Origin of the sequence: Burkholderia sp. S171 (genome assembly GCF_009766085.1) — a bacterium.
In the GTDB taxonomy this organism is placed as follows: Bacteria; Pseudomonadota; Gammaproteobacteria; order Burkholderiales; family Burkholderiaceae; genus Caballeronia.
Genome location: NZ_LMUF01000052.1, coordinates 424063 through 481733, shown reverse-complemented (window position 1 = coordinate 481733; position 57671 = coordinate 424063). Strand labels below are relative to the sequence as shown.

Genomic DNA, 57671 nt, shown 5'->3' with positions numbered 1-57671 from the left:
AAAATAGTGTGCAGATTCGTCAGGCGCGGCAAATCGTCGGGCAACGACGAAAGGGCGTTGCCCGACAGGTCGAGGATTTCCAGCGTGCCGGACAGATCGAATATCTCGCGCGGAAATTCGGTCAGGCCGCAGGCTAGTGTCAGTCGCTGGGTGCCGGCAAGTTGTCCGGCGCGAAGTTGTTCGAGTGTGCTTGTCACAGTGGGGGGAATATCCGGGATGGGCGGCAGGTTCGCATTGCCCGTGAGGGATCGATTTTACTGACTATTGGCACGGTGCTGGCAACGTATTGGCAACGCACATGCTCGGTCACTCGAAAAGCTCCTCTCGTGTGGTGGAATACGACGGTATTGATTAGGTATTCTATGTAGTTTTCGCTTCGAAAATATTTACGCAGTTCCAGAACTTGTTTGGAAATCCAACCCTGTTGCATTCGACACATCGCGGCTGTTTTCTACTTCGCTGTGAGCGTCGTCGCTAATCATCCAGAGAGATTTTAATTCGGTTGGGCACTGATTAAGCGTAAGCGAGTATTCAGCGTAATTCGCTGCTTTTTAGCAGCTATTCGCACAGCTTCATCGTCGCTTTGGCTCGCTTCGGAGGTCGGTAAATATGAAATGCAATTTCGATTAATCACAGACGTTAAATATTCGTATGAATAATAAAATAGCGTGCTAACGTGAGCGCCCAACCACAAAAAAAAGGACCAGAAATCATGTCACTAGGGGATATTCAAGGCGATGTTCATCAAGCAGTTGATGTTGCGTTCTCAATCGCCGATTTGATCGGTAGCCTGTTCTCAACAGTAAGGGATCCGAATCGTAAAGGGATGCCACATCACTTTTTGTTGGGCGGCACAGTAGGGGGCCCGCAGGTGGTCTTGGCATTCACTGGCGCAGCCGGCGAACCGCCCTCTTTGCAGTGCTCGGGAAATGCCGCAGCGGTCGTCACGGTTACGTCGCCGGTGCCACTTCTTTCTGGTCAGGATGCTGTGAGTAATGGGCCGTTGCCTCTTTATTCGCAGGCCATTTATGTCCCGCAGAACAGCAGCGTCCCTCTGACGAACTTCAACAAGATGACCAAAGGTGTGTTCACTGCTTCCCTGGTTCCGGTCGCGGACCCGGGATATCCCGTCATTCTTATGGGACTGAATGGGCGCAATTTCCTGTCACATGAGTCGCAGCTCACGTCGGATTTGTCTGTAACGGTGAATTCGGCCGGAATCACTTTGGCCTCGCAGTGTGGGGCGCCGTATCAGATGACGGCCAACGTAACCTCGGCCGCGCCAATCCGGTCGCAAACGCATATCGCTGCTATTCCGCAAGGCGAGTTTTCGACCACCGTCCCGTTCGACCCGATTGATTTCGCCGCGTCTGCAATTGCGAGCGTCTCCTACGTGTTGTCGGGTCCTTTCAGTATGCTTCCTGCTGCACCCGCCAATGCCCGCAGGATTGCGGCCGGTTAGTTCGCTGCGGGTCCGTGCCCCTGTGCTTCGTTTAAAAGAAATAGAAAATGAATAAGGGCATGTAACGCACCCTAGGTTATTCAAGGCTCAAAATAAGTAAGATGGCCGGACGCAGTCACTTAGGTATGCAGATTGAAAGAGATAGGCCAACGTGACTGCCATAAAAATCTATTGAAGGATTGTCTATGATTATCGTTTGCACCACAGATCAAAGCATTATCCAATATGCTCAATCGCAAGGCTCAGGTGCGGCACTCTGGGGGAACGTGAATGTGCTGGCTGCCGCGAACAATCTCGCAGCAACAGTTGCGCAGCTTCAGCCTAACGAACCTTTGTGTCTCTGTGCTCACGGCAATAATTCAGAAATCGGTGACGACGACGCTCAGGGTTGGGGTTGGACTTACGATCAAATCGCCGCGATTCTGGCGGCGAACGTGCCGGCAGGTTTCTCTACGATCCTGATCTATGCGTGCGCGACAAACGTCGCCAATTACTCTGCCGCTCTCGCAGTGGAACTTGAAAATAATCAGGCTTTGAACGGACTCTGGTGCTACGGTTGGAATACGCCTTTGGCTATTGGAACCGCCTATCCGGACCCTTCAAACCTCGCGAATCAGGTTGCGTTGCAGGGATCGCCAGTTAACTTCAGCTGACCAGGACTATCCGTGTCCACGCCCCTTCGGGGGCTTTATTTTTTGGACATCGTCATCCGGAGTAGCTTCCAGATTCGCGGGGATATATTTTTTTTGCTCACGGTTCGAACGCATTCGAACCGTGGCGTGCTCCACCTGTTTTGCAGACCATTCGCAAGTTGCGTGTTCGCTAGACCTGCGCGGACCCGCCGTCAACGAACAGTTCGCTGCCGGTGACGAAGCTGCTGTCGTCGGAGGCCAGGAACAATGCAGCACTCGCGGTCTCCGCGGGATCGCCAAGGCGGCCAAGCGGTGTCGTGGTCTGCACGAACTTGATCATCTCCTTGCTCGCTTCTTCCGAGGTGGCGAGGCCGTGCCATCCCGGTGTGGAGGTTGCGCCTGGCACAAGCACATTGACGCGGATTTTGCGGGGCGCTGCCTTGCTAGCACTGTAGACGCTGAATGACGGCCGAGGTCATGAGGCAACGTGTCCATGAAGAACTATCCGTGATCTCGAGCTTCGAGGATCGCTTGCGAGTCAATACGCGTTTATGGCTGGCGACAATTTCAGAGCGCGGCCCGCTGTTGCGCCGCTTGCTCTTCGGCGAGGGGCGCTGGAACACTACGCGAGCGCCATCTTGACCGCCGCCGTTGCCGATTGGGCCGCGGAGATCGCCACGGAAACCGGCCTCGATACAACCGTCGCCGAGATGGTCACCCGCATGCTGCTCGCTGCCATGTCAGGCGCTGTCAACGTCATGCAGACGGGCGTCAAATCCCTCGATGAAGTCGCCAATCTCTACTCCACGATTACGCTCGCCGGCGTGCGAGCGGTCGCTCAAGGTGCGGGTAGCGTCGGTCTGCGCGGATAGAACCGAGGGTCGTCAATTCGTCGTGCTGTTTGCTGCTATCAACTGGCCCGTGTGCGTCGCGACGACACCCTAGGCAGCACGGCCGTCCGCACACGACAACTGCCGGACCGGTATCAAGCGGGGTAAGCTAGCGTCATTCCACACACAGGAAACAGACCATGCAGGTCAGCTCGCCGTCTTTCCTGGAAGAACGTTTCGAGGCCCAACGCCGGGCGTTCGCGACGGAATCGAATCCGCCGTTGCACGTTCGCATGGACCGGCTGAACCGGCTGCTTGCGTTGACGGAGAATCACGAAAGCGACTTTGTGCGAGCGATCGACGCCGACTTCGGCGGCCGGTCCGCTCATGAAACGCGGATTGCCGAGTTGTTCGTCGTGCGCGCCGGCATCCGTCACGCGCGCAAACACCTGAAGCACTGGATGAGACCACAACGAGTCTCGACCGGCCTGCACTTCCGACCTGGCTATAACCGCCTGCTGCGTCAACCGCTGGGGGTGGTCGGTATCGTGTCTCCGTGGAACTACCCTATTCAACTATCGTTGGGGCCGGCGCTGGGGGCACTCGCCGCCGGCAATCGGGTGCTCCTCAAACCATCCGAACTGACTCCCCGCTTCTGCGAGTTGCTGGACCACCTGGTGAGCGCATCGTTTGCACCGGATGAACTGAGCGTGGCGAACGGCGGCGTTGACCTAGGTCAGGCCTTTGCGCGCCTCCCGTTCGATCATCTGTTCTTTACCGGATCGACCCAGGTCGGCCGGCAAGTTGCCCAGGCCGCTGCGGCAAACCTTACGCCCGTGACGCTGGAACTCGGCGGAAAATCGCCTGCAATAATCGATGCCTCCTGCGACATTCCAGCCGCCGTGGCGAGCATTGCCTATGGCAAGTTCCTGAACGCCGGCCAGACTTGCATTGCTCCGGATTATGTTCTTGTGCCTGCGGGTTTGGCGAACATCGTCGCCGATCAACTCAAGGCGGCCATTGCGCGCCTCTATCCCACGCTGATCGCCAATCCGGACTACACGGCGATCATCAGCACGCGTCATCGCGAGCGGCTGCTTGCGATCGTGCAGGAAGCACGTGATGGCGGTGCACGCATTGTCGAAGTCAATCCGGCCAACGAACGCTTCGACGATGGCACGCGAAAATTTCCACCAACGTTAGTGGTCGGCGCAGCCGCAAGCTCGCGTCTGATGCGAGAGGAGATCTTTGGGCCGCTGCTGCCCATTGTCGAATACGACGGGCTTGACCAGGCCATCGCCATGGTGAACCAGGGGGACCGGCCTCTTGCGCTTTACTGGTTCGGCCGGAGCGTCGTCAATCGCGACCGGATGCTGAACGAGACGGTTTCTGGTGGCGTTACGATCAACGATTGTCTATGGCATCTGGCACAGGAAGCGCAGCCTTTTGGCGGAGTCGGCCCGAGCGGCATGGGCGCTTATCACGGTGAGTGGGGCTTTCGTACCTTCAGCAAAGAGAAACCGGTTTTCTACCAGGCGCGCCTGAATGGCACTCGTCTTTTCCGTCCCCCATACGGCAAGACCTTCGACCTGATGCTGCGGCTGATCAAGCGTATTACGTGAACAAAACGCCAGCGGCGTGACGCGCGCCGACTGGTGCTGACTACATGGCAGGAGACCAGGATGAGTGACGTTTTCGATTTCGTCGTGATCGGCGGGGGCTCGGCCGGGTGCGTTGTCGCGGGGCGGCTGACCGAGGACCCTGCGGTCACGGTCTGCGTTCTTGAAGCGGGAGGAAGCGGCGACAGCGCGCTCGTGAACATCCCGGCCGCCGCCGTCGCCATGTTGCCGACACGGCTCAACAACTGGGCGTTCGAAACCGTACCGCAGGCGGGCCTTAATGGCCGCAAGGGTTATCAGCCGCGCGGCAAGGCATTGGGAGGATCATCCGCTATCAATGCGATGGTCTATGTGCGTGGACATCGTTCGGACTACGATCATTGGGCGTCGCTGGGCAATGAAGGATGGTCGTACGAGGACGTCCTTCCGTACTTCCTGCGCAGCGAGCACAACGAGCGCATCACCAACGAATGGCATGGCCGCGATGGACCGCTTTGGGTCAGCGACTTGCGTACCGACAATCCGTTCCATGCCCGGTACCTCAATGCCGCGCGCCAGACCGGCTTGCCCGTGACGGACGACTTCAACGGAGCCGAGCAGGAGGGCGTCGGGATTTATCAGGTCACGCAAAAGAATGGCGAGCGGTGCAGCGCCGCACGCGCCTATTTATTGCCGCATATGGCGAAGCGCAAGAACCTCTCGGTGGAGACTCATGCGCACGTGCAGCGGATCATGTTCGAGGGTTCGCGCGCTGTCGGCGTTGAAGTTGTGCTGGCGGGCGAGACCCGCGTTATCCGCGCTCGCCGCGAGGTGATCGTGGCGGCGGGCGCGTTACAGACGCCGCAACTGCTGATGCTATCCGGCGTGGGTGATATGCAAGAGCTAGGTCGGCTTGGAATTTCCGTCGCGCAGCATTTACCCGGCGTGGGCAAGAGCCTGCAGGATCATCCTGATTTTATCTTCGGCTACCGGACTCGTAGCCTCGACACGCTGGGCATATCGTTGCGCGGCAGCGCGCGTTTATTGCGGGAGATCCTGCGCTTTCGCGGTTCACGCCGCGGGGCGCTGACATCGAACTTCGCCGAGGGTGGCGCTTTCCTCAAGACCCGGCCGGACCTGGCAATGCCCGACGTCCAGCTTCACTTTGTCGTGGCGCTGGCGGATAACCATGCACGCACATTGCACCTGGGCCACGGACTGTCGTGCCATGTGTGTTTGCTGCGGCCACGAAGCCGTGGAGAAGTGACGCTTCAAAGCACGAACTTTCGCGATGCACCCCGCATCGATCCGGCGTTCTTCAACGACCCTCGCGATCTCGACGACATGGTGGAGGGATTCAAGCTCGCCCGACGCCTGATGCACGCGCCTGCTCTTGCTGAATGGGTCACGAAGGACGTGTTCACCGCCAACGTGAACACGGATGACGAGATTCGCGATGCGTTGAAACGGCGCGTTGACACCGTCTATCACCCGGCCGGCACTTGCCGGATGGGGCAGGATACTCACGCGGTGGTGGACTCGCAACTACGCGTGCGGGGTCTGCAGGGCCTGCGCATTGTCGATGCATCGGTGATGCCGACGTTGATTGGCGGGAACACGAATGCGCCGACCATCATGATCGCCGAAAAGGCCGTCGATATGATCCTGGATGTGCCACGCGCTCGTCTTCAGTCCGTGGATGCAATCCATCGTGACGCTGCTCGTGCACGGGCGTAAATATCCCAAGCCCGACATCCCATCACTCGCCGGCGAGACCCACCGGCGCAGACCGTTCAATGACCGCAATGCCGCGTCCGAACACCACGCGCGAGAAGAATTGCGCCAGCACGGATTCGACCAGTTCCGCCGTCACATGCTCTGGATTGATCGAGTAGAAGAACCGCACGCCGTTGCATAACGCCATCAACCCGAGCGCAAGCGTTTCAGCGGGCAACGGTGTGCCTGCGCGCACCGAAAACTCGCGGATATACGCAGTCAGATGCTCAAGCTTTTCGTGCAGGAAGGCGTTGAAGATAACGCGGAAGTGGATATCGCGCGACGCTAGCAGTTGCGCTTCAACCCATAGCAGGAAGTTCTTGTTGTCGCGGTATAGATGGCTGTAAAAAAGCAGTGCGCGGTCTTCCAGGTCCTCACGCGCGACTTGTCCTTGCATGATGTCGTGCAAGCCGGCCTGCATGGCAAGGTGATCGCGCTTGAGAAGTTCAATTAGCAATTCCTGCTTGCTGCGAAAATTCGAATAGAACGCGCCACGCGTATAACCCGCAGCCAATACAATCTCTTCAACGCTCCCCGCGACGAACCCTTTCTTCGTAAAGACGATTTGCGATGCATCGAGCAGACGTTGGCGCGTTTGTTCGCGGGCCTGCTCGCGGGTGAGTCGTTCGGGGTTCATGTCGTCATTGCGACTATTGAGCGACTGGGGAAGCCGGTGTAATCAGCGGTTCGTTTGCAATCGTCTGAAGCCATTCCATGGTCAACGAAGGTGCTGTTACCGGCAGCATATGGCCACCGTCGACCAAGCGCAGATTTGTCCCAGGCAGCTTTTGTTTGAGCGCCTCACCATGACTGCGCCAGTCCAAGATCCTGTCTTTGCGGCCGTAGAGCACGTCTACCGGCAGGCGCAAGCTTGCGTACCGGTTTTCCATGGCCGGGAGTTCTTCTGCGATCGCCATCAGGTCGGAGGACGCCGCGTAGAAACTGCGTGGCCTCAAGCCAAGTAACCCACCCCCTTTCAGCGCGAAATCCTTGGGTACGGGATCGGGCCCGAACACGACGTCCATGATCGCGCGACTGCCCTTGATAGCGAACGGCGTGGCCACTGTGAACGATACGATCCGCCGAACCAGTGAAGATCGGATCAGCAGTCCGGCGAAGGCGTGACCGGGATCGACCAGGTGGGTGAGCGGGGCGATCAACGCCAGCCGGCCGACGCTGTTCGGATGATTGAGACCGGCCGCGAGCGCGATGGCGCCGCCGAGTGAATGTCCGACCAGCACCGGCTTGTCCAGCCCCATGGCGTCGATGAACATAGCCACGGTTCGCGCCTGTGCCGAGATGCTGGCGGACGATCCTGCGCCTCGCGTTGAATGCCCGGAGCCTGGCCGGTCGATGAGGATCACCCTATGCGTTTGCGTAAGGGCATTCATGTGCAGATACGCAAAGTTGCGCAACTGCCCGCTCAATCCGTGGACGAAGACAATGGGTGGCCCATTCCCGTATTCGACGTAATGAATACGGTCCGCACCAATGTCGATGAACTGGCCCTGTGGGGGCAACGCTCGCTCGACGCGGCGTGCAATGGTCAGAGAAAAAGCAACCAGTCCTGCGATTACGATGACGCAAACAGCGACGATGGACAGGAAAATAAGCGTCAAGTAATCACCTTTGTTTTTATGCGTGCTCTTGCGCTTCGCGCTTAAGCCTGGCTGTTGTTATGGGGCGTCGCTCGAACTGCATGACACCGTCGCTCAAGGCGCCGAACCTGAGCGATGCAAGATCGAGCAGGTAGTTCTGATGATACTTCCAAGGCTTGTGAAGCCCCTGCTTGGGCAGGATATTCGACGCCCTCTGAATATAGCCAGACGTGAGATCGACGGCGGGCAGCGAACCCATTTCGTTGTCCCTCAGCCGCGGCACGCAAACATCGTAGTGATTTGCCTTCATGTGATTCACGAGCCGGCAAACATACTGCGCGATCAACTCGGCCTTCAGGGTCCACGAGGCGTTCGTGTAGCCAAACGACGACGCAAGGTTCGGTACATCGCTATACATCATGCCCTTGTACGAGACCGTATCTCCAAGGGAAATTGGGCGTCCGTCAACGGAGATGACTGATCCACCGAGCATCTTGAGTTTCAGGCCGGTGGCAGTTATCACAAGATCGGCGTCGAGATGCTGGCCGCTTCGCAGCCGAACGCCGGTCTCGGTGAAGCATTCGATTTCGTCCGTTGCGATCGATGCCTTGCCGGCGCGCACCGCCTTGAACAGGTCTCCGTTTGGGACAAGACACAGGCGCTGGTCCCACGGGTTGTATCGGGGCGTCATATGTTTGTCGACGTCGAACTCGGGTCCTAGCTGCCTGCCTGCTGCCCTGATGAGCAATTGTTTGGTTTCTTCCGGCTTGCGTCGCGCGCGGTTGTACAGGTACAAGGTCAGCAGCACGTTCTTGCTGCGGATAAGTTTGTGCGCGAGCGTTGACGGTAGCCATTTGCGCAAGGTGTTGGCGATCTTGTCGCGCGCCGGCAGTGAAAAAATGTAGGTTGGCGAGCGCTGCAGCATGATCACGTGCTTTGCCGTGTCCGCCATCGCCGGCACCAGGGTCACCGCCGTAGCGCCGCTACCGATCACGATCACGCGCTTGTCCGCATAAGCCAGGTCGGCAGGCCAATGTTGGGGATGGACTATGCGGCCTTTGAACTTCTCCATGTCGGGCCAACGCGGCGCGTGACCTTCGTCGTAGTCGTAATAACCGCTGCACATGTAGAGGAACTTGCACGTGTAGCGCGTTTCTATTTCAACATTACCTTCGATACGCTGAACCTGCACAGTCCAGCATGCGGCCTGCGAATCCCAATTCGCGCCCGTTACCTTGTGACCGAACTTGATGGTCTTGTCGATGCCGGATGCTTCTGCAGTGTCCCGGATGTAGTCGAGGATCGTCTGGCCGCCGGATATCGATTTGTCGCCATGCCACGGGCGAAAGCTGTAGCCGAGCGTGAACATATCGGAGTCTGAGCGCACGCCGGGATAGCGGAATAGGTCCCACGTGCCGCCTGTCGTGGAGCGGCTTTCAAGGATCGCGAACCGCGCAGAGGGGCAGCGCTCGCGCAGATGATGCGCCGCAGCCACGCCGGACAAACCGGCGCCTACGATGAGCACGTCATAGTCAATATCGGCGCGCGATGAAGGCGACGATAAAGATGAAAGCGAGGGGACGCTTGAGTGGGTAGCCGGCGTCATGCGATGTCCTTGTGCAAGGCTTCGGTGTAGCCGCGGACGGCGATTTGCTGGCATTGTATGCGCCCTGTGTCGGCATCGCGATAATACAGAACAGACTCGGCTCGTTGATCACATGGCCGTCGCCCGATGCACGCGGCTAATGCGGGAGGGCTTGCCCTGCGAGGGTCGGGAAACGAAAGTGCATGCTGCGGCGCAGCCCTGTAGAATCTTTTTGACCACCAATTAGCCAGGGTTGCAATGAAACTGACTGACGACAAAGCTCAAGCGCGCTCACACTCCAGCTGCCCTCACCCCTTCCGAATCCTTCTCGCATGAACGATCTCGCCCGTTTGCCCGGTCATCGCTTTCTGCATTCGCCGGGACCTAGCCGCGTACCGGACGAAGTCCTGCACGCAATGAGCCGTCAGCCGATGGACCTGGCTGACCCGCGACTGGATCGCTGCATTGCCGCCTGCGAAGCAGGTCTGAAGCGCGTGCTGCAGACTGAGCAGTCGGACGTCTTCTTTTATGCCTCGAACGGGCACGGTGCCTGGGAATCGGTCATCGCCAACCTGATTGCGCCGGGTCAGGCGGTGCTGGTGCCTGGCACGGGCCACTTCTCGGAGTCGTGGGCGGTACAGGCGGAGGCAATGGGTGGCCGTGTGATTCGTACTCCCTGGGTCGAAGGGCGTCCAATCGATCCAGCGGATATTGAAGCCGTGCTGCGGGAGGATGTGACACGCGAGATTGTCGCGGTCTTCATCGTTCACACAGACACCGCCAGTGGCATCACCAACGATCTTCCGGCCATGCGGGCGGCCATCGACCGGGCCGATCACCCGGCGCTGCTCGTGGTCGACGTGGTTGCATCGCTTGCAGCCGCGCCGTTCGACATGGATGGAACCCGGATCAACGTGGTTCTTGGCGCCAGTCAGAAGGCGTTGATGGTGCCGCCGGGACTCGCGTTTGTTGCAGCCGATGCAACGGCGATGGAAGTCTCGCGCCGCAACTTGACGCCGCGTTTCTACTGGGACTGGGAGCGGCGGAGAAGTCCGCTGTCGTATCGCAAGTTTTGCGGCACGCCGCCGCAAAGCCTGATCGCCGGGCTGGAGGCGTCGCTCGGGCTGATCTTTCGGGAAGGCTTGACCGAGGTGCTGGAGCGCCATCGGCGCATTGCGGAGGCGGTACATGCTGCGGTGGAGTGCTGGAGCGAGGCGGGTGCAATGCGCTTTTTCTGCGAGGTGCCGGCGGCGCGCTCGGTGTCGGTGACGACCATCGAGGTGAGCGCGGGTATCGATCCGGAAGCAATCCGCAGCGTTGCACGCGAGCGCTTCGAAGTTGCTATTGCCGGTGGTCTCGGACCACTCGCGGGCCGCGCATTTCGTATCGGGCATCTTGGCGACATTAACCCCGCGATGATCCTCGGATGTCTCGGGGGCGTCGAAGCCGCCATGACCGCGCAGGGTGTTCCGTTTGGACGCGGCGGCGTGGAGCGCGCGATCGCGCGTCTGGCTTTGGACAGAACGGAAACTGAAGCTCCGCGTACATAGACGGCAGGTCTTCTCCGGGTTAGCCAGAATACGATTAGTGGCCCGAAGAAGATCATTGCTGAGTGTTGTGAGCCCAGCCGAAAAAGAATTGAGCCAAGTGTGTTCTTCCGAACCGCCGGGATCGCGCCGCGCTGCTATAAAACGAGGGCGAACTCGGGGGAGAACACCATGACAGAAGAACGGGCGCGCGGCATTCTTGCTGCGAAAACGGCTGCTCGCGACTACGTGCTTCGACGGCTTGTTGAAGACAAGATTTGGGAGCTTCGGACCAGTTCCGCCATGACTGCGACGATCATCCGGGATAGTTTTAACGGCCTCGCCAGCCTAACCAATGCTCAGTTGGCCAAAGCTGCCTACGACGCGGGGATTTCAGATAGTGACCAGCAGGTCATGAGCATGACGACCGTGCTCGCACAGTTGGCGCCGGCGGTATAGGAACCAGCCAGGACACGAAGACACGGTCAACCCGGGTTGCTTCGGCGAGCGCGGTTAGCGCGTCCTTAAAGTGTTCTTAACTCGTCCTTCATCAAACCAATTGCGATTCCGTCATCCGCTGCATTGCTTGCGGTGACTGCCCGAACGCACGCAGGAAAGCACGCCGCATCCGTTCACGATCACCAAAACCACTCTCGCGTGCGACTACATCGACCGAATGCCGTCCAGCTTCCATCATCAGGCGGGCCGCTTCCACGCGCAGATTTTCGATGGCCCGGGCGGGCGACTGTCCGGTTTCGTCGGTGAAGACCCGGCTGAACTGGCGCGGGCTGAGGTGGGCAACGTCCGCCAGCTCTTCAATCGACAGCTTCGCAGTCAGGTTAGCCTTTGCATACGCCAACGCGGTCTGCACCCGGTCCGATTTCGCGTCGAGCTCGAGCAGCGCGGAGTACTGCGACTGGCCACCCGCGCGACGGTGATACACCACCATTTTTTTCGCCACGAGCCGCGCCGTATCCGTGCCCAGGTCTTTCTCGACGAGCGCCAGCGCAAGGTCGATCCCGGCACTCGCACCGGCGGATGTCCAGATCGGGCCATCGGCGATAAAGATCCGGTCCTCTTCCATCTTGACCTGCGGATACGCGCGCTGAAGCGCCCGCGCGAAGTACCAGTGCGTGGTAGCGCGGCGGCCGTCCAGCAAGCCCGCCTCGGCCAGCACAAACGCCCCTGTGCAGGTCGCGGCAATGCGTTGTGATGTCTTCAGCGCATCGCGAAGAAATGCCGCTACGCCGGCCGACTGCGGTGTGCCCGTGTTGTCGCCGGCGACGATCAGGGTGTGCAGCTCGCTGCCCTTGAAACTCGCGGTCTCAATGTTAAAGCCCAACGAGGAGCGCACGGAGCCGCCGTGTTCCGACAGCAATTGCACCTCGTAGGCCGCGTGTCCGACGGTGGCGTTGGCAAATTCGAACACGGTCGTGACCACCAGCCCCAGCACCTGAAAGTCCGGATAAACAATGATTCCAATCGTTTTCACATGGCCTCCTGCCCGCCGGAAAAGGGATTCCGGGCAATGTCCTAAAAAGTTGCATCTATGTCATTGAGGACATGATCGCACACTTCTACTATTCCGTTCACACACCGGCGCTTTTGCCGGAACACTTGAAAAACTGGAGAACGGAAATGAGCAATGTAGCGAACAAAGGTACGGCCCTCGTGACGGGCGCTTCGACCGGCATCGGCGCGATTTATGCGAAACGGCTCGCCGAACGGGGTTACGACGTCATCCTGGTGGCACGCAATCGCGATCGCCTGAACGCGCTGGCAAAAACGCTGACAACGTCCACCGGACGGAATTTCGAGGTTGTCGTCGCGGATCTGGGGACGCCCGAAGGCGTGCGAAAGGTTGAAGACGTCCTGCGTAACGACTCCAGCATCACGATGCTCGTGAACAATGCCGGCGTGGGCGCGACCGCGCCGCTCGTGGACTCGGACATCGACAAAATGGACGCGATGATCACTCTCAATGTGGTCGCGCTCACGCATTTGACGAAGGCTGTCGTACCGGGTTTTGTCGCGCGTGGCGGCGGCACGATCGTGAACATTTCATCGATCGTCGCGGTGTCGCCGGAGACGCTGAACGGCGTGTATGGCGGCAGCAAGGCGTACGTGCTTGCGTTGACCCAGTCGCTGCACCATGAGCTTGGCGCGAAGGGCGTGCGGGTCCAGGCCGTGTTGCCGGGCGCGACCAGCACGGAGTTCTGGGACATCGCGGGCACGCCGGTGAGCTATCTTCCGGAGAGCATTGTCATGACGTCGGAAGACATGGTGGATGCGGCGCTCGCAGGCCTGGACCAGGGCGAGCTGGTAACGATTCCCTCGCTGCCGGAAGCGGCAGACTGGAACACGTTCGAGGCGGCTCGCCAGGCGTTGATGCCTAATCTTTCGCATCGGCTGCCGGCGGCGCGTTATGGCGTAGCGAGCGGCGCGCAGCACTAAGCGGTCGTGTAGTGAGCGGCCCAATGCAGGCGCGTTCCCTTTAAGGGCAGTCACCGCTCTTTAGGGGAATAGCATGTCAGCGCATTGGGCCGCGTTGAAGAATCCTTAAGCCTGTTTGTAATATTAAATTCTTAAGCTTCGATTCTTAAGCTTCGACTTCGCTAAGCTGAATACGGCATTGCGATTAGCCAAGACCTTCTAGCCGCAGACCAGACGCAATTACGCTAGCTTGCTAAGTCTGTCTAAACGCTCTTTAGCGCCCCCATCCTCCGAATAGCGCGCAGCAATGCGCTCAGTTCCCGCCGTCACGCCGATAGCAACTATCGTAACCTTCGTGATGGGCGTTTCCCCTTTCCCGCAGATGTTCGAACCATGGCGTATCGATTTCATGCCACGTGAAGCGAGGGAAATCGCACCCCGACAGAATCTGCTGACCCAAGTTTCGACAACCTACTCATGACATCTGTCCCAACAAGCGCACCGCTCATTGCGGACTGGCATCAGTCGGCTGCTTCGCTATGCCTGGCCGGGCACTATGCGCAAGCGTTGTCGGTGGTAAAGCCGATGCTCGAACCGCATCCGGCTTTGACGGGAAGCGCGCTGGCGGAGGCCTTGAATATTGCGGCGGTCTGTTCGCTGGCCCTGAGCCAACTGGCGGACGCGCAAGCGTATTGGCGGCAGGCGATTGAGGCCAAGCCCGATTTCATCGATGCCTATAACAATCTCGGCATGCTGCTCAAGGGACTGGGCTCTCTGGCGGAGGCGGTGGATATCTATCGGCAACTGCTGGGCATTCGCCCGGACCTTGCCGAGGCCCACAACAACCTTGGAGCGGTGCTTTACGATCTCGGACGCCTGCATGACGCCGAAGCGGCGTACCGGCATGCGCTTGCGATCCGTGCCGACTACGCGCAGGCCCATTACAACCTGGGCATCGTGCTCTATGACCTGCGCCGTTGGCACGAAGCGGAGAGTGCTTACCGGCAGGCATTGCTTCTTTCTCCCGATGCCGGCGCTTACAACAACCTGGGCAATGTCCTCAAGGAACTCGCCCGTCTGCCAGAAGCCGAGGCGGCGTACCGGCAAGCACTGGTCCTCCGGCCTCAATACGCCGATGCGCTCAATAACCTGGCGAACGTGCTGAAGGAAGTGGGCCGACTACCAGAGGCCGAATTGGCTTGCCGGATGGCACTGACTATCCGCCCCGATTACGCTGAAGCTCACCTTAACCTGGGCACCTTGATGGGTGCCCTTAAGCGCTTTCCCGAAGCAGAGGTGTCATACCGGCAGGCGCTCGCAGTTCGGCCCGGCTATGCGCAAGCTCACTACAACCTGGGCATCGTGCTGCAGGCGCTTAACCGGCTGCCCGAGGCCGAGGCGGCTTACCGGCAAGCGTTGCTGATCCGCCCGGATATTGTTGAAGCCCATAACAACCTGGGCAACGTACTGTGGGCACTGCGTCGCTTGTCTGACGCCGTTGCGGCTTACCGGCGAGCGCTTGCTCTTCGTCCCGATCTCGCCGAGGCGCACCACAACCTTGGCAACGTGTTGAAGGAACTCGGTCATCTGAGCGATGCCGAAGCAGCTTTTCGTCGAGCACTTGCGATCCGTACCGACTATCACGATGCGAAAGTCAGTCTTGCAACGCTGCTGCTCAGCATGGGCGAATTCGAAGAGGGATGGCGGCTTTATGACTCCCGCTATGACCAGACGGGATTTATTCATCATCAGACGCAGTCCTTGCTCGCATGTCCGCGATGGCGAGGTGAAGCGCTCGCGGGCAAGTCGTTGCTGGTCTGGCAGGAAGATGGTCTTGGCGACATGGTCCAGTTTGGCCGCTACTTGCCTCTGCTCAAGGCACAGGGCGCGGTTCACATCGCGTTTGCGTGTGCGCCTGCGCTGCATCGGTTATTCGCCGCGGTAGAGGGCTTAGATGCGGTCCTCGACCACGAGGCCGCGCTGGCACGGGCGCCCGAGTACGACTTTTGGACGAGCCCAATGAGCGCGCCGCTGCATCTGCGCACGACCATGGACACCATTCCCGATCCCATTCGCCTGACGCCTGCCCCGTTGCTCGTTGAACACTGGCGCGCGCGGCTGGCGACGCTTCCACCCGGCCGCAAAATTGGTCTGGTCTGGAAAGGCAATCCCAAACATCACAACGATGCCAACCGTTCGCTGCCGTCGCTTGCAACGCTTGCGCCTCTCTGGAGCGTGCCCCGGGTCAGCTTCGTGAGCCTGCAAAAAGGGCAGGGAGAAGAAGAGGGGCAGTCGCCGCCTGAGGGTCAACCGCTGCTGCACCTCGGGACAGACCTGGCCGATCTCGCCGATACCGCCGCCATCATCGGCGAGCTCGATCTGGTGATCTGCGTGGATACCTCCGCGGCGCACATTGCTGCGTCGCTGGGCAAGCCGTGCTGGGTATTGCTGCCGCGAGAGGACATCGATTGGCGATGGATGTGCGAGCGTGAAGATTCGCCGTGGTATCCGCAGACGCTGCGCCTGTTCCGGCAAGCGGCCGATGAGAGTTGGTCCACGGCTGTTGAGCGGGTGCGGCTGGCGGGTATCGAGGCATTCGCAAGCGGGGATCGTTCGCGGGGAGCATGAAGCGAGCGTGGAGCAAAGATTAAGCGAACACTTCCCGCGCGTTCGTTTTGCTTCGCTCCATGCGCTGCTTCCGAAACAGTTTTGTAAAGAAAACCACTTGCGGCTGCAGAGATTTTAAAATGCTGCAGAGTGGATGTCGATTTTTGGCAGCCTCGTTCGTCGTCAGAGAAACCACTTTTTCTCAACCCGAGGTGACCCAATGACATTAAAGCTCTACGCCCATCCGTTCTCGTCTTATTGCCAGAAGGTCCTGGTCGCGCTGTACGAGAATGACACGCCGTTCGAATGGCGCGCGTTGTCGCATGAGAACCCGCAAGTCATGGAGGAACTGACGGCGCTCTGGCCAATGAAGCGTTTTCCCGTGCTGGTGGATGATGGCCACGCCGTGGTCGAGGCGAGCATTATCATCGAGCACCTGGGGCTGTATCATCCGGGCCCCGTGGCGCTGCTGCCTGAAGATGCCCGCAGGGCAATGCAAGTGCGCAGCATGGATCGTTTCTTCGACAACTACATTTCCACTCCGCAGCAGAAGATCGTGGCCGACAGCTTGCGGCCGCAAACGGAACGCGACCCGCGTGGCGTGGCCGATGCACGCACGATGCTCGAGACCGCCTATGGCTGGCTCGACGGAATCATGGCCGAGCGCGAGTGGGCCGCTGGCGATCACTTCAGCATGGCCGATTGCGGCGCTGCACCGTTCCTGTTTTATGCAGACTGGACGCATCGCATTGAGGCGTCGTTCCCGCACGTGATTGCGTACCGGCAACGCCTGCTGGCACGTCCGTCATTTGCGCGCGCGGTTGACGAGGGGCGGCCCTATCGGCCGTTTTTTCCGTTGGGAGCGCCTGTCGATCGCGATTGAAGCCGGTGGGCTGGCCCCATGCCGCCCTGACTCCGGGCAAACCCCGATGTATCGCATCCATCGCCTCGCGCCCCTTTAGTTTTCCCTGCAATCGGACGTTATACGGGAGGACGTCACGCGGAATTCGATGAACCCGGCATGTCGAGACGCAACTGGGGAATTCCGCGCAAATTAAAACACCGGGGGCAAGGGATGACGGGTTTCGGATTCGGGCAACGCGGGCGCACGCTGGCGGCGGTCGGCAAGATCGCCGACCATGCGGGCAAGCTGGGGATCGAGATTTGCGATGTATCGGGGCACGTCGAGGAAGTGGCGGCCCGCGCGGCGCGTCAGGCGGATTTGTGCCACGGCTTGCAGCGTTCCGCCATGTCGACCATGGAAGGCAACCAGCGGATTGCCGCGGCGGCGCGCCAGATGCGTCTCGTGGCAGATCAGGCCGCGTCCGACGTCGGCCAGTCTCAGGAGACGGTCAGGGTGTCGCTGGCAGACATCCATAGTCTGGTGGACAGCGTCTCGGTGATGGCGGCGGAGATCGAGACCTTGCGAGAGTCATTGAGCGACGTCAGCAAGATCTCGGAAGAAATTTCGATCATCGCGCGCCAGACTAATCTATTGGCCTTGAACGCCGCGATCGAAGCGGCCCGCGCGGGGGAGTTCGGCAAGAGCTTTGCCGTGGTCGCCGCTGAAGTGAAGGCGTTGTCCGCCAAGACCGCGCAGGCCACCTCCGAGATCGGGACGACACTCACCAGGCTGTCGGGTCAGGCTGACCTGCTGATGGCAGAAGGGTCCGCCAGCGCGGCACGTGCGCAACGAGTCAAAGAGGGCACGCATGCGATTGGCGAGGTTGTGTCGGCGACGGGAAAAGCGATCACCGAGTTGAGCGTAGAAGCCGAGCAAATTGCTTCGCAAACCGAATCGATCGATCAGCAATGCAGCGGGCTTGCGTCTCAGGTCTCCGAGATGGTCGGCGGCGTCGAGCAGTCAAGCGGCAGCTTCACGAAGGCGCGCGATCAGTTGAGCAAGCTGTTGGGTGTGTCCGAAACCTTGATCGAACTGACGGCCGAAGCGGGGATAGAGACGCCCGATACGCGCTTTATCGATGCGGTCATGACCGCCGCGCAGAAGATCGGCCGGGCGTTCGAGCATGCCATTTCGCGCGGTGAGATATCGGCCGCGGATCTTTTCGATCATGCGTATACCCCGATTGCCGGTACCAATCCTGAGCAATTCACGACCCGCTATATCCAGCTTGCGGACCGTATCCTGCCGGACATTCAGGAGCCCTTGCTGGCGCTGGATGAACGCGTGGTGTTCTGTGCGGCCGTCGATACCAAGGGTTACTTGCCCACGCACAACAAGAAGTTTTCGCAATCGCAAGGCTCCGATCCCGCCTGGAACGCCGCCCATTCGCGTAACCGGCGCATCTTCAATGACCGCACCGGGCTAGCCTCGGGGTCTCACACCAAGCCTTTCCTGTTGCAGACATATCGACGCGATATGGGCGCCGGGGAATACGCGCTGATGAAAGACGTGTCCGCGCCCATCATGGTCGCAGGCCGTCATTGGGGCGGACTGCGACTCGCCTATAGCGTCTGACTGATCATCTCCTTGTCTGCTCGTCTGATACGGAAGCCGCTTGCTTATGCAAAGCCGCTCGTAGAAATCCGAGGGATCTCGCGGGACCGGCAGGACCCCGCGAGGTCCGCATTTTTATGCTTAGCCATGCGAATAAAGTGTGGCGTCCAGATACGCAAGCTGGCCATCCTTCTCCGCGTGGACGAGTTCTTGATAGACCTGTGCACGTGTTTTCGGTGCAACGGCCTGTCCATACGGCGGAACCCATTGGCCGGCCGCCTGGATTGCCGTCTGGCCGGTCTGCGTCGACGGAGCGGTTTGTGCTGCAAAGGCGGAACCGGTAGCCAACACTCCTGCAAAGGCGAGGGCGATCATTGAAGTCTTCATGGTGTTCTCCTGGAACGAGGGTTGGCGAGTTACCGGATCTGCGACGAACCGTCGTTGTTGCCCGGTTCATGCAGATTAATGACTCAGCCCTATTCCGAAGGCGGCGTATTCATGAAGTTTTATTTAGGACCGGTTTGACGAGATGTCGATGACGTATTGCCGGCGCAGATCTAACCGCCCGCCGGTCGCAAAGTGATAGAGAACGCCGATGGTGCGCGCCCGTCGGTATCGAGCGGCATCGGATCCGAGCGCTGCATGGCCCGCAAAGCGGCCATATCCCAGGTTGCGTTACCGCTGCTACGGGAAATGGTCGCGGAGAGCAGGGTCCCGGTCGGCGCGCATCGCACGCTGATGACCGTCTCCAGATCGAGCGTCGGACCGGCCCACACAATGTTGGGCCGTATGCGTCGTTGAACCTGGGTCGCATAGTCGCCCGCAGATGCCATGCCGGGCGCGACGGCGCCCGGCATGAACGGCTGCGCCATTGACGCTAACCGGGTCTTCGCATCAATGCTGGCAGCAACAATCGACCAGTCGCGAAAGGGCTGCGGCGTTGCGAGCACCGCACGGTTATAGATGCGAGCGTTGCGGCACCAGACTTCGGCGGTGACGCCGGTCGGATCGACCACTGCTGCGGCGACATCGCGTGTGCCTTGCGCGTCATTCTTCAACAGGTCCTGCAAGGCGTGGACGACAGCCAACTGCCCTTGCGCACGCTGTTCTTGCGTCACTTGAGCGAGCGGGGTTTGCAGTGCCGATTGTTTTAGCATCGCGAACGTGATCCCGAAGTAGGTGTCGACATCGGCATCGGACATGGTCGCGATCGACATATACCGTGACATCACCACCGGCGTGCTCTTGATCCCGCCGCAATCGGGCGGCGCGTTGTCGAGTGCCTTCGATGCAAGTTCGGCCAGCTTGCTGCGTTCTTCCGGCGAGAGTCGCAGCATGCCTTCGGTGAAGAATTCCGTGCGCAGCTGCGGGTTGAGCGAAAGCAGGCTGGCATGGTTCGGTCCGTTGCCAAGAAAGCGGCTGACGTCGGGATCCGTGCGCATGCGCTCGCTCCAGCGCTTGATCGTGGCAGCCTTGGGCGAGTCCGGTGCAACGCCCAGCTTTTGCAGGCTGGCGGCCTGGATTGCTGCAGCGAGCGACACGTTTCCCGTCGATGAAGCAGCTGGTGAAGCCGGAAGCGGCGGGTTGGCCCACGGTACAGACGGTACCGCCTGGGTCGGCGTAACCGGATTGACGGCCGCCTGTTGCGACCGGTACAGCGCCGCCGGGGCCGATGATGGATTGATACCCGCCGCAGCGTCTGCCCGGCTCGGAGGCGGGACGTGAAGCGCGGGTTCGAAGTTAAAGGTCGTGTGCTGCACGACCCGGTGCGCTACGCCATCCACGACATAAGGGGCACATGTACCCTTCGCGATCGCTTCGCGGGCCGCGCTGTCGAGTTCCTGATTGCCACTGCTCTTGTCGACAATGACGAGGTCGATCCGACCCGCCGTATTGACCACGTACGTGATCCGCACGCTGCCCCGTACGCCCATCTGCCGTTGCAGCGCCGTGTATTTCGGCCGCCCCAGTCGGCAGGGCACGCCGCCTGGGGGACTGAGCGCGTCGGCAAATGCCGATGGATCGGGTTGGTTGTCCGCATGAGGGTCGTCCGGTCTGACCGGTGCGCACGATGCGAGCAATAGAAGAAGTACCCCGGTGAATCCCAACAGCACGAAGCTGTCTATTTTATTAGCCAACGCTTTCATTTTAATTTTTTGGTCGCGGGTTGCAGGTCTTTGGGCTGCAATCTAGCACAGCCGCAACGGCCGCTAAAGTGATTCGTCTTCAAGGTCTAAGGTCTTGCGGCAACTTCATCGAGATGTAACAGCAGGTCCGCCGGATCTTCGTACACGCGCAGCGCGCCGGCCCGTTCCAGTTCATCCATGCCGTATCCACCCGACAGCAACCCCACGCCTAGCGAACGGCAACGCCGCGCGGCGAGCATGTCCCAGATGCTGTCGCCGACCACGACACAATGCTCAATCGATACGCCCAGACGCAACGCCGCTGCGATGAAAAGGTCAGGATCAGGTTTGGCGTACTTAACATCGTCGCGCGTGACGACCACCGACTTCGCCGGATCGACTCCGAGCGCTTCCAGATTCATGGCCGCTGTTTCCATCCGGCCGCTGGTCGCAATGGCCCAGCGCGTGCCTGCTTCGGTGAGCGCCGCGAGCAACTCGCGTGCGCCAGGCAACGGGCAAACCTGTGCACGCAGGCGTTGATAAGCGTCCGCATGAGTGCGCCGCAAACGCTCTACGCGTTCCGGACTGATCTCCCCGTGCGTCTCGCGCAGCAACTGGTTCGTGAAGAGGCCACCACTCATTCCGATCTTGCGATGGATGCGCCATACCGACAGCTCGATACCTTCCGCATCAAGTGCTTCTTTCCATGCAAGAACATGCTGGTACACGCTGTCGACGAGCGTTCCGTCGAGGTCGAACAGGAATGAAGTTTCGATTCGCATGATGGGGTCCTTTGGCAGTGGGTTCAGGCGGCTTCAGAGCGTGATGACAGCGTACGCCTGAATCTTGTCACTGATGTGGCGTACGCGTCGCGCCTGTAGCTACCCTAAACGCTGATAGCCGCGGCAGCCTTTGCCACGGCTTGCCCCCATTCCTTAAGGCGTTTGGATTCGTAGCGGGATTCGGGCATGGAGATGCAGATGCTGCCGACCGGCGCGCCGTCCGAATCAATAATCGCGGCCCCAATAGCGCACACCGCGCGCCGATACTGCGACAGGTTGATTGAATATCCGCGCTGCCGGATGCGTTCGAGTTCGAGTCGTATCTCGGCGGGGTCGCACGGCGTGGTGTCGCTGAATTTCGGCAGGTCGCGGCTCAGGATCTCGTCCACCTCGGCCCCGCTCATGTACGCGAGCACGGCAAGGCCGGTTGCGGTTGCGTGAAACGGACTAAGGTCGCCGATAGGACTGAAGGTGCGCACCGTCTGCGTGCAATCCGCGCGATCGATGAGCACCATCGACTTGGTGCTGTCCGGGATCGACAGGTGCACCGTCTCGTTGGTCAGCTCCCGCAGTTCGCGCATCGGCTCGCGCGCAGCGGCATACAGCGCGCCGCCACGAAGCGCGGCAGGACGCACGCCGAGGATCCGCGCGCCTACTTCCCAGCGCGTCAGGTCGCCGCCGGTCTGACGCAGCCAGCCGGCTTCGAGAAAGGTCATTAGTACGCGCTGCACGCTGGATTTCGGCATATCCAGCAAACGCGCCAGCACGCCCACGCTGACCGGCTGGTTCTGCGATACCGCTTCCAAAATCTCCAGGCTCTTCAACAAACTATTCATGCACTCCTCCCGTGATTTGCGGGCGCAAGGAAGCGCGCTCCCGTTCTTGCGCTCGCGCCGTTCGCTTGCAACGTAAAAAAGCGCGTGTTACTTTGCGCTTGTCGAATATGGAACACCGTGCCGCATTATGGCACGGAAATAAAATTGTCGGAATCCCGAAAACACTCTCGCGATGACATTTTCACTGCAAGCGCCTGCATCTTTGCAGGTAGTCGCCGCTAACGGTGCCCTGATTCCCCGGTTGGGTCTGGGCACATGGCAATCCACCCACGATGAAGGCGTGCGTGCCGTGCGCGCGGCCCTCGACGCGGGGTATCGGCATATCGACACTGCTGCCCGCTACGAGAACGAGCAGGCGGTCGGCCAGGCGCTCGCTGCGTGCGGCGTGCCGCGCCGCGACGTGTTCGTCACCACCAAGGTCTGGCATACCGAATTGCGCGCAGCCGATTTCCACCGCGCGGCAGAAGCGAGCGTCGCGCGACTAGGGCTCGATCACGTCGACCTGCTGCTTGTGCACTGGCCTAACCCCGACGTGCCGTTGGAAGAGACGATCGGCGCGCTCAACGACGCGCAGCGCCGCGGCCTGACGCGTCATATCGGTGTATCGAACTTTCCGGTGGCGCTGCTCGATCGTGCAGTGGCGCTCTCGCCGTTGCCGCTGGTCGCGAACCAGTGCGAATACCATCCGTATCTCGATCAGACCAAGCTGCTCGCTGCCTGTTCGCGCCATGGCATGGCCCTGATCTCGCACTCACCGCTGGGCAGCGGCAAGCTGCTTGCCGATCCGTTGATCGCGGAGATTGCTCGTCAGCACGACAAGCAACCCGCGCAGATCATCTTGCGCTGGCTGATCCAGCAGCCCGGCGTCGCGGCAATTCCGAAGTCGTCGAATCCGGTGCGCATAGTGGAAAACCTCGCGGTATTTGATTTCGAACTTGATGCGGTATCGATGGCGCGCATCGGCGCGCTCGCCCGCGCCGATGGCCGCGTGAGCAAGCCTGCGTGGCATCCCGCATGGGACGTCGAAAATAATCTGGATAACTACTTACCTGCAGCGCAGCCATGAACCTGATCGACACCGTCATGAACCCTGCATCCCTCTCGCTGAGCGATGCGATCCTCGCAACAGACCGGCGCCACTTCATGCATCCCGGAACGCACGCGTCCGATCATGCATCCGGCGAACTGGAAGGGCGCCTCATGAAGCGTGCGTCAGGAATACGCATAGAGGATCACGCGGGCCGTTCTTATATCGATGCATTCGCCGGGCTGTATTGCGTGAACATCGGTTATGGACGCGAGGAGATGGCCGAGGCGATAGCGGCCCAAAGCCGCAAGCTGTCGTTCTATCACACGTATGCAGGCTTCTCGAACGACCCCGCCGTTGAACTGTCGCAGCGGCTGATCGAGGACTGGTCGCCGCCGGGTATGAAGAAGGTTTTCTACGGCATGTCCGGCTCGGACGCCAACGAGACACAGATCAAGCTGGTCTGGTACTACAACAATGTGCTCGGGCGTCCGCGCAAGAAAAAGATCATCGCGAGGCATCGCAGCTATCACGGTTCGGGTATTGCGACCGGCAGCCTCACGGGACAAGCGAAGTTTCACGCGGCTTTCGACTTGCCCATGCCGCAAGTGCTGCACACGGCGTGTCCCGACTTTTATCGCGACGCTCAGCCGGGTGAAAGCGAAAGCGCGTTTGTCGCGAGTTGCGTCGAACAGCTTGAACGGTTGATAGAAAGCGAAGGGGCTGACACCATCGCCGCATTTTTTGGCGAACCGGTCATGGGCTCGGGCGGCATCCTGCCGCCACCGGCTGGCTACTGGCCAGCTATCCAGGCCGTGCTGAAGCGCCACGACATCCTGTTCGTCGCCGATGAAGTCGTCTGCGGTTTCGGGCGCCTTGGTTCGCGCAACGGCTCCGAGCATTACGGTATCGAACCGGATCTGATCTCGGTCGCTAAGGGACTCACGAGCGGGTACTTGCCGCTTTCCGGCGTGATTGTCGGCGAACGGGTGTGGGACGTAATCGAACGCGGCTCGCGGGAGCAAGGCGCAATGAGCCACGGCTGGACTTACTCGGGTCATCCGGTGTGCGCGGCCGCGGCGTTGACGAACCTCGACATCCTCGAACGTGAACAACTGACACGCAATGCCGCCGATGTCGGCGCGTATTTGCAGGAGAGCCTGCACGCCGCATTCGATGATCACCCGCTCGTCGGCAATGTACGAGGCGAGGGGATGTTGGCAGCGCTTGAGCTAATGGCCGACAAGACCGAACGCACACCGTTTGCGCCTGCCCTCAGGGTCAGCGCCCGGGTCGCGCAGGCGGCGCTTGCGCGTGGCCTGATCGTTCGTCCGCTTGGCATTAACGACATCATCGGATTTGCGCCGCCGCTGGTCGCCACTCGAGCGGACATCGACGAAATTATTGGCATTACGCGGCAGGCGCTGCACGCGGCGAGCGAGGATTTGTCCGTGTCCGGCTGATGCGTCACTACCAGTAACATTACACTGAAGAAAAAAATCCTTAATGCATCGTAGTCCTATCATTTACCGCCATCGTATCAAGGACCTCACCGTGTCGACCCGCAGCCAAGTGTTTTCTTCCGATTTCACCGATACCCCGTACTGGTGGAAAGACTGGCGTCCGCACGACGACCTGATGTCCGAGGTGCCGCGCGAAGTCGATGTGGCGATCGTCGGCGCGGGTTATGCGGGGTTGTCGTGCGCGCTCGAATTCGCGAAGCATGGTCTGAGCGTGGCCGTGCTCGAAGCCGATGTGCCCGGCATCGGCGCGAGCACGCTGAGTGGCGGGCAGGTCTCGGGAGGCGTGAACGTGGGCAAGGCACCCTCGGGCAAGAAGCTGGACAACGCCGTATCGGAACAACGCCAGCAAGTGCTGCTGCGTGAAGCGGCCGCCTCCTACGGCGTGTTTGAAAGCATCCTCAGGGACAACGCAATCGAATGCGCTTATGTGAAGGCCGGCCGCATCAACGCGATGTGGACCGACGCGCATCTGGCCGCGTGGAAAAAGCGCATCGTGAACCTCAACGCGTACGCGTCGGCGGGCGCACGGATTCTCTCGCGCGACGAACTGCGCAGCGAACTGGCAAGCAACATTTACGCGGGCGGCGTATTGCTCGAGCGCGCGGGACAAGTGCACCCGTCGATGATGTTCGCCGGTCTGCTCGCCGCCGCTCGTGGCGCGGGTGTCACGGTGTGCAGCAAGGCCCCGGTCAAAAGCGTTGCGCGCTCAGGGGCGGGGTATCGCGTGGAGACCGCGCGGGGAACGCTCGCGAGCCGGCACGTGGTGATCTGCACCAACGGTTATACGGGCGAATCGATGCCGGACCTGAAGCGCTGCGTGGTGCCGGTCGTGTCGCATCAGATTGCGACCGAAGAGCTTCCTGCTGAGCTGAAGGCGTCGCTGATACCGAAGCGTCGCGGTATTTCGGAGACGCGCCGCGTGGTCAATTACTACCGCTATTCACCCGATGGCAAGCGTTTCCTGTTTGGTGGCCGCGCGCGCTTTTACAACCTCGACCGTCGTCAGTCGGGTGCGGTCCTGCACGCGCAAATGGTGGAGCGCTTTCCGCAGATGGCCGACGTAAAGATAGCTCATAGCTGGGGCGGCACGGTGGCGCTCACACTCGACTTCCTGCCGCATCTGGGCCGCACCGCCGACGGTATCCACTACGCGCTCGGTTGCAACGGCAGCGGCGTCGTGATGATGACCTACCTCGGCTACAAGGTCGCACGCCTGATTATCGAAGGACAAGCGCCTGAGAGCAGCGCTTATGGCACGCCGATGCTCACGCACCCGCTTTATCGCGGCAAGCCGTGGTTCATGCCGGCGCTGGGGAGTTATTACCAGATCCGCGACGTCATCGACAAACGCAGGCAGCACGCCTGAGCGGCACCTTCCAAGATAGCAACAGTGCTTCATCATTTTCGACAAGCAAGGACAAGGCAATGGGTTTGAGAATTGGAGTGGATATTGGCGGGTCGTTCACCGACTTCGCGGTGCTCGATGAAGCGGCGCGAACAATACGTACCTTGAAGGTGTTTTCGCGGCCGGACAGTCCGGGGAGCGAAGTGCTTGCGGGAATGGAAGGCCTGCGGGAGCGCTACGGCATCGAGCCGCGCGAGGTGGTTTATTTCACGCACGGCACGACCGTCGGCGTGAACGCGGTAGTGCAACGCAAGGGGTTGAAGCTCGGTCTGGTCACCACACGCAACTTTGAGGATGTGCTGGACATTGCGCGACTGAAGATTCCCGATATGTATCACCTGATGTCCAGCCGTCCCGCGCCGTTGATCCCGCGCGACCGCGTGTTCGGCGTCGTGGGCCGGCTGACGGCGGAGGGTGACGAAGAAACTCCGGTCGATGAGTCCAGTGTGCTCGACGCGGTGCGCGGTATGGAGGCGGTCGGATGCGAGGGCGTGGTGGTGTCGTTGCTGCATTCGTATCGCAATCCTGCGCACGAACAGCAGGTGAAGGCGATCATCCAACGCGCAATGCCCGGTATGTTCGTCTCGTGCTCGCATGAAGTCTGGCCGATCATCCGCGAATACGAACGCACCGTCACGGCGACCATTGGCGGCTATGTGCAACCGCGCGTGTCAAATTACCTCACGAGGTTGCAGGCTGCGTTGGCGGAAAGCGGGATTGGCGCGGACCTCAAGGTCACGAAGTCGAATGGCGGCGTGATGAGCGCCGAGAACGGCAAGCAAAACTGCGTGCAAGTGATCCTGTCCGGCACCGCATCCGGTGTGATCGGCGCGGCGTATCTCGCGAAGCTATGCAAAGTGAAGGACTGCATGAGTCTCGACATTGGCGGGACGACAGCGGATATCGCGTTGATCGTGGACGGCAAGCCGCAGTACGCGACGGGCGAATATATCGGCGAATTCCAGATCCATATTCCGTCCGTCTCCGTGTCGTCGATCGGCGACGGCGGCGGCTCGATCGCCTGGGTCGACGAGTTCGGCGTGCTCAAGGTCGGTCCGGAAAGCGCAGGGTCGAATCCGGGCCCGGTTTGCTACGGTCGCGGCGGCACACGCCCGACTATTACCGACGCATTCGCCGCGATCGGTGTGCTCGGCAGTGCGGCGCTTGGATATAACGCGGTAAAGGTGGATGTCGACGCGTCGCTGCGTGCGATCGAACCGCTTGCGCGACGACTGGGACTCGATGTGTATAAGACGGCTGCGGCGATTATCGAGGTATCGATCTCCGGTATGTATGCAGACGTGAGCCGTTTGAGTTCGCGCTTCGGCATTGACCCGCGGACCTTCTCTCTCATGCCTTTCGGCGGCGCGGGCCCCATGCTCGGCTGCTTCCTCGCCCGCGCGCTGAATGTGCGGAACCTGCTGGTCCCGACTACGCCCGGTGTCCTCAGCGCGCTGGGTGGTTTGATCGCAGATACGAAAAATGACTTCGTTCGTACCACGTATTATCCGCTCGACCGTGCATCCCTCGTGCGGCTCGGCCATGACCTCGCGCTACTCGAAGCCGATGCGCGCGCCTGGGTGATCCGCGAGACCGGCACGGACGCAACGGCTGAACTCGTAGTGTCGGCGGACATGCGCTATCGCGGGCAGTCGTTTGAAATCGATACGCCGCTCACTGCCGACGCTATCGCCAACGGCGACATTGAAGGAATCGCCCAAGCGTTTCATCGCGAGCACGAACGCCTTTTTGGTCACAGCGATGACAAGTCCGCGATTCAAGTAGTCGCGCTCAGGCTGGTCATCACCGCGCCCACGCCCAAGCCCGAGTTGCCAAAGATAGCGGCGGGCGAGGGTGCACCAAAAGCCGAGTCTGAAATCGACGCCTACCTCGACGGCGCCTGGCGTCGCGTGCCGCTCTACCGGCGCACAGCGCTGCTGGCGGGGCATCGATTCCCCGGCCCCGCGATCGTTGCCCAGGACGACACCACCACCTGCGTGCTGCCGGGTTTCAACGCCCGCGTAGACGACTACGGCAATCTTTTTCTCGAAGCCGTTTGAATAGCTGACTTTGGAAACGCAACATGACCTTCGATAAAGCGGTCCTCCAGATTTTCGCGAACTACTGCGTCGCGGCCGCGGAAAGCATGGCCTATACGCTCGTGCGCACCGCGCATTCCGCTTTCGTGAAGGAAACGGAAGACTTCTCCTGCACCCTGATGAACACCCGCGGCCTCACGTTCGCCTCGCCTAAGACGCTGGGCGCCACGTGGTATCCGGGTCTCGACTTCGGTGCGGTGATCGACATGATCGACCACTACGAACCGGGCGATATCTGCATGACCAACGACGCGTACAGCGGCTACGTGGCGACCCATACGCCCGACGTGATGATGTGGAAGCCGGTGTTTTTCAACGGCGAGATTGTCTGCTATGTCGGCGGACATATTCATAACACTGACATGGGCGGCGCGGTACCGGCGTCGCTGTCGCGCACGCTGACCGAGATCTATCAGGAAGGCATCCGCTTCGCGCCGACCAAGATTGTTCGTGCCGGCGTACTGGATGAGGTCCTGCTCGAACACATGGCTATCAACGTGCGCGCGCCCGAGCAGAATCGCGGCGACTTGAAGGCACAGATCGCCATGCTGATGACCGGCGAGCGCCGGGTGCTGGAGATCATCGAGCGTTTCGGGTTGGACCAATTCCGCGCCGGCATGGACGCGCTGCTGGAGTACTCGGAAGAGCAGGCGCGCACCATCGTGAGGAGCATGCCGGACGGCGAATATTTCTTCGCCGAATATGCCGACGAAGATTCGGTCAACGGCAAACCGCTGCGCGTTGCGTTGACGCTGACTGTTGCGGATGGTTCGCTCGTATTCGATTTCACCGGCAGCGATCCGCAACTGAATTCATCGCTGAATATGCCCACGGGCGGCAAGGAGCGTCACGTTCTCGCGCTCGTCGGCCTCAACTACGTTTTGTACTCGCTTAATCCCGATCTTCTGCTCAACGCAGGTATGCTCAAAGTGGCGCGCTGCATCATGCCTGAAGGCACGATCATGAATTGCGTTCCGCCGGCTGCAGTCGGGATGCGCAGCCTGACCGCGAAGGTCGCGCAGTACGTGACCTTCGGTGCGTTCTCGATGGTGTGCCCGGAACGTTTGCCGGCGTGTCCCGCTGGGGGCATGTCGATTCTCAACGTCAAGACCGTGGACCGCCGGGGGTGTGCGGTGATAGCTTCCATCGGTCCGGTGGGCGGCGGCGCGGGCGGCATGATCTCGGGCGACGGGTCGGATGCCTCCGGCGCCAACGTGGCGTTCCTGCGCAATACACCGGTCGAGATCAACGAAGCCGAAGTGCCGATCCGGATCACCAAGTATGGCGTCGTACCCGGTAGCGCAGGCGTGGGCAAGTACCGCGGCGGGCTGGGAACCGTGATGGAGTTCCGAGTGTTTTCGCCGGGTACGCTAGTGACCGCGCGCAATCGTGACCGTTCACGTTTCGCGTCCTGGGGTGTGCTTGGCGGCAAGGCGGGCGCTGTCTCGCGCTTTACCCGCAACCCGGGCCGCGAGGACGAGGAGGATCTGGGCGTGACTGACCTCGTAATGTGCGGTCCCGGCGATGTCATCCGCCTCGAAGGCTGCGGCGGTGGCGGCTACGGCCACCCTCACGAGCGCGACGCGCAGAAGGTGGCCGAGGACGTGCGGCGCGGTTACCTTCGCGTCGATCAGGCGCGTGACTTGTATGGCGTCGTGCTGGTTGAAGGAGCGATTGATGCAGCGAAGACCGCTCGCCTGCGCGAAGAGGCGAAGAGGATCGCGGACCAGACGGTGGCCACCCACTTCGACTATGGCGCGGAGCGCAACGCCTATGAGGCGAAGTGGACCCGCGAACGTTACGACGTATTGACCGGCATCCTGGCTCGCGCGCCGGTGGTGTGGCGTCATTTCCTCAAGCACCAGATCTTCGATGCGCTCGACGCGAGGCAAGCGGCCGGTACGCTGACAACCGGTCCCGGAATTATTAACGAACTGTATGCCGACGTGCTGCGGCGATACCCCCAATTGCTCGACGTCGAGCAGGCAGCAGTTGCCTGAAACCGGGGGGAAACGCGGACGTTTTCATCGGTTGGCTGACGGCCATGCAAAGCACCGCGTTAGCGATGCGATAACAAGCGATTTATGCTGTTTCGCGGTTTTTGTCGGCGTTTCACGCGGATTCTGCAGGCATACGATGCTGCTGAAGAGACGCGATAAACCTAGCCCCCTTCGCCTCCTGAACGTACTTTCAGATCCCTTACCCGTCCGGAGTCATTCAAGTGAAAGATGATACAAAAAGCGGTGGCGTAAGCCGTCGCGACATGATGCGCGTGTTGGCCGGCACCGGCATGATGGCGGTCACCGGCGGCGGCCTGCTGTCCGTATCGGCGTCTGCGCTGGCCGCCGATACCCCCAAGAAGGGCGGCGGTATCCGGGTGGCGTACGACGCGGGTTCGGTCTCGGACACGCTCGACCCCGCCGTGGGTTCGACGGGTAGCGACTACATCCGTTTCTTCATGTTCTATAGCGGCCTGACCCAGTTCGACGAGAGCCTGACGCCGCAAATGAACATTGCGGAGTCCATATCAAGTTCCGATGCAAAAACGTGGATTATCAAGCTTCGCCAGGGTGTGACTTTCCACGACGGTAAGCCGCTCGCGCCGGCCGATGTGGTTTATTCACTGATGCGACACAAGAATCCGCAGACGGCGTCAAAGGTGAAGACCCTCGCCGATCAGTTCACCGATATCAAGGCGAGCGGTCCGAATGAAGTGACCATGGTGCTCGATGTGCCGAACGCCGACTTGCCGGCGATCCTTGCCACGCCGCAACTCGTGATCGTCAAGGACGGCACGACGAACTTCGGCTCGGCGGTCGGGACCGGACCGTACAAGCTCAAGAGTTTCAAGCCGGGCGTCAGCACGGTAGGCGTGCGCAATGACAACTACTGGAAAGCAGGGCAGCCGTACCTCGACCAGATCGAACTGGTGAGCATCAGCGACAACGCAGCCCGCGTAAATGCGCTGCTCGCAGGCGACGTGCACCTCATCAACTCCGTCGATCCGCGTTCGACACAGCGCATTGCGTCGACCCCGGGTTATGCAGTCAAGGAAACCAAATCCGGTCTTTACACCGACCTGATCATGCGTCGCGACAACACGCTCACGGGCAACCCGAACTTCGTGCTCGGCATGAAGAATTTGTTCGACCGTGAGCAGATCCGCACAGCCGTGTTCCGGGGCTACGCCGTGACCGGCAACGACCAGCCGATCCCGCCGGGCCATCGCTACTTCAATGCTTCATTGCCGCAGCGCAAATTCGATCTCGACAAGGCCAAGTTCTACATGCAGAAGGCCGGTGCTGTCGGCCCGGCGCTGCCGCCGATCTATGCCACGACCGACGCGAACGGTTCTATCGAAATGGCTGAACTGATGCAGCAGACGGCAGCGAAGATTGGTGTGAACCTCGTCGTCAACCGGGTTCCTGCGGACGGCTATTGGTCGAATCACTGGATGAAACATCCGCTCGGTTTCGGCAGCATCAACCCGCGTCCTAGCGCAGACGTTTTGTTCACGCAATTCTTCAAATCCGACGCGCCTTGGAACGAGTCAGGCTGGAAGGACCCCCGCTTCGACCAGTTGTTGCTGAGCGCACGCGCTGAAACCGACGATGCCAAACGCAAGCAGATGTATGGCGAAATGCAGGTGCTGGTGGCGGATCAGGGCGGTATCGGCATTCCGACTTTTATCAGCTTGCTCGACGCCAACGACAAGCGCTTGAAGGGGCTGGGGTCGATCCCGACCGGTGCGATGATGGGCTTCTCGTTCGCCGAGCATGTATGGTGGACGGCCTGACCAAGGGTGTTACTGAAGCGGCGAAAGCGGCTATCGTGGCGCGGTAAGGGCGAAGCAGCCTCGTCGCGCCACACTCAACTAGACAATCAATGAAGCTTGATTCGTATTGGCTGGATACGGCACCCGTATTCAGCGAAGGTGCACAGGGTCCCGTGGAAGGCCGCGCCGATGTGGTGGTGATTGGTGGCGGATTCACGGGCTTGTCGGCGGCGCTCGAACTCGCTACGCGCGGTGTATCGGTCACTGTGCTCGAAGCAGGGCGCATAGCAAGCGAGGCATCCGGGCGTAACGGTGGGCAGTGCAACACCGGCGTTGCGCAGGACTTTGCTTCGCTGGCGGCGAGGGTCGGACTGGAACAGGCTCGGGGCTTTTATCGCGCGTATGAAAGTGCGGTGGCGAGTGTGGAGTCGATCGTCTTGCGTCATCAGATTAGTTGCGACTTTGTCCGCGCGGGGAAACTCAAGCTCGCGGCCAAGCCCAAGCACTTCGAAAAACTGGCGCGGACCTACGAGGTGTTGCGTCGCGAAGTCGATCCGGAAGTCGAGTTGATTCCGGCTGATCGCATGCGCAGTGAAATCGGCTCGGATGGTTTTCATGGCGGTCTGCTGCAGCGTAACGGCGTGCAGATGCACATGGGCAAGTTCGGGGTCGGGCTGGCACAGGCTGCCACACGGCACGGCGCGCGTATCTTCGAGGGCGCGGCAGTGACGCAACTGAAGCGCATTGACGGCGAGCGCTACGAGCTCACGTCGGCGCGTGGTGTCATCAGGGCGGACCGGGTGCTGGTTGCTACGGGTGCATCGCGCGTGGGGCCGTTGCAGTGGTTCCAGCGGCGCATGGCGCCGGTGGGCAGTTTTATCGTGGTGACGGAGCCGCTTTCCACGCAGCAACTCGACGCGTTTTTCCCTCACCGGCGCAGCTATGTGACGTCGCTTAACATCGGCAATTATTTTCGGGTGACGCCCGATAACCGCTTGCTGTGGGGTGGTCGCGCGCGCTTCGCGATGTCCAATCCTCATTCCGATGAAAAGAGCGGCAACGTGCTGCGCAAAGGACTTGCGAAGTACTTTCCTGAGCTTGCCAACACGAGGATCGACTACTGCTGGGGTGGTCTCATCGACATCACGGTGGATCGGCTTCCTCGCGCGGGGCAGCACGAAGGGCTCTACTATTCGATGGGTTACAGCGGCCACGGCGTGCAGATGTCAACGCATATGGGACGCATGATGGCCGACATGATGTCGGGTTCCGAAGAGGCCAACCCGTGGCGTTCATTGCCTTGGCCGGCTGTGCCCGGACACGCCGGCCGCGCGTGGACGCTGCCTTTGGTCGGCGCGTATTATCGGCTGCAGGATATTTTGTTCTGACGGTTGTTGGTGTCCTGGTGGGGGCGTGCCTGCGTGGCACGCGTGTGAGGCGAACGTGATAGTCTTTTTGACCTGAAGCGTCCGACCATGCGGGCATGCAAGCTCAACGTCAGGAGACCAAGATGCAAAGAAAGATTCCCGCAATCTATATGCGCGGCGGCACCAGCAAGGGTGTCTTTTTTCGTGCGGATTCACTGCCGTCCGATCGGGCGCTGCGCGACCGCATCCTGCTGCGCGTGATCGGTAGTCCCGACCCTTATGGCCAGCAGATCGACGGCATGGGCGCCGCTACGTCGAGCACCAGCAAAGTGGTGATCGTGGGCCCGTCCTCTAGAGAGGACTGCGACGTCGACTATTGGTTCGGGCAGGTGGCGATCGACAAACCGGTTGTCGACTGGTCCGGCAATTGCGGGAACCTGACGTCGGCGGTGGGTCCGTTCGCGATCGCCCAGGGTCTGGTCGATGCGCCACGCGATGGCATCGCCACCGTGCGTATCTGGCAAGCAAATATCAATGCAAAAATTATCGCGCATGTGCCGATGCAAGATGGCGCAGTGCTCGAAGAAGGCGACTTCGAACTCGATGGCGTGACCTTCCCCGCGGCCGAAATCAGGATCGAGTTCCTGGACCCCAGCGGCGAAGGCGACGATGACGCCGGCGGCGGCATGTTCCCCACGGGAAATCCGATCGATACACTCGACGTACCCGGTGTTGGCACCATCGAACTCACAATGATCAACGCCGGTAATCCAGCCATTTTCATCGACGCCGCGACGCTCGGTCTGAAGGGCAACGAACTGCAGCGAGACATCAACGGCAACGCGGACTTGCTACAGAAGGCCGAGGCAATCCGCGCGCATGCGGCCGTTCGAATGGGACTGTCCCGGACCGCGGACGAAGCATCGACACTGCGGCCCCACACGCCGAAACTCGCATTCGTAGCGACCCCCTCTGCCTATGTAGCATCCAGCGGCAAGCCGGTCGACCCGGCGACGCTCGATATCAACGCGCGCATTTTCTCCATGGGCAAGTTGCACCACGCCATGACCGGTACTGGCGCGGTCGCGGTCGCGGTGGCCGGCGTGATTCCCGGGACGGTCGTGCATCGGCTTCTGGCGAACAAGACGGCCGAGCGAATCCGCTTCGGCCATCCGTCGGGCGTGATGGCGGTGGGTGCAGAAGCCGAGCAGCGCGACGGTAAGTGGGTTGTCACCAAGGCGATCATGAGCCGGACGGCGCGTCGGCTCATGGAGGGGAGCGTCTTCGTCCCTTCGTCGCTTGATCCCGAGGGGCATTGAGGCGCTGACAGCTTGTGAATTTGCCTTGTGAAATCATCGCAAATAAAAATTCCATAAAGCCTTAAGCAGCCCGCATATATATGCCGTAAAACACGAAATATTTACGGTATTTTTTCTTGTGATCAACCGGCGAGGAATCCTACACTTCTGGCAAATGATGAGCCCGGGGGTGTCATGTCGAAGCAACGCACAGCAACGAAGAATCACACGCGTATCAGCTACGTTCATCGTGGTGTGGGCAGCGTAGTACTGAGGCGCTTTGATACGGCGTGTGATTCGTTCGACGAGTTGACCCAGATGTTGCACCGCTCGTTTGCGCGGCTTGGCGGCATGGGGCTCAATTGCACGTGCGTTGACCAGTCCGCGCTTATTACCCGTGAGCGTGCCATGCGCGGCGACTGTTATGTCGCGGTCTGCAACGGACGACTGGTTGGAACCATGACGCTTTACACGCAGGATACCGAGTCGTCATGTGCGCTTTATCGGCGGGACGATATTGCGAGCGTTCGCCAGTTCGGCGTCGATCCTGCCTATCAGAGCAGGGGAATTGGAAAGTCGTTGTTGGCCTATGCGGATCACTGGGCCGCCATTCGCGGCTACGCCGAGCTTGCGCTGGATACACCGCAACCTGCTGCCCATTTGATTGCTTTCTACCGGGGCCAGGGCTTTCGGATCGACGGCTTCGTAAGGTTCGCGGGCAAGCGATACGACAGTGCGATTCTGAGCAAACCGCCTGTTGCTTTCCGCCACCTTGCCACGTGGTCACGCCGTCTTGAACTGCCGCAAGCGAACGTTGCTCACGCGGCATAACAGAAAGGCCGCACTCATGCTTCAAGTGCGGCCTGCATCAAACTTTGCTTTGAAACCTGCTTCGAGAGCTAATAATCAGACCTTTTCAACCGAGGCCTGATAGATCTCATCAACCGACGTTGCCAGCGTTGCGTCGAACTCGCTGTCGCTCATCGACTTCTTGAGTTCGTTGATCAGCGCACGGGAGAAGCTGGCGATCATGCCGTGGTTCTTCGCGAGGCGCGTGCATGCGTCGGTCCGCGCGTAGCCGCCCGAGAGCGCTACCACGCGCACGACGGCGGGGTGCTCGATCAACGGACGATAGAGATCCACCGCGTCCGGGATGGTCAGCTTGATCATGACCTTGCTGCCATCGGGCAACGCCTCGAGGCCCTTGAGCAGTTCAGCCAGAAGAATGGCTTCCGCTGCCGCCTTGTCCGGACTGTTGATCGACACTTCGGGTTCCAGGATTGGCACCAGACCGTGCGCCTGGATTTGCGCCGCAACTTCGAACTGCTGCTTGACGATGGCCGCGATTCCTTCCTGCGACGCATGGTCGATAACCGAGCGCATCTTCGTACCGAATACGCCCAGCTTGACCGCCCGCTCAAGCAGCGTGTCCAGCCCGGGGATCGGTTTCATTAGACGCACGCCGTTGGCTTCGGCCTCAAGCCCCTTGTCCACTTTCAGGAAAGGAACCACGCCGCGGTCTTCCCACAGGAAGGCCGGGACGGATTTTCCTTCTGCCTGTCCGTCCATGGTGGCTTCAAACAGAATGGCGCCGATAACCTTGTCGCCGGTGAAGGCGGGTGCGGTCATGATGCGTACCCGCATCTCGTGCATCAGCTTGAACATCTCAGCGTCGCCGCTGTAGTCGCTCTCTGGAATTCCATACGCCTTCAGGGCGCCAGGGGTGGATCCGCCACTCTGGTCGAGGGCGGCGATAAACCCCGGTTTGTTACTCATTTGCGCCAGCATCTTGTCATTAGCCACGTACGTTTCTCCTTCTTAACTATCAAACCCCGGACCAAGGATCTCTGGTCTGGACCATTGCTTTCAATGTAATAAGTGTACTGGATTGGCGGATGAGCTTCGAAAACAAACAAACATCGGTCGACCGTTTCACCCGGCCGTATCGTGCGCGCGACTGGCGGACATGGCGGCCGACACAACGAGGGGCCGGTTTATCCGTCTTCGATTCCCGCATAAGCGTTTGAATTTTCAGAGGATCGTTCGCCTATGGCCGCCGGACTGCGTTGCAGGCGGGTCGCGAGACGGTGAGAGACGGTCCTTGAGACGCAAGAACGGTGCCTCGATGAAACAGCAACTGAACGTTGCCGCCACGAAGGCTTCCAGTAGGCCGAGCGGGAACGCGTGGGTGATCGGCAGGTTCTGACTGGACGTAGTCGTGCCTCGCGCTCAAGCATCCGCGAAAAAATATTGAAATAAAAATCAAAAATTCCGGCGGGACGCGCAGAAATCTTTTTAAAGGTTTGGAAAGAACCTGCGGGAGGCGCGTGTTGCTCGCCGTTTCACCCTTGGCGGAAGTGCGCAACCATGAATGCGTGAATAGACCCTATGTACGGAGCATTTTAATGTCGACGATTTCCAGCGCGTCCAGCGCTTCAAGCGTGCCCACACCGGCCACCGTCACCGCGACCTCGGCCAACGCCATCTCGAGCGCGGCCGACACGACGGCTGCCGCCAACTCGGCCAGGGCGGCCGCCGCGCAGTCCGTCATCAGCGGCTCGACGGGCAACGCGTCGCTGGATGTCTCGTCGCTGGTCACGAGCCTCGTCAACGCGAAGGTGGCGGGCCAGACCGGCTCGTTGATCGCGCAGCAGAGAAACGACAACACCAAGCTCTCGGCGATCGGCGCTTTGCAAGCAGGATTATCGGCATTGCAGGCGGGCATTGCGCCGCTCGCGGACGGGACCGCTCTCGGGAAGTTCACCTTGACGGCCGACGGCACAGGACTGACGGCAAGCGGCAGCAGCGGTGCGGCGACCGGCAGCTATTCCATTGCGGTGACGCAAATTGCCAGCGCGCAGACGTTGTCGTCGGCAGCGTTCGGTGCAGCAACCGCACTGGGCACCGGCACGATGAACGTCTCGGTTGGAAACAAGTCGATGAGCGTCGACATCACGTCGGCGAACAACACCGTGAGCGGCATTGCGAGCGCGATCAACGCGTCGTCGAGCAATCCCGGCGTCACGGCGACTGTCGTGACGGGCACGGACGGCGCGCACTTGATCTTGCGTTCATCGGCCACGGGTGCATCGAATACGATCAATGTTTCAGTGGGCACTGTGACCGACGACGCGGGGCTGTCGAGCTTCGGCGTGACATCCACGGCCGGCGCCAGCGCCGCGGACATCTCGACCGTTGCATCGGCGTCCGTCACGAGCCCGTGGACGCAGACCGAATCCGCCAAAGATGCCATGTTCACCATCGACGGCACGGCCGGCACAAGTTCGAGCAACACGGTGACCTCGGCGATCCAGGGTGTCACGCTGAACCTGACCGCTGCGGCCATTGGCGCGCCTGCCGGCACGCCGCAGACGTTGACCGTGGCACAGGACACCACGTCGGCGTCGGCCGCCATCAACAACTTCGTCAACCTCTATAACACCCTGGTCACAACCTATGGCCAGGTTGCCGGTTTCGACAGTTCGAAAGCGAAGGGTTCGCAAGGCGGCCCGCTGCTTGGCAACGCCATGTTCAACACGATCAAGAGCACGCTCGCGAGTATTGTCAGCGGCGGCGTCAAGAACGGCAGTTCGAACATCTCGCTTGGTGCGATCGGCATTACGCTGAACAAGGACGCGACCCTTAGCGCTGACGGCACGAAGATTACCAACGAGCTGACGAGCGATCCGCAGGGGGTGGCGGCCCTGTTCAATTCGACGACCGGTGTGGCCGCGAAGATGACGAAGAGCCTGAACGGATTCCTGGGAGAGAAGGGGCTGATTGCGAATAACCAGGATCCGCTCAACGCGGACCTCAAGGGCATCAGCACGCAGCAGGACACCCTGGCAAGCTACTCGGCTCAGCTCACTCACCAGTACCAGGCGCAGTTCACGGCGCTCAACACGGTCATGGCGACGATGAACAAGAACTCGCAGTACCTGACGCAATTGTTTGGCGGTGCTAACAGTGATGGTGCGCTGGCGAAAGGCAAGCCGGGTTAATTTTCACGGCAGTGCGGGCGCAGCGACAAGTCGATGAGGCGAGAACCCGCAGTGACGCACCTTAACCAAGCCCTGCGCCGCGCGCGGGTGACGACGATGCACGCACTTAGCGACCCGACGCAAGGAGCGGCGCAAAGCCGTGAGAATGTGAAAAATACGCGAGCACTTCTGTGGCTTGTTTTTAGGGTTTGTCGATACCTCTCGGTGCCGGCCGCCGCCGGCTTCAGCGTTCCGGGCGATGGCAAACCGCGTCCTGTCATCTTGCTGCCTTCAGCGAGTATTTCTGCGTTGCCCGACCTGAGCGTAGGTGATGTATTGGGATCGGTACAGGTCGCCGCGTTCCAGGATATTCCGTTCGCCTGCAATGCTTTTGGCGCCGGCAACGTTGGGGAAAGCGCGTTGGGACGGAGCGCTCGCAGCGCCGGTTTCATCCTTGATGAAAATTAAGGGCGGTTGCCAGCACAAGCTTCTTACGGCCGGTCGCGCCGCAACCGCATTGAAACGGCCATCCTGTCGGCAGGGTGGACCGTCACCGTGATCTCGAACGCTTCGTTTGCTTTATCGAGGTATCGACGAATAATCTTCAGCCCCGGCGCGCCCTGTTCCGCGTTCAGGCAGGCGATTGCGCGGGTCTCAATGGACCGCGCGCTGCTTCACCCGCAAGCCCCCGATGTCCAGGCATTGGTGACGAAGGCACGCAGTTACATCGACCCGGCGCGCAAGGCTTACGCGCGTTATCTGGCGTTGCCCAAAAGCGCCGGCGAACAGCGTCTGGCGGACAATGTATCCGCGACCTTCGATAGCCTCGTCACCGGCGCTATCGAGCCGACATTGCAGGCGTTGCAAACCGGAGACGCAGCGACGGCAGACCGCCTCACGATGACCGTCATGCCGGTCGTTTCGCTTGCGCTGACCAAAAGCACGAACGAGCTCAACGACTACCTGATGCAACACGGGGCAAGCAACTACGAACAGTTCCAGTCGACGCTGCAAGCCGTCAGCCTCGCTTCGGGCATCCTGTTCTTCCTCGCGGTAGCGGTCGCATTGGCGAGTGCTGTCGGCCTGCACCGGGCGATTTCGCGGCCTTTAGCGCAGGCGCTCGATGCGTGCGCGTCCATGGCGCGGGGTGACCTGTCACAGCGTATCGAAGCGCACGGCCGCGACGAGATGAGCGCACTGCTGCGAGGTTTAGCCACGATGCAAAGCGGTCTCGGTGAAACCGTATCGACAGTTCGTACAAGCAGCGAGTCGATGGCGACCGCAACCCATGAGATTGCATCGGGCAATGCGGATCTGTCACGTCGAACGGAATCGCAGGCTGCAGCCTTGGAGGAAACGGCGGCCAGCATGGAACAACTGACGGCGACGGTCAGGCAGAACAACGAAAGCGCCCACACCGCGAGCAACCTGGCAAGCGAGGCCGCGAAGATCGCGGAAACCGGTGGCGCGATGATGGGCCGCGTGATCGACACCATGTCGGGGATCAGCAGTCAGTCGGCGAAAATTGCCACGAATATTGGCACTATCGAAGGCATTGCTTTCCAGACCAACATTCTCGCGTTGAACGCGGCCGTTGAAGCGGCGCGTGCCGGTGAACAAGGCCGGGGTTTCGCCGTAGTCGCAACCGAAGTTCGAACGCTTGCGCAGCGCTCGGCGAGCGCGGCGAAAGAGATCAAGGCGCTTATCGATAGCGCTGCGGTGAGCGTGGCGGAAGGTACGGGCCTGGTCGGCACCGCGGGCACGACCATGGACGAAATCGTCCGCTCGATTCAGAGAGTGAACGACATCATGAGCGAAGTGTCCGCTGCATCGAAGGAACAGAGCGACGGCATTGCACAGGTCAATCGCGCGGTGTCGCAAATGGACGAAGTCACGCAGCAAAACGCCGCGCTGGTTGAAGAGACAACGGCGGCGGCCGTGTCGCTGGCTGAGCAGGCGCAGATACTGCGCGAAGCGGCTGTGCGCTTTCGCATCTAAGTTTTTAGAGCGTCACTGACGCAATCAATCGTGCCGTCGAAGCTGCAGTGAGTACGTGAAACGGTCGGCGGGAAACACGCTGACCGTCGCCTCGAAGACAATGCCGTTTTCATCGACGTAGTGCCGCGTAATCTCGAGCGCGTGTCCTTCGGGTTCGCTCATAAGCTGCTTGGCGATGCGAGCGGGTACGCCTATCGCGCGGATTTCCTGCCGCACTTCTTTCACCACGCGGCCGAAACGCTGCTCCACCATTTCACAGATCAGGCCGGTGCTTTTGCGCAACTCGCGCCGGATACCCGCGCCTAAAGTGGGCTCGAGGTAAACGTCTGTCCAGCAGATGGGTGTGTCCGGCTTCGCAGGATCCACCCGCAGCATTTCAGTCCTGAGCCAGCGCGAGCCGGTCACCACGCCCAACTGCGCGGCCAGTGATGGGCTCGCCGACACTTCGGTGACCGACTGCACAATACGCTCGGTGACGACCGCGAACTGAATCAGGTCCTCGACGCTGGAGAGCGACTGGTCGAATGCCACGCGAGGTTTGGTCGCTTCCACACGTATGCCGGCGCGCTTGCGCCGCGATATCAGGCCAAGGTTCTGTACCCGCTCCAACGCTGAGCGCACCGTCGCACGGCTGACGCCGTACTGGGCGGACAGGTCCAGCTCACTAGGCAACGCGGAGCCCACTTCGAACGTTCCGTCGCCGATAGCCTGGATGAGCTGCTCTGCCAATTCGGCGTACCGGGGTTTCATCTGGTTCAATCCTTTTCTGGTTTTAAAGCCGCTGTAATGCTGCGGCGCGCTAATGCTAGCTTGCAGCACGCGCATTGCCAAGCGCTCAGGCCGCTTCGGGTTAAACAAGGGTATTCATCAAGGTAAACCCGAAATTGACGGATCGCGTCAAGAACTAATATAGTCCGTACATATAAAACAAGTACGGACATATTAAGCGTGCCGCTCCCTGTCTGGGCAGCCGCTGAACCTGGAGAAGAGCATGGCTGTTCATACGGAGACCGGGCCTCATCAGGGCCCTGACGCGGAGCCGGTAATTGCGCGCAGGAAGACGCCTCTCTACGCCCGGCTCGGCGTCCAGATTGTGGTGGGGATCGTGCTTGGTATCACGCTTGGTTTCGTCGCCCCGAAGCTCGCGGTCGACATGAAGGTACTAGGCGATATCTTCTTGCGGCTCATCAAGATGATTGTCGCGCCGCTCGTTTTCCTGAACGTGGTGTTAGGTATTGTTGCCGCGGGTGACCTCAAGAACGTCGGCCGTATCGGGCTGCGTGCGCTGATCTACTTCGAGGTCGTATCGACCATTGCGCTTGCACTGAGCATGGTGATCGCCAACCTGTCCGGCGTTGGAATGGGCATGCATCTTACGCAGAGCCCGGAGGCAGCAGCTGCCGCTCATGCGCAATACGGCAAGGCCGGAGCGGTCTCGGTCGAACATTTTCTGCTCACCTTGGTCCCGGATAATTTCGTGGGGGCCTTCGCGAGCGGTTCCCTGCTACAGGTCCTCGTGATCGCCATCGGCTTTGGTGCAGCGGTCCTGATGCTGAACCAGGACCAGCGCGGCAGCGTCGAGCATGCGCTGTCGCGGATGTCCGACTGTTTCTTCAAGTTCGTCGACGTCATCATGAAATTTGCGCCGCTGGGCGCGTTCGGCTCAATCGCTTTTGCGATTGGAAGCAGTGGCATGAATGCCGTGATTTCCCTCGGCTATTTGCTCATCGTGATGTATCTGTCGCTCGCGTTCTTTGTTGTTGTAGTGCTCGGCATCGTGCTGCGTTTATCTGGCTTCAACGTGTTCCGCTTCTTGCGCTACTTCAAGGACGAAATCTTCCTGCTGTTCGCCACCGCGTCGTCAGAAAGCGCATTGCCCCGGCTGTTCGAGAAGCTCGAACGGCTTGGATGTTCGCGTCAATCGACAGGTCTGGTTCTTCCCACCGGCTATGCGTTCAATCTCGACGGCACCGCAGTCTACATGTCGCTCTGCGTGATGTTTATCGCCAATGCCTATGGCGTGCCGCTCGACCTGCATCAGCAGCTTGGCCTGCTTGTCATCATGCTGATTACGTCCAAGGGCGCAGCTACGGTATCGGGCGGTACGTTCATCGTGTTTGCGGCAACGGTCACTGCATCGGGCATGTTGCCCATTGAAGGTTTGCCCATTCTTTTCGGCATTAATCGATTCACATCGCAGGCGGTCTCCATCTGCAACGCGATGGGTAATAGCGTGGCAACGCTCGTGATCGCCAAGTCGACCGGCGAGTTTGATGAGAGCGCCGCACGCAGCGAGTACCAGCGCGTATTCGGCACCGCTCCGGGAAAAGTCATCTGATTTCAAAAAAGGATTAGTCATGCGTATTACTGCGGTCAGGGAAATATCCGTCCCTCTGGAAGGCAACGTGGCGAACGCCCTCGTGAGTTTCGCTGAACATGACGTATCGCTCGTCGCGCTGGAAACTGACGTGATGCGTAACGGCAAGCCGGTCACGGGTTATGCGTTCGACTCCATCGGCCGATATGCTCAGGGCGGCATCCTGCGCGACCGGATGATTCCCCGTCTTATGGCGGCGGAGCCTGACGCTTTGCTCGATGCATCGGGGCACTGTTTTGACCCGGAGAAAGTGTTGCGGACCATCATGCGCAATGAGAAGCCTGGAGGTCACGGCGATCGTGCTGCAGCGGCGGGTGCAATCGAGCTGGCCGTCTGGGACCTGAATGCAAAGCTGCTGGATGAACCGGCGCACGTCACTATCGCGCGACATTACGGCAGGCAAGGGAAGGCCGAAGGCGTGAACGTCTACGCGGCAGGGGGTTACTACTATCCTGAAGAAAGCACGCAGCGTCTGGTCGACGAATTCAGTGCTTATCGCGAGCTGGGCTTCGATGCGTTCAAGATGAAGATTGGTGGAGCGAGCCTCGAGAAGGACCTTGCCCGCATAGAAGCAGCGTTGACGGTTGCGGGGGCAGGGCAGCGCCTCGCAGTCGATGCAAACGGCCGCTTCGATTTGCAAACCGCGCTTGCGTACGCCGAAGCCATCACGCCGTATGACCTGCGCTGGTACGAAGAGATCGGCGACCCGCTCGACTTCGATTTGAATCGTCAGGTCGCGCAGGCCTACACGGGCAGGATTGCCACCGGCGAGAACCTGTTCTCCGTCCCCGATGTAAAAAACCTCGCGCTCTTTGGCGGCATGCGACCGGGCAAAGACATCTTCCAGATGGACGCGGGCCTGGCCTACGGACTGACTGAATACGCGCGAATGATTGACGTTATCGAGAGCCGGGGCTTTAACCGCGCGCAGGCTTACCCGCACGGTGGCCATCTCATCAACCTTCATATTGCCGTTGGATTGGAGCTTGGCGGGTGCGAAGCGTATCCGGGCGTGTTCCAGCCCTTCGGCGGATATCCGGCGGGGTGCGGCGTGGGCGGCGGACTCGTGCGTCCGACCGATGCAGCAGGCTTCGGACTTGAAGAAAAAGATGCGCTGCGCCCATGGCTTGCGCGCCTTGCAAACTGATTGAAGAATGGAAGGAGAGGTTATGGCAACTACAGTTTTCGACTCGGTACTTTTCCGCGACATGTTCGGCACGCCCGAGATGCGTGAGGTGTTCTCGGACGAGGCGTATCTTCAGCGCTGCATTGACACTGAGACCGCGCTCGCACGGGCGCAAGCGAAGTCCGGCTTGATTCCCGAGGAGGCCGCGCGCGAGATCACTGCGCGAGCCGACTTTACGAAGCTTGACCTGGACGCACTGCGTCATGAGACGGAGATTGTCGGCTATCCCATCCTGCCGCTCGTCAAACAGGTGAGCGAGATGTGCGGCGAGGCCGGCCGCTACCTGCACTGGGGCGCGACGACGCAGGACATCATGGACACGGCCACCATGCTGCAATGTGCGCGCGGCGTGACGATCATCGAAAAACAACTGGACGACGTCCGCGAGGCTTTGCGCGAACTGGCTCTCAAGCATGCCGATACGGTAACGGCCGGACGCACGCACTTGCAACATGCGCTGCCGGTGACGTTTGGTTTTCGCGCGGCTGTCTGGTTATCGGCACTGAACCGTCATGCGGAGCGTCTTCAGCAGGCGAAAGCGCGCGCGCTGATGGTTGAGTTCGGCGGCGCGGCGGGCACGCTTGCTTCGTTGGGTGACCCGGAAAGAGCGCTGGAAACGCGCAGGTTGCTTGCGGAAGAATTGGGTTTGCGCAATCCCGAGATCACCTGGCATGTTGCCCGCGATGGCTTGAACGAACTCGTGTCGCTGCTGGCAAGTATTGGCGGGTCGCTCGGAAAGATTGCGCTCGACGTGATGATGATGGCTGCGTCGGAATTCGGCGAAGTGGCCGAACCGTTCGTCCCGGGGCGCGGCGCAAGCTCCACCATGCCGCAGAAGCGCAATCCGATTTCGAGTGAACTGATGTTCGCGGCCGCGAAGATGCTGCGTGAGCGGGCGGCGCTTATGCTCGACGCCATGATGCACGACTTCGAGCGTGCAACAGGACCGTGGCATCTCGAATGGAGCGCGGTACCGGAGAGTTTCCTGCTCGCCGCGAGCGCGCTTTTCCAGGCCAACTTCATGTTGCGCGGGCTGCAGGTCGACAGCGAAAAAATGCGAAAGAACCTGGATTTAACGGGTGGATTGATCGTGGCGGAAGCCGTGATGATGGGACTCGCTCCGGCAATCGGGCGCCAGCATGCGCATGATGTGGTTTATGACGCGTGCCGCATTGCCATTGAAAACGGCCGGACCTTGCATGATGTGCTGATTGAAAACACGCAGATCCGCGAAAGTTTTGGAGAGGCTGAATTGCGAGCGCTGACCGATCCCGCGAATTACCTTGGCGCTGCTGCGCACATGGCGCGTGCGGTGGCTAACGGGACAGCTTGAGGAATGAATCGGGTGGCCGCTAAACTCAGCGGCGACTCGTCAGGAAAGTAATAAAATATGAGGATTACGTATCATGCGAAGGAGCTACTAGAAAACAGCGATCAGCACCACGCCGATCACTGATAACCCCGCACCCATAATCCGAAGCCCAGTCGCAGGCCGCACCTCGAATCCCATCAAGCCGAAATGATCCAGCAGCACCGAAGTAATAACGGCCGAGATCACGACAACGGTAGTGAATGTAGCGGAGCCGAGCTTTTTGGTAATCAGCAGCGAGCACATCAGGAACAGCGCATTGCAGATGCCGCCTATATACGCCCACCAGGGTACATCGGTTAGTTTCGCGGCCGTGGCCTTGAGCTGAAATCCAAGGAACGGAATGCAGCCGAGCAGACAAAGCGCGCCAATTGCATAAACAATGAACGCGGCAACAATCGGTGCCTGCGTCGTCTTGAGCAACGCCGAATTGCTGCCAGATTGCAGCGGATTGGAGATGCCGGCGAGCACCGCGAAGAGACCCAGGAGCCAGTGCACGGATGGCTCCCTACTCTTCGGAGAAGCGGGGATCGCGAAATGCGTCCGGCCCCGCAATGGGTTCTAACAAGACCGGGCGATTGTCCGCGGCGGACCGATAGATTGCTTCCATGATGCGCTGGTCCTGCAGGCCTTCTTCTCCGGGCGTCCCGGGTTGGCGGCCAGTCAACACGCATTCGGCCATGTGATCCATTTCTGTACCGAACTGGTTTTTGTCTTCGGAAACCCGCTCCTCCATGACCTCCACATCTTCCCGGGCTGCAGACCGGTGAGTGACGTAAAGCCGTATGCCTTTATAAGAAAAAGCGGGGTCCAGCTTGACGCTGGCCTTCTGAAAGTACAGCCGGGCGTTGCGGGATTCATGCGCGTCGTAAGCTGACGAGAAGCGCCCTACAACGCCGGAAGGAAACCGCATCTGCCACGCGACATTCTCTTCAACCTCGGTGAAGCGCGGGTCGCCTGGCGTGCTCCAGATCCAGGCCATTACCTCGGCCGGTTCCTCGCCCGTGACAAAGCGCGCGAAGTTAAGGCAATAAAGACCGATATCCGGTAACGAACCACCGCCGGCCAGATCACGCTGGTGGCGCCACTGACTTGCTTCGTCCTGCACCTGGCCGTTGTGCGCTTCTATGAGTTTCAAGCTCCCAAATTCGCCCGACCTGACGAGCTTGGCGATGTCGCGATTATGTGGTTCGTATTGCAGCCGGTACGCGACCATCAACATCACGCCGGCCTCCGCGCAGGCGCGCACCATCTCAAGCGCTTCGGCTGACGTATTGCTTAGCGGTTTTTCGCACAGCACATGCTTGGCCGCGCGCGCCGCTTGTTTCACTTGTTCGTGATGCAGGCCGTTGGGCGTCACGATGTAGACCACTTGAACGTCGTCGTTCTGTGCGAGCTTGTCCCATTCGTCGTAGTCATAGACGGCGTCGGCCGGCGCGCCATATTGACTCAGGATTCGACGCCCCTTGTCCTTGTCGCCGGTCATGACGGCAGCAAGCCGGCAGAGCTTGCAGGAAGCGAGGGCCGGCAGGATCGAGTCAAGGCTGAGTCTGCCGAGGCCGACGACAGCGAAGCCGATGCGGCGTTCAGGCGCAAGCGGAGGGAGTTCAGGCGCGGCTCGTCGTTCCGTTGCAGCGACAAATGGCGGGCGTGCTTCGGGCGAATCCTGAGCGGGTAATCGCGAGTGGGACATGTCGGCTCCACGGGTCAGTGACGCTTTCACAGCATCGATGGAGTTGCTTCGAGCAACGCGCGTTCCTGTCATTTGCCCATCAGCCGGACGTGTCAAAGCCCTTCGCGAATGGCCTCGTGCCATTGGCGAAAGCTCGACAAAAACGGGGCGGACAATTCATGGTCGATCGCTCTCAATCGAGCGGTGATCTGATTTTCTGCGTGTGATCGGTCGAAACGGGCTTCCTTGAGCGCCCGGTTGCACCTAGCATCGGGTAATGCGCATTTGCACACCTTTTGCCTGAAAATGCTGCGGGTGCAAAATACAAAACAGGCTGTCGGCCGAAGCCACATTCCATTTTTCAAACAGCAGGAGAGACGATGCCGGACTTTTTCGTGGAATGCGGTGCACCGTCGGCAGCAGACCTCATGGCGGCTCAGCAAGCCGATGGTCTGACCCGCGCCGATCCGTCCACGGTCGGCGTGGATGCCGATGCCATCGTCGCATTTCTGAACGACGTCGAAGCAGCCGGTCTCGACCTGCACGCCTTCATGCTTCACCGCAATGGCCACGTGGTTGCCGAGGGTTGGCGCTGGCCGTATCGTCCCGATCGTCCGCGCAACCTTCACTCGGTCGTCAAGAGTTTCACCGCCTGTGCAATCGGGCTGGCGCTCGAGGAAGGTCTCCTCAAGCTCGACGACAAGGTGGTCTCGTTTTTCCCCGAGCTTATCGTCGAACCGGATCAGCGTTGGCTCATGGAGATAACCGTCGAAGACCTCCTGACGATGCGCGTGGGTCACGCGGGCGAAACATCGGGGGCAGCGTGGCGATCACTGAACACGAGCTGGATAGCGGAGTTCTTCAAGATCCCGATCGCGCAAGAACCGGGAACGGCCTTCATGTACACGAGCGCTGCCAGCTACATGTTGTCGGCCATACTGAGCCGCGCGGCGGGTGTGACGCTGCATGGATATCTCAAGCCGCGAATCTTCGAGCCGATGGGCATTGAGGGCGAATCCTGGGATATCGGTCCGGACGGCATCAATCCCGGGGGCAATGGCCTCATCGCGCGAACCGCCGATCTGTTGAAGCTGGGTGTCTTGCATGCGCAAAACGGCGTATGGGAGGGCAAGCGGCTACTTCCCGAAAGTTGGGTCGCTGCCGCAACCAGCGCGCACGGCGAGCCTGTGAAATACGGCTATCACTGGTGGACGCGGCCCGACGGCACGTATAGCGCAATTGGCAAGTTCGTCCAGATGACGACGGTGTTCCCATTGCACGGCGCAACGCTTGCCGTTACCGGCGCGATAAAGGGCAGCGCGAAGCTGTTTCCGCTTATCGACCGGCATTTTCCGGCGGCCTTCCGTGGTCCCATCGAAGACGGTGCTGCTGCTGATGCGCGGCTCAAAGCGAGGCTTGCCGACTGGCAAAGTCCGGACGCGCCGGCACCGTGGAAAGCGCCTTTCGACCGGGCCAGCGCGGTCACGGAGGGAGCACGCGCACTTGGAAAAACGGACCGCTTCCTGATGCATCCGAACGCCCACGGCGTGAGCGAATTGCAATTTGAATTCGCCGGCGAAACATGCGTGTTTCGTCTCACCGATGCGCAGGGCAAACATGTCATTGCGGCTGGCTTAGGCCGGTGGCTGGAGGGCCGCACCGACATGCCCGGCAGCGATCTTCACCATGGCTATGATTTCGATAACAGCCCGGTTGTTGCCCGTGCATGCTGGCTGGATAACACGCGGCTGCAGATGACCTGGATCTTCCCCGAGACCGCTTTCCGCGACACCGTGATCTGCGAGTTCGCGGGCAAGACGATAACGTTCAAGCGCGAAGTGAATATCAACGGCGGTGCTCTGCGTCACGAGGATTTGACCGGCTCACTCGCGAGCTAGAAAGAGATCGGCAGCAAGAATAAACGCGTGGCGCGCTTCACGAACCGGCGCCATGCAGCAAGCGCGAATACGACACCAGCATGCTTGCGAGCTCCTGCGCGACCATGGTCAGCGGCGACGACCGCCGGCTGATAAGACAGACATCGCGTGGATCGAACGTCTCGCGAATCGGAATATTGACGATCGAATTCGAGAACAGCTTCAAGTCGACCAGCACGCGCGGCTCGATGGTCAGGTAGTCGGATTCGCAAACAATGTGCAGCGTTTCCAGCAGCGACTCCGCCGTGATAACGATCCTGGGCTCGCCCAATCCCTCAGCGCGAAAGAGGCTGGTCAGGCGGTTCTCCGCCCCGCCGACAATTCCCGCCGGCCGGATGCTGACCCAGTCGCAATCCTTCAGATCGTGAACGGAGGTGGCATGCGCCTTAGGATGACCCTTGCGCGCGATCACGCCGGGTGTCGACCGGTAGAGGCGTTCTATGTCGAGATCGACGTCGCTGACGGGCGGTGCGAGCGGACACAGCGCGAAGTCGAGCCGGCCATCGCGGATCTTCTCTATCAGCATCTTCGCGTAGCCGCTGGTCACATGCACGCGTACGCGCGGGAAGCGGGCAATAAAACGTTTAAGGACGGGCAGCAGCGATTCTGCAAGCGGCTCGGACGTAACGCCGAGCGCGATTTGCCCTTCGGGTTCTCCCGACGACTGTTGCATGTCCTGCATCGCGCGTTCGCAATCGCGAATGATCGCGTTCGCGCGAACGAGGAACGTCTCGCCCAAGGGTGTCACGCTAATACCCTGATGCGAGCGGTTCAGCAGCGTCACGCCGAGTTCGGCCTCAAGGCTCTGGATGGCTTGCGTCAGCGTGCTTTGCCCGATGTCGAGCGCTCTTGCCGCGGCACGGAAACTGCCTTGCTCCACGACCGCGCAAAACACCCGGAGCTGGATCAACGTCATGAAAAAACCCTCTGGAATAAGTGCAACGCTCGCCCGGTCCTATGCGATGCCGACCGGCGGGAACGATGCGTTCGGCATGTGCCAAGCATAGCCTTCCAGAAAGCCAACGTGTACCGCTGAATCTCGATGCCCCGTTGCCTGACTATCTCAGGCGGCCTGAAAGAGACCTTGTAAGCGTTCGCCGCTTTCAGCAGCAGAGCTGGGCGATGCAACGAGCGAGTAGAGGTCCTTGCAGTTCGACGGCTGCGCGATCAGGTCGATCCGTGTGCCAATTCCCTCGGTGCGCACAAGATCGTTCAGGTAGCGCAGCGCCGAAAAATCTTCCAGCGCGAACCCGACTGAATCGAATACGGTCACCTGTGCGTTTGATTCGCGGCCTTGCACTTCCCCGGCCAGCACACGCCAGAATTCGATCACGGGCGAGTCGACGGGAAGCTGCTGGATGTCGCCTTCAATGCGCGTCTGCGGTTCGAACTCCACCATCACGCGGGCGCCGTTCAGCACGTCGGCATGCAACTCGGTCTTGCCGGGGCAATCGCCGCCCACGGCGTTGATATGCATCCCCGCTTCAATCATGTCGGGCGTGAGAATGGTCGCGTTGGTTTTATCGGCGGTGACGGTGGTGACAATGTCTGCGCCTTGCACGGCCTCGCGTATCGATGCCGCGCGCGTGAGCGTCAGCCCCTTGATGCCGGACAGGTTGCGGATGAGTTTCTCGGTGGCGGCGGGGTCCGTGTCGAACACGCGAATATGCTCGATGCCCAGCATATTCTTGAACGCCAGCGCCTGGAACTCGCTTTGAGCGCCGTTGCCGATCAATGCCATCGACTTCGATCCCGGCCGCGCAAGGACGCTTGCGGCGAGCGCGGAGGTTGCGGCCGTGCGCAGCGCCGTCATGATGGTGAACTCGCTGAGCAGCAGGGGGACACCGGTGGCGACATCGGCGAGTACGCCGAATGCCATCACGGTCAGCATGTTGGCGCGGGTATTGTTGGGATGCCCGTTCACATACTTGAAGCCGTAGAGCGTGTGATCGGCAACGGGCATCAGTTCAATGACACCCTCGGGCGAATGCGCCGCCGTGCGCGGCGATTTATCAAACTGAGGCCAGCGCAGGTAGTCGGCGCGGATGTAGTCGGCAAGGGTGTGGATGAAGGTTTCCGGGCCGATGTTGCGAAGCAGTTGCCTGATGTCGTTGACGTCGATATATCGAGTCATGGTGTGTTCCTGAACGATGAAATGAACTTGAGGGGCTACATGGGTGTGGTGGTGTGCGTTGCGTTTTACCGAAGCTCGGAAGTCAGGCGCCGAGCAGCTTGCCGGTGCGTTGAGGCGTGGCACCCGTGACGCGGCCAAGCGGATCGCCGTGCTTCACGAAACGCACGTCGCGGCGCATGTAGAACACGCCGCTGGTTTTGCTGTGGACGGTGGTGGTCTCGCCCGTGGTTGCATCGATGATGTCGAAGAGCGGCTGGCCCACTTCGATCACGTCGCCAAGCTGCGCACGATGCACGAGGATGCCGCCCGTAGGCGCGAGAAACTGTTCGCTGCCGGCAAGGGGGGTTGCCGGGCCGGCAAGCTCGGGCAAGGGCGGGGCAATGCCGTCTATGAAGCCTTGATGCGTGAGGTAGTCGATGATCGCCTGCGCGTCCTGCCGCGCCATCTCATACGAGACATCACGCTGCCCGCGATGCTCGACCGTGACGGACACCGTGCCGGTGGGAATCGGAAAGTGAGCGCCGAATCGCTGCTTCAGTTGCCACCATGTCAGGCTCTGCGCTTCATCGAACGAGCTGGCGCCGGAGTCGTACGCGAGCAGCGAGGCCACTGCGCCAAGATAGCGCGCGAGCGGTTCCGCCTCGGCCCAGACCGCCTGGCCGGTGTAGATATGCATGGCGGCTTCGCGTGAGCAATGCAGGTCCAGCACCACGTCCGCATCGTGCGCCAACAGCATGAGCTGGCGTTGCAAGCCGTCGAATAATGTGGCCGGTTGCTGCGCGGTCAGTGCTGCTTTCCAGGCCTGGCGAATGATGACGAGATTGTCGTTGGCATCTTGCGTCAGCTTGCCTTCGAGCGCCGCCGCAATCTTGCCGGCAAGCATGGGGAAGTCACGGTTGTAGTTGCGGCCACTCGCGAAGTCGAAGCGGCCGACGGGTGCGCCGAACAACCACTGGCTCAGTCCAAGTGGATTCGCGTTGCAGACCAGCACGACTTCACCACGCAGCTTGCCGTCGTCTTCAAGGCGGCGCAACTGTTCGAGCAGCGTGAGTGCAACCATCACGCCCGGCGTTTCATCGGCGTGCAGGCCGGCCTGGATGTACAGCTTTTTGCCGTAGCCAGTCGTACCGAACTGCTGACTTGTCAGAGCGTACGCCGCGCCTGCGGTCGCGTGGGGCAAGGCATGGGAAGTGCTGTTCATGGGAAGAAAAGGGGCTCGTAGTAGCGGCAAGGTTCATCTTACGGGGAGTTCGTGCGGCGCAGAAGGCGGCCTGACCGATCGGGATCAGCCTGGCAGATCGCCCGCCGCACGAACCGGAAATCGGGTGTGTTTCGCCATCAGGATCAGGCTCTCGTGCCCCGCAGAAGGCGCGAGTAAGAAAGGAGCATGCTCACAAGCTCATGCGCGACCGTGGTCAATGGCGACGCGCGGCGGCTGATGAGGCAAACGTCGCGCGGATCGAACGCTTCGCGAATCGGGATGGTGACAAGCGACGGTGAAAACAGCTTGAACTCCGAGAGTACAGCCGGCTCGATGGTCAGGCAGTCGGTTTCGGAAACAATGTGCAGCGTTTCCAGCAACGACTCCGCCGTGAAGACGATTCGCGGAGCCCCAAGCGCTTCCGCCTTGAAGAGACTGATCAGCCGGTTCTCCGCGCCGCCGGCAATGCCCGCGGGCCGGATGCTAACCCAGTCGCATTCCACCAGCTCGCGCACGGACGTGACATGCGCTTGTGGATGACCCTTGCGCGCGATTACGCCCGCGTCCGACCGGTACATCCGCTCGATGCTGAGATCGATGTCGCTGACATGGGGTGCGAGCGGACACAGCGCGAAGTCGAGCGCGCCATCGCGGATCTTTTCGATCAGCATCTTCGCGTAGCTGCTGGACACATGCACCCGCACGCGCGGGAACCGTTCAATGAAACGCTTGAGTACCGGCACCAGGAATTCCGCGAGCGGCTCGGAGGTCACGCCGAGCGCGATATGTCCTTCCGGCTCTTCCGTCAAAGGCCTCATGTCCTGCGTGGCACGCTCACAGTCGCGGATGATCGCATGGGCACGGACCAGGAAGTTGTCACCGAGGGCGGTCAGGCTGATGCCTTGATGCGACCGGTTCAGCAGAATGACACCAAGCTCCGCTTCCAGGCTTTGGATGGCTTGGGTCAGCGTGCTTTGAGCAATATCGAGCGCTCTTGCCGCCGCACGAAAACTGCCTTGCTCGACGACCGAACAAAATGCCCGGAGCTGGATCAGCGTCATGATGAATGCACGGCTTCAAGGGCGATGCGGTGATCTGCCAAAGCGGGTGTGTACGTCGCCCTGAGCGTCGGCGCCGCTACATCGACCAGCACGGGCATGTCGCGGCCTGCCAGTTCGGCGTTGAAATACTTGCGGGATGGATCGATGTCGTCAGGCACGGTGCGCGTGATGACCTTGAAGCCGTCATCGCGGTTTCCCCGCAGCTCAGGCACGGCTTGCAGGAGTCGGCGGGTGTAGGGGTGGACCGGGTTATCGAAGACGGCATCGCGCGTTCCCTCTTCAACAATATGGCCCCGGAACATCACTAGCACGCGGTCGGCAATCTGCTCGACCACGCCGAGATCGTGCGAGATCAGCAGGCACGCAAACCGGTAGCGCCGCTGCAGCGAAACGAGCATGTCGAGGATCTGCTTTTGCACGGTGACATCGAGTGCGGACACCGGTTCGTCCGCGATAATCACCGCAGGTCTGCTTGCCAACGCGCGTGCAATCGCCACACGCTGACGCTGGCCGCCGGAGAGCTGATGGACAAGGCGACCGGCGAACTCGCTCAAGCCCACGTCATCCAGCGCTTCAGCGACCCGCTGGGCGCGTTGTGCGCGGCTAAGGGTCTTGTCGAGCCGCAGTCCTTCGCTAATGAGCGCGTCGACCCGCATGCGTGGATCGAGCGAGGAGTAGGGGTCCTGAAACACCATCTGCACCGAGCGGCGCGCGGCTTGCATGGCGTCATGGCCGGCGTTGAGGAAGGGCAGCCCGTTGAGCAGGATTTGCCCTTGCGCGGTCGGTGCAAGTCCGAGGATCGCCTTGGCGATACTTGTTTTCCCGCTGCCCGATTCACCGACGATTGCCACCGTTTCACCCGCCTGCACGCTGAACGATGTCGGATGCACGGCCCGCGCGAGAATCTTCCTGAACCACAAGCCGGGCACTTTGTAATCGATGGCCACGTCCTTGACTTCGATGACCGGCGGCGCGGATGAATCTGGCGGGCTCAACACGTCCTCGTTATCGGCGCGCCGTGGCAACGCTTCGAGCAGCTTCAGCGTGTAGTCATGCGAGGGGCGTGCCAATACCGTTCCCACTGCGCCTGTTTCCACGACCGACCCGCGCCGCATCACGAGCACTCGTTCGGTGTAGGCCGTCACCAACGCAAGATTGTGGCTGATGAAGATCAGCGCGGTGCCTTCCTCGCGCGTGAGTTCGATCATCAGGTCGAGCACTTCTTTCTGCACCACGCAATCGAGGGCGGTCGTGGGCTCGTCCGCGATGAGAAGCTTGGGGCGCAGCAACATGACCGCGGCGAGCAGGATGCGTTGCCGCATGCCGCCGGAAAACTCGTGGGGGTATCGTTTCATGCAGCCGACGGGATCGCGCACGCGAACCCGTTCGAGCATGGCGATAGCCTGCAAACGGGCCGCATCGCGCGCGATCGAACGCCGCCGCATGAGCGCCTCTGTCAATTGGTCACCAATGCGGATAGCCGGGTTGAGCGAGACCATGGGCTCCTGAAACACCATGCCAATACCCGTGCCGCGCGTAGCCAGCCATTGCGCCGATGTATTGCCGAGGACGTCACGACCCTCGAAAGTGATGGCCCCCGTGACGATCTCCGCCCGTTCCGGCAACAAGCCAAGCAACGCGCGGCCGACCATGGTCTTGCCGCTGCCGGACTCGCCCACGACTGCAAGCGACTCACCCGCGTTCAAGGTGAAGTTCACGTCGTGCGTGACCTGTTTGATCGCGCCGGTTTTGTCGGGAAAACCGATCGTCAGGTTGCTGACCGTGAGCAATGGGTGTTGAACAGGAGCCGTCATCACATTCCTCCCTTCATGCGCGGGTCGAGCAGATCGCGCACGCCATCGCCGAATAGATTGATGCCGAACAACGCAAGCGAAATAGCCGCACCTGGAAATAGCACGACCCAGATCGCCTGATCGATTGCTGTGCGCCCGTCGGCAAGCATGCCGCCCCAGGTAGGTTCGGGTGCGGGCACGCCGAGTCCAAGAAAACTGAGCGCGCTTTCGGCAAGCAGCGCCGAGCCGAACAGCGAAGTCGAGAAGACCAGCAACGGCGCCACGCAATGCGGCAGGACATGGCGAAGAAGCGTCCACAAGCCGCTATTGCCCATGGTTTGCGATGCAACCACGAAGTCACGCTGGCGCAGCGACAGTGCCGCGCCCCGCGCAATGCGGCTGACTGACGGCGTATAAGCCAGGCCGAGTGCGACCACTACGCCCCATTTTGACGGACCGACCACGGTCATGATGCCAAGCGCAAGCAGCAAGCCGGGGAACGCCATCAGTGCATCGATCAGCATGGCCGCAAGCCGGTCGAACCAGCCGCCCGCGTAACCGCAGACGGCGCCTATCGACGTCCCGGCGAGCAACGCGAACAGCACGGAGCAGACGCTGACGGTGGTGCTGACACCGGCGCCCGACATGATCCGGGACAGGATGTCACGGCCGAATTCGTCGGTGCCGAACCAGTGTTGCAGCGACGGCGGCGCGTAACGTGCATGAATGTTCACGTCGAGGGGACCGTAGGGCGTATAGACGAGGTTGACGACCGCGATGAGCAGCAGGAGGCCGACGAGTACGGCTCCGATCACGAGGTTGGCGCGCCGGGCGCGCTTGGGAGAGGAGGGCATGGGCGAGTCAGAGCTTGAGGCGTGGATCGAAGATCGGGTACAGCAGGTCGACAACAAGATTGGTCAGCACATACAGCAGCGCGATCACAAGAAGGCATCCCTGCACGACGGGATAATCGCGCGAATAGATGCTCTCCACGAGCAGGCGGCCCATGCCCGGCAGCGTGAATACCGTCTCGATCACGGCGCCTCCCGCGAGCAGGTGACCGAGCACGAGACCGATCACGGTGAGCGTGGGGCCGAACGCATTGGGCAGCGTATGGCGCAGCAGCACGCGCCGTTCCGACAGACCTTTGGCGCGTGCGTGAGCGATATATTCCAGCCGCAGGACCTCGATACTGCTCGCCCGCATCATGCGTGTCACGACCGCGATTTCTCCTAGCGAGACCGCGATGACCGGGAGCACGAGGTATTTGAGCGACGCCCAGCCCGCTTGCGAAAACGGCTGGTAGCCGAACGTAGGCAGCAGGTGCAGCTTCACGCCAAACAGCCAGATGAGCAGGATGCCGGCCCAGAAACTGGGTATGGAGACCAGCATGATGCTGCCCATGACCACCGCGAGATCGCCGCGGCGGTTTTGCATCCACGCCGCGAACAAGCCGGCGGGAATGGCGATCAGGCACGCGATAAAAGTCGCCGCGAGCACGATCTCGGCGGTCACCGGAAAGGTTTCGCGGATCAGTTCCAGTACCGGCTGATGACGGACGATCGACATGCCGAAGTCGCCCGAGAGCAGATGCGACACCCAGATCACGAATTGCGCGGGGATGGACTGATCGAGACCAAACGAGTGGCGCATTTGCTGCAGCAGCGCCGGGTCATTGAGGTCGCCGAGCATGAGCGAAGCCGGGTCGCCGGGAATGGCGCGGATCATGCCGAATACGAGCAGGGTCACAATAAAAACAGTGGGGACCGCCATCGCCAGTCGCTTGATGATGTAGCTGAGCATCGGCTTGCCTAGTTCTTCGTCACGTTGGAAAAACGCTTCAGGCGCAGGGGCCAGGTCGTGACCCCCTGCAACCGGTTGCTCACAAGCGTCAGGTCGGGTGAGTCATACAGCACGATCATGGGCACGTCGTCCATCATCATCTGGTGCAGTTGTTCGAAGACCCGCTTTCGGGCGGCGAGGTCGGTCACGCCGTCGATGCTGCGCAACAGCGCGCGCGCCTTGGGGTTCTCCCATTGCACCATGGGATTTTTAGACTTGTCACCGAGTACATCGCTATACATCAGCGCAGGCTCGATGCGTGCCGAATAACCAAACGACATCAGCTGGAAATGCCCCGAACGGAAATCGTTCACCTGGGTGCCCCATTCCACAACCAGCAACTTCACGTTGATACCCGCCTGCGAAAGCAGTGATTGC

Annotated in this window: 47 protein-coding genes and 4 pseudogenes (2 of these 51 only partly in view); 27 read left to right on the top strand and 24 right to left on the bottom strand. The window is 60.5% G+C overall.

All coding sequences use genetic code 11. The annotated features are described in order from the left end of the window. A protein-coding gene (locus GSQ93_RS31030; RefSeq protein WP_158939726.1) for a leucine-rich repeat-containing protein kinase family protein crosses the window boundary here: on the bottom strand, nucleotides 1–197 show its start. It extends 1174 nt beyond the left edge of the window; the window shows 197 of its 1371 coding nt (coding positions 1–197); the start codon lies at nucleotides 195–197; its stop codon lies off the left edge, out of view. Between the two features lie 515 nt (nucleotides 198–712). On the opposite strand from GSQ93_RS31030, the gene GSQ93_RS31025 reads away from it, so the two are divergent. Beyond that, on the top strand, nucleotides 713–1462 hold the full coding sequence (locus GSQ93_RS31025) for a hypothetical protein (RefSeq protein ID WP_158939725.1): 750 nt from the start codon (nucleotides 713–715) through the stop codon (nucleotides 1460–1462). A gap of 185 nt (nucleotides 1463–1647) precedes the next feature. Next, nucleotides 1648–2115, top strand: a complete 468-nt coding sequence (locus GSQ93_RS31020; protein ID WP_158939724.1) for a hypothetical protein — start codon at nucleotides 1648–1650, stop codon at nucleotides 2113–2115. Between the two features lie 169 nt (nucleotides 2116–2284). Here the strand turns inward: GSQ93_RS31020 and GSQ93_RS31015 are convergent. After that, nucleotides 2285–2536 (bottom strand): annotated as a pseudogene (locus tag GSQ93_RS31015) (SDR family NAD(P)-dependent oxidoreductase); the annotation flags it as partial. Nucleotides 2537–2732: 196 nt separating this feature from the next. On the opposite strand from GSQ93_RS31015, the gene GSQ93_RS31010 reads away from it, so the two are divergent. From GSQ93_RS31010 to GSQ93_RS31000, 3 genes are all read left to right on the top strand, one after another. Then, entirely contained in the window at nucleotides 2733–2966 is a 234-nt protein-coding gene (locus tag GSQ93_RS31010) for a hypothetical protein (RefSeq protein ID WP_158939723.1), read from the top strand. A gap of 158 nt (nucleotides 2967–3124) precedes the next feature. After that, entirely contained in the window at nucleotides 3125–4546 is a 1422-nt protein-coding gene (locus GSQ93_RS31005) for a coniferyl aldehyde dehydrogenase (protein WP_158939722.1), read from the top strand. A gap of 60 nt (nucleotides 4547–4606) precedes the next feature. Beyond that, on the top strand, nucleotides 4607–6259 hold the full coding sequence (locus GSQ93_RS31000) for a GMC family oxidoreductase (protein WP_158939721.1): 1653 nt from the start codon (nucleotides 4607–4609) through the stop codon (nucleotides 6257–6259). Between the two features lie 22 nt (nucleotides 6260–6281). Here GSQ93_RS31000 and GSQ93_RS30995 read toward each other — a convergent pair whose 3' ends face one another. The 4 genes and pseudogenes from GSQ93_RS30995 to GSQ93_RS38415 all read right to left on the bottom strand — a co-directional run. Beyond that, nucleotides 6282–6935, bottom strand: coding sequence for a TetR/AcrR family transcriptional regulator (locus GSQ93_RS30995; protein ID WP_158939720.1), 654 nt, complete (start codon nucleotides 6933–6935; stop codon nucleotides 6282–6284). Between the two features lie 13 nt (nucleotides 6936–6948). Continuing rightward, the gene (locus GSQ93_RS30990) at nucleotides 6949–7908 is read right to left on the bottom strand and encodes an alpha/beta fold hydrolase (RefSeq protein ID WP_174254700.1); all 960 of its coding nucleotides are present in this window, start codon (nucleotides 7906–7908) and stop codon (nucleotides 6949–6951) included. 25 nt (nucleotides 7909–7933) lie between these two features. Next, nucleotides 7934–9502: an NAD(P)/FAD-dependent oxidoreductase gene (locus tag GSQ93_RS30985; RefSeq protein WP_158939718.1), complete on the bottom strand. Its 1569-nt coding sequence runs from the start codon at nucleotides 9500–9502 to the stop codon at nucleotides 7934–7936. A gap of 2 nt (nucleotides 9503–9504) precedes the next feature. Further along, nucleotides 9505–9656 (bottom strand): annotated as a pseudogene (locus tag GSQ93_RS38415) (short-chain dehydrogenase); the annotation flags it as partial. Nucleotides 9657–9813: 157 nt separating this feature from the next. On the opposite strand from GSQ93_RS38415, the gene GSQ93_RS30980 reads away from it, so the two are divergent. Both GSQ93_RS30980 and GSQ93_RS30975 read left to right on the top strand, forming a co-directional pair. After that, nucleotides 9814–11031, top strand: coding sequence for an alanine--glyoxylate aminotransferase family protein (locus tag GSQ93_RS30980; RefSeq protein WP_254074145.1), 1218 nt, complete (start codon nucleotides 9814–9816; stop codon nucleotides 11029–11031). Between the two features lie 168 nt (nucleotides 11032–11199). Continuing rightward, nucleotides 11200–11466 carry a hypothetical protein gene (locus tag GSQ93_RS30975; protein ID WP_158939717.1) on the top strand — a complete coding sequence of 89 codons (267 nt, stop codon included), beginning with the start codon at nucleotides 11200–11202 and terminating at the stop codon, nucleotides 11464–11466. Nucleotides 11467–11557: 91 nt separating this feature from the next. Here GSQ93_RS30975 and GSQ93_RS30970 read toward each other — a convergent pair whose 3' ends face one another. Beyond that, nucleotides 11558–12499, bottom strand: coding sequence for a GlxA family transcriptional regulator (locus tag GSQ93_RS30970; RefSeq protein WP_158939716.1), 942 nt, complete (start codon nucleotides 12497–12499; stop codon nucleotides 11558–11560). Between the two features lie 146 nt (nucleotides 12500–12645). Between GSQ93_RS30970 and GSQ93_RS30965 the strand changes: the two genes are divergently transcribed. The 4 genes from GSQ93_RS30965 (at nucleotide 12646) to GSQ93_RS30950 (ending at nucleotide 18526) form a co-directional block, all read left to right on the top strand. Further along, nucleotides 12646–13461, top strand: a complete 816-nt coding sequence (locus GSQ93_RS30965) for an SDR family oxidoreductase (protein WP_158939714.1) — start codon at nucleotides 12646–12648, stop codon at nucleotides 13459–13461. Nucleotides 13462–13917: 456 nt separating this feature from the next. Next, nucleotides 13918–16068: a tetratricopeptide repeat protein gene (locus GSQ93_RS30960; protein ID WP_158939712.1), complete on the top strand. Its 2151-nt coding sequence runs from the start codon at nucleotides 13918–13920 to the stop codon at nucleotides 16066–16068. A gap of 199 nt (nucleotides 16069–16267) precedes the next feature. Beyond that, nucleotides 16268–16930 carry a glutathione S-transferase family protein gene (locus GSQ93_RS30955; RefSeq protein ID WP_158939710.1) on the top strand — a complete coding sequence of 221 codons (663 nt, stop codon included), beginning with the start codon at nucleotides 16268–16270 and terminating at the stop codon, nucleotides 16928–16930. 192 nt (nucleotides 16931–17122) lie between these two features. After that, nucleotides 17123–18526 carry a methyl-accepting chemotaxis protein gene (locus tag GSQ93_RS30950; protein WP_158939709.1) on the top strand — a complete coding sequence of 468 codons (1404 nt, stop codon included), beginning with the start codon at nucleotides 17123–17125 and terminating at the stop codon, nucleotides 18524–18526. Nucleotides 18527–18646: 120 nt separating this feature from the next. Here GSQ93_RS30950 and GSQ93_RS30945 read toward each other — a convergent pair whose 3' ends face one another. From GSQ93_RS30945 to GSQ93_RS30930, 5 genes and pseudogenes are all read right to left on the bottom strand, one after another. Continuing rightward, nucleotides 18647–18892: a DUF4148 domain-containing protein gene (locus GSQ93_RS30945; RefSeq protein ID WP_158939707.1), complete on the bottom strand. Its 246-nt coding sequence runs from the start codon at nucleotides 18890–18892 to the stop codon at nucleotides 18647–18649. A gap of 170 nt (nucleotides 18893–19062) precedes the next feature. Next, nucleotides 19063–19356 (bottom strand): annotated as a pseudogene (locus tag GSQ93_RS38410) (energy transducer TonB); the annotation flags it as partial. An 894-nt stretch (nucleotides 19357–20250) separates the two neighbouring features. After that, nucleotides 20251–20652, bottom strand: a pseudogene (locus tag GSQ93_RS38570) (TonB family protein); the annotation flags it as partial. 86 nt (nucleotides 20653–20738) lie between these two features. After that, a complete protein-coding gene (locus tag GSQ93_RS30935) occupies nucleotides 20739–21413 on the bottom strand; it encodes an HAD family hydrolase (RefSeq protein ID WP_158939703.1) in 675 nt (224 codons plus the stop codon). Between the two features lie 104 nt (nucleotides 21414–21517). Next, the gene (locus GSQ93_RS30930; protein ID WP_158939701.1) at nucleotides 21518–22249 is read right to left on the bottom strand and encodes an IclR family transcriptional regulator; all 732 of its coding nucleotides are present in this window, start codon (nucleotides 22247–22249) and stop codon (nucleotides 21518–21520) included. A gap of 172 nt (nucleotides 22250–22421) precedes the next feature. Here GSQ93_RS30930 and GSQ93_RS30925 point away from each other — a divergent pair, with 172 nt between their 5' ends. The 9 genes from GSQ93_RS30925 to GSQ93_RS30885 all read left to right on the top strand — a co-directional run bounded on the left by GSQ93_RS30925 (nucleotide 22422) and on the right by GSQ93_RS30885 (nucleotide 35574). Then, the gene (locus tag GSQ93_RS30925; RefSeq protein WP_158939699.1) at nucleotides 22422–23315 is read left to right on the top strand and encodes an aldo/keto reductase; all 894 of its coding nucleotides are present in this window, start codon (nucleotides 22422–22424) and stop codon (nucleotides 23313–23315) included. Continuing rightward, nucleotides 23312–24739: an aminotransferase gene (locus tag GSQ93_RS30920; RefSeq protein WP_174254696.1), complete on the top strand. Its 1428-nt coding sequence runs from the start codon at nucleotides 23312–23314 to the stop codon at nucleotides 24737–24739. The genes GSQ93_RS30925 and GSQ93_RS30920 overlap by 4 nt, the downstream gene beginning before the upstream one ends. Before the next feature lie 91 nt (nucleotides 24740–24830). Beyond that, complete coding sequence (locus GSQ93_RS30915) at nucleotides 24831–26165, top strand: FAD-binding oxidoreductase (RefSeq protein ID WP_158939697.1); 1335 nt, start codon at nucleotides 24831–24833, stop codon at nucleotides 26163–26165. Nucleotides 26166–26224: 59 nt separating this feature from the next. Next, on the top strand, nucleotides 26225–28264 hold the full coding sequence (locus GSQ93_RS30910; protein WP_158939695.1) for a hydantoinase/oxoprolinase family protein: 2040 nt from the start codon (nucleotides 26225–26227) through the stop codon (nucleotides 28262–28264). A gap of 23 nt (nucleotides 28265–28287) precedes the next feature. Further along, nucleotides 28288–30303, top strand: a complete 2016-nt coding sequence (locus GSQ93_RS30905) for a hydantoinase B/oxoprolinase family protein (protein ID WP_158939693.1) — start codon at nucleotides 28288–28290, stop codon at nucleotides 30301–30303. Between the two features lie 263 nt (nucleotides 30304–30566). Next, nucleotides 30567–32099 carry an ABC transporter substrate-binding protein gene (locus GSQ93_RS30900; protein WP_158939870.1) on the top strand — a complete coding sequence of 511 codons (1533 nt, stop codon included), beginning with the start codon at nucleotides 30567–30569 and terminating at the stop codon, nucleotides 32097–32099. Nucleotides 32100–32188: 89 nt separating this feature from the next. Beyond that, a complete protein-coding gene (locus GSQ93_RS30895) occupies nucleotides 32189–33466 on the top strand; it encodes an FAD-binding oxidoreductase (RefSeq protein ID WP_158939691.1) in 1278 nt (425 codons plus the stop codon). Between the two features lie 122 nt (nucleotides 33467–33588). Continuing rightward, a complete protein-coding gene (gene prpF / locus GSQ93_RS30890; RefSeq protein WP_158939689.1) occupies nucleotides 33589–34764 on the top strand; it encodes a 2-methylaconitate cis-trans isomerase PrpF in 1176 nt (391 codons plus the stop codon). Between the two features lie 174 nt (nucleotides 34765–34938). After that, nucleotides 34939–35574: a GNAT family N-acetyltransferase gene (locus GSQ93_RS30885; protein ID WP_158939687.1), complete on the top strand. Its 636-nt coding sequence runs from the start codon at nucleotides 34939–34941 to the stop codon at nucleotides 35572–35574. 75 nt (nucleotides 35575–35649) lie between these two features. Here the strand turns inward: GSQ93_RS30885 and GSQ93_RS30880 are convergent, their stop codons facing one another. Then, nucleotides 35650–36531, bottom strand: a complete 882-nt coding sequence (locus GSQ93_RS30880) for a fructose bisphosphate aldolase (protein WP_367889796.1) — start codon at nucleotides 36529–36531, stop codon at nucleotides 35650–35652. A 617-nt stretch (nucleotides 36532–37148) separates the two neighbouring features. Between GSQ93_RS30880 and fliD the strand changes: the two genes are divergently transcribed. The 3 genes from fliD (at nucleotide 37149) to GSQ93_RS30865 (ending at nucleotide 40721) form a co-directional block, all read left to right on the top strand. Continuing rightward, a complete protein-coding gene (gene fliD, locus GSQ93_RS30875) occupies nucleotides 37149–38744 on the top strand; it encodes a flagellar filament capping protein FliD (protein ID WP_158939683.1) in 1596 nt (531 codons plus the stop codon). A 96-nt stretch (nucleotides 38745–38840) separates the two neighbouring features. After that, nucleotides 38841–39191 (top strand): hypothetical protein, encoded by a 351-nt coding sequence (locus tag GSQ93_RS30870; RefSeq protein ID WP_158939681.1) that lies wholly within the window; start codon nucleotides 38841–38843, stop codon nucleotides 39189–39191. Nucleotides 39192–39278: 87 nt separating this feature from the next. Continuing rightward, a complete protein-coding gene (locus tag GSQ93_RS30865; protein ID WP_301952100.1) occupies nucleotides 39279–40721 on the top strand; it encodes a methyl-accepting chemotaxis protein in 1443 nt (480 codons plus the stop codon). Nucleotides 40722–40745: 24 nt separating this feature from the next. Here the strand turns inward: GSQ93_RS30865 and GSQ93_RS30860 are convergent, their stop codons facing one another. Then, complete coding sequence (locus GSQ93_RS30860; RefSeq protein ID WP_158939677.1) at nucleotides 40746–41471, bottom strand: GntR family transcriptional regulator; 726 nt, start codon at nucleotides 41469–41471, stop codon at nucleotides 40746–40748. A 241-nt stretch (nucleotides 41472–41712) separates the two neighbouring features. Between GSQ93_RS30860 and GSQ93_RS30855 the strand changes: the two genes are divergently transcribed. From GSQ93_RS30855 to GSQ93_RS30845, 3 genes are read left to right on the top strand one after another with little or no spacing between them, the layout of a single operon-like run. Next, nucleotides 41713–43059, top strand: a complete 1347-nt coding sequence (locus GSQ93_RS30855; protein ID WP_158939675.1) for a cation:dicarboxylase symporter family transporter — start codon at nucleotides 41713–41715, stop codon at nucleotides 43057–43059. Between the two features lie 19 nt (nucleotides 43060–43078). Further along, nucleotides 43079–44245, top strand: coding sequence for an enolase C-terminal domain-like protein (locus GSQ93_RS30850; RefSeq protein WP_158939673.1), 1167 nt, complete (start codon nucleotides 43079–43081; stop codon nucleotides 44243–44245). A gap of 22 nt (nucleotides 44246–44267) precedes the next feature. After that, on the top strand, nucleotides 44268–45617 hold the full coding sequence (locus GSQ93_RS30845) for an adenylosuccinate lyase family protein (RefSeq protein WP_158939671.1): 1350 nt from the start codon (nucleotides 44268–44270) through the stop codon (nucleotides 45615–45617). A gap of 87 nt (nucleotides 45618–45704) precedes the next feature. On the opposite strand, the gene GSQ93_RS30840 is transcribed toward GSQ93_RS30845, so the two are convergent. Together GSQ93_RS30840 and GSQ93_RS30835 are read right to left on the bottom strand one after the other, a co-directional pair. Continuing rightward, a complete protein-coding gene (locus GSQ93_RS30840; protein ID WP_158939669.1) occupies nucleotides 45705–46151 on the bottom strand; it encodes a DMT family transporter in 447 nt (148 codons plus the stop codon). Nucleotides 46152–46161: 10 nt separating this feature from the next. After that, a complete protein-coding gene (locus GSQ93_RS30835; protein WP_158939668.1) occupies nucleotides 46162–47346 on the bottom strand; it encodes a Gfo/Idh/MocA family protein in 1185 nt (394 codons plus the stop codon). A gap of 359 nt (nucleotides 47347–47705) precedes the next feature. Between GSQ93_RS30835 and GSQ93_RS30830 the strand changes: the two genes are divergently transcribed. After that, on the top strand, nucleotides 47706–49223 hold the full coding sequence (locus GSQ93_RS30830) for a serine hydrolase (RefSeq protein ID WP_254074144.1): 1518 nt from the start codon (nucleotides 47706–47708) through the stop codon (nucleotides 49221–49223). Nucleotides 49224–49260: 37 nt separating this feature from the next. Here the strand turns inward: GSQ93_RS30830 and GSQ93_RS30825 are convergent, their stop codons facing one another. The 8 genes from GSQ93_RS30825 to GSQ93_RS30790 form a co-directional block, all read right to left on the bottom strand. Continuing rightward, entirely contained in the window at nucleotides 49261–50178 is a 918-nt protein-coding gene (locus GSQ93_RS30825) for a LysR substrate-binding domain-containing protein (RefSeq protein ID WP_158939666.1), read from the bottom strand. A gap of 147 nt (nucleotides 50179–50325) precedes the next feature. After that, on the bottom strand, nucleotides 50326–51396 hold the full coding sequence (locus tag GSQ93_RS30820) for an ornithine cyclodeaminase (RefSeq protein WP_158939664.1): 1071 nt from the start codon (nucleotides 51394–51396) through the stop codon (nucleotides 50326–50328). Nucleotides 51397–51478: 82 nt separating this feature from the next. After that, nucleotides 51479–52597 (bottom strand): succinylglutamate desuccinylase/aspartoacylase family protein, encoded by a 1119-nt coding sequence (locus GSQ93_RS30815; RefSeq protein WP_158939662.1) that lies wholly within the window; start codon nucleotides 52595–52597, stop codon nucleotides 51479–51481. A gap of 143 nt (nucleotides 52598–52740) precedes the next feature. Then, nucleotides 52741–53658, bottom strand: coding sequence for a LysR substrate-binding domain-containing protein (locus GSQ93_RS30810; protein WP_158939660.1), 918 nt, complete (start codon nucleotides 53656–53658; stop codon nucleotides 52741–52743). Then, nucleotides 53655–55472, bottom strand: a complete 1818-nt coding sequence (locus GSQ93_RS30805) for an ABC transporter ATP-binding protein (protein WP_158939657.1) — start codon at nucleotides 55470–55472, stop codon at nucleotides 53655–53657. The genes GSQ93_RS30810 and GSQ93_RS30805 overlap by 4 nt, the downstream gene beginning before the upstream one ends. Continuing rightward, nucleotides 55472–56305, bottom strand: a complete 834-nt coding sequence (locus GSQ93_RS30800; RefSeq protein WP_158939655.1) for an ABC transporter permease — start codon at nucleotides 56303–56305, stop codon at nucleotides 55472–55474. Before GSQ93_RS30800 ends, GSQ93_RS30805 begins: the two co-directional genes overlap by 1 nt. A 7-nt stretch (nucleotides 56306–56312) precedes the next feature. Beyond that, nucleotides 56313–57254, bottom strand: coding sequence for an ABC transporter permease (locus GSQ93_RS30795; protein ID WP_158939653.1), 942 nt, complete (start codon nucleotides 57252–57254; stop codon nucleotides 56313–56315). Nucleotides 57255–57262: 8 nt separating this feature from the next. Then, nucleotides 57263–57671, bottom strand: partial view of an ABC transporter substrate-binding protein gene (locus GSQ93_RS30790; protein ID WP_216857700.1) — the 3' portion only. Its footprint extends 1151 nt past the window's final position; 409 of the gene's 1560 nt are visible here — the last part of the coding sequence; its start codon lies beyond the right edge, outside the window — the gene reads right to left on this strand; the stop codon is at nucleotides 57263–57265.

What these genes read in the sequence shown, in the direction of transcription:
- GSQ93_RS30850 (WP_158939673.1), top strand. Translation starts at nt 43,079, where the DNA reads ATGCGTATTACTGCGGTCAGGGAAATATCCGTCCCTCTGGAAGGCAAC.
- GSQ93_RS30870 (WP_158939681.1), top strand. Translation starts at nt 38,841, where the DNA reads ATGCACGCACTTAGCGACCCGACGCAAGGAGCGGCGCAAAGCCGTGAG.
- GSQ93_RS30830 (WP_254074144.1), top strand. Translation starts at nt 47,706, where the DNA reads ATGCCGGACTTTTTCGTGGAATGCGGTGCACCGTCGGCAGCAGACCTC.
- GSQ93_RS30825 (WP_158939666.1), bottom strand. Translation starts at nt 50,178, where the DNA reads ATGACGTTGATCCAGCTCCGGGTGTTTTGCGCGGTCGTGGAGCAAGGC.
- GSQ93_RS30835 (WP_158939668.1), bottom strand. Translation starts at nt 47,346, where the DNA reads ATGTCCCACTCGCGATTACCCGCTCAGGATTCGCCCGAAGCACGCCCG.
- GSQ93_RS30810 (WP_158939660.1), bottom strand. Translation starts at nt 53,658, where the DNA reads ATGACGCTGATCCAGCTCCGGGCATTTTGTTCGGTCGTCGAGCAAGGC.
- GSQ93_RS30805 (WP_158939657.1), bottom strand. Translation starts at nt 55,472, where the DNA reads ATGACGGCTCCTGTTCAACACCCATTGCTCACGGTCAGCAACCTGACG.
- GSQ93_RS30980 (WP_254074145.1), top strand. Translation starts at nt 9,814, where the DNA reads ATGAACGATCTCGCCCGTTTGCCCGGTCATCGCTTTCTGCATTCGCCG.
- GSQ93_RS31025 (WP_158939725.1), top strand. Translation starts at nt 713, where the DNA reads ATGTCACTAGGGGATATTCAAGGCGATGTTCATCAAGCAGTTGATGTT.
- GSQ93_RS30905 (WP_158939693.1), top strand. Translation starts at nt 28,288, where the DNA reads ATGACCTTCGATAAAGCGGTCCTCCAGATTTTCGCGAACTACTGCGTC.
- GSQ93_RS30910 (WP_158939695.1), top strand. Translation starts at nt 26,225, where the DNA reads ATGGGTTTGAGAATTGGAGTGGATATTGGCGGGTCGTTCACCGACTTC.
- GSQ93_RS31020 (WP_158939724.1), top strand. Translation starts at nt 1,648, where the DNA reads ATGATTATCGTTTGCACCACAGATCAAAGCATTATCCAATATGCTCAA.
- GSQ93_RS30945 (WP_158939707.1), bottom strand. Translation starts at nt 18,892, where the DNA reads ATGAAGACTTCAATGATCGCCCTCGCCTTTGCAGGAGTGTTGGCTACC.
- GSQ93_RS30965 (WP_158939714.1), top strand. Translation starts at nt 12,646, where the DNA reads ATGAGCAATGTAGCGAACAAAGGTACGGCCCTCGTGACGGGCGCTTCG.
- GSQ93_RS31005 (WP_158939722.1), top strand. Translation starts at nt 3,125, where the DNA reads ATGCAGGTCAGCTCGCCGTCTTTCCTGGAAGAACGTTTCGAGGCCCAA.
- GSQ93_RS30960 (WP_158939712.1), top strand. Translation starts at nt 13,918, where the DNA reads ATGACATCTGTCCCAACAAGCGCACCGCTCATTGCGGACTGGCATCAG.
- GSQ93_RS30845 (WP_158939671.1), top strand. Translation starts at nt 44,268, where the DNA reads ATGGCAACTACAGTTTTCGACTCGGTACTTTTCCGCGACATGTTCGGC.
- fliD (WP_158939683.1), top strand. Translation starts at nt 37,149, where the DNA reads ATGTCGACGATTTCCAGCGCGTCCAGCGCTTCAAGCGTGCCCACACCG.
- GSQ93_RS30855 (WP_158939675.1), top strand. Translation starts at nt 41,713, where the DNA reads ATGGCTGTTCATACGGAGACCGGGCCTCATCAGGGCCCTGACGCGGAG.
- GSQ93_RS30975 (WP_158939717.1), top strand. Translation starts at nt 11,200, where the DNA reads ATGACAGAAGAACGGGCGCGCGGCATTCTTGCTGCGAAAACGGCTGCT.
- GSQ93_RS30930 (WP_158939701.1), bottom strand. Translation starts at nt 22,249, where the DNA reads ATGAATAGTTTGTTGAAGAGCCTGGAGATTTTGGAAGCGGTATCGCAG.
- GSQ93_RS30935 (WP_158939703.1), bottom strand. Translation starts at nt 21,413, where the DNA reads ATGCGAATCGAAACTTCATTCCTGTTCGACCTCGACGGAACGCTCGTC.
- GSQ93_RS30995 (WP_158939720.1), bottom strand. Translation starts at nt 6,935, where the DNA reads ATGAACCCCGAACGACTCACCCGCGAGCAGGCCCGCGAACAAACGCGC.
- GSQ93_RS30955 (WP_158939710.1), top strand. Translation starts at nt 16,268, where the DNA reads ATGACATTAAAGCTCTACGCCCATCCGTTCTCGTCTTATTGCCAGAAG.
- prpF (WP_158939689.1), top strand. Translation starts at nt 33,589, where the DNA reads ATGCAAAGAAAGATTCCCGCAATCTATATGCGCGGCGGCACCAGCAAG.
- GSQ93_RS30895 (WP_158939691.1), top strand. Translation starts at nt 32,189, where the DNA reads ATGAAGCTTGATTCGTATTGGCTGGATACGGCACCCGTATTCAGCGAA.
- GSQ93_RS30900 (WP_158939870.1), top strand. Translation starts at nt 30,567, where the DNA reads ATGATGCGCGTGTTGGCCGGCACCGGCATGATGGCGGTCACCGGCGGC.
- GSQ93_RS31000 (WP_158939721.1), top strand. Translation starts at nt 4,607, where the DNA reads ATGAGTGACGTTTTCGATTTCGTCGTGATCGGCGGGGGCTCGGCCGGG.
- GSQ93_RS30880 (WP_367889796.1), bottom strand. Translation starts at nt 36,531, where the DNA reads ATGCTGGCGCAAATGAGTAACAAACCGGGGTTTATCGCCGCCCTCGAC.
- GSQ93_RS30860 (WP_158939677.1), bottom strand. Translation starts at nt 41,471, where the DNA reads ATGAAACCCCGGTACGCCGAATTGGCAGAGCAGCTCATCCAGGCTATC.
- GSQ93_RS30800 (WP_158939655.1), bottom strand. Translation starts at nt 56,305, where the DNA reads ATGCCCTCCTCTCCCAAGCGCGCCCGGCGCGCCAACCTCGTGATCGGA.
- GSQ93_RS30985 (WP_158939718.1), bottom strand. Translation starts at nt 9,502, where the DNA reads ATGACGCCGGCTACCCACTCAAGCGTCCCCTCGCTTTCATCTTTATCG.
- GSQ93_RS30815 (WP_158939662.1), bottom strand. Translation starts at nt 52,597, where the DNA reads ATGAACAGCACTTCCCATGCCTTGCCCCACGCGACCGCAGGCGCGGCG.
- GSQ93_RS30950 (WP_158939709.1), top strand. Translation starts at nt 17,123, where the DNA reads ATGACGGGTTTCGGATTCGGGCAACGCGGGCGCACGCTGGCGGCGGTC.
- GSQ93_RS30820 (WP_158939664.1), bottom strand. Translation starts at nt 51,396, where the DNA reads ATGACTCGATATATCGACGTCAACGACATCAGGCAACTGCTTCGCAAC.
- GSQ93_RS30920 (WP_174254696.1), top strand. Translation starts at nt 23,312, where the DNA reads ATGAACCTGATCGACACCGTCATGAACCCTGCATCCCTCTCGCTGAGC.
- GSQ93_RS30925 (WP_158939699.1), top strand. Translation starts at nt 22,422, where the DNA reads ATGACATTTTCACTGCAAGCGCCTGCATCTTTGCAGGTAGTCGCCGCT.
- GSQ93_RS30795 (WP_158939653.1), bottom strand. Translation starts at nt 57,254, where the DNA reads ATGCTCAGCTACATCATCAAGCGACTGGCGATGGCGGTCCCCACTGTT.
- GSQ93_RS30885 (WP_158939687.1), top strand. Translation starts at nt 34,939, where the DNA reads ATGTCGAAGCAACGCACAGCAACGAAGAATCACACGCGTATCAGCTAC.